The organism is Serratia proteamaculans (assembly GCF_013337185.1).
GTDB lineage: Bacteria > Pseudomonadota > Gammaproteobacteria > Enterobacterales > Enterobacteriaceae > Serratia > Serratia proteamaculans_D.
Genome location: NZ_SWDE01000007.1, coordinates 173,015 through 230,002, shown reverse-complemented (window position 1 = coordinate 230,002; position 56,988 = coordinate 173,015). Strand labels below are relative to the sequence as shown.

General features: G+C 55.8%; 54 protein-coding genes (2 of these 54 only partly in view). 24 read left to right on the top strand and 30 right to left on the bottom strand.

Annotated elements, in window-relative coordinates; translation table 11 throughout:
• The 4 genes in view from tauD to tauA are tightly spaced (at most 9 nt apart) and all read right to left on the bottom strand, a layout consistent with a single transcriptional unit that may run on beyond the window.
• Positions 1-532, bottom strand: partial view of a taurine dioxygenase gene (gene tauD, locus FCL49_RS22160; protein WP_174355167.1) — the 5' portion only. It extends 317 nt beyond the left edge of the window; the window shows 532 of its 849 coding nt (coding positions 1-532); it begins with the start codon at positions 530-532; the stop codon falls past the left edge of the window.
• Positions 529-1,368, bottom strand: coding sequence for a taurine ABC transporter permease TauC (gene tauC / locus FCL49_RS22155; RefSeq protein ID WP_174355166.1), 840 nt, complete (start codon positions 1,366-1,368; stop codon positions 529-531). Before tauC ends, tauD begins: the two co-directional genes overlap by 4 nt.
• Positions 1,365-2,132: a taurine ABC transporter ATP-binding subunit gene (gene tauB / locus FCL49_RS22150; RefSeq protein ID WP_174355165.1), complete on the bottom strand. Its 768-nt coding sequence runs from the start codon at positions 2,130-2,132 to the stop codon at positions 1,365-1,367. Before tauB ends, tauC begins: the two co-directional genes overlap by 4 nt.
• A 9-nt stretch (positions 2,133-2,141) precedes the next feature.
• Positions 2,142-3,137 (bottom strand): taurine ABC transporter substrate-binding protein, encoded by a 996-nt coding sequence (gene tauA / locus FCL49_RS22145; RefSeq protein ID WP_174355164.1) that lies wholly within the window; start codon positions 3,135-3,137, stop codon positions 2,142-2,144.
• A gap of 312 nt (positions 3,138-3,449) precedes the next feature.
• Between tauA and FCL49_RS22140 the strand changes: the two genes are divergently transcribed.
• Together FCL49_RS22140 and FCL49_RS22135 are read left to right on the top strand one after the other, a co-directional pair.
• Positions 3,450-4,604 carry a toxic anion resistance protein gene (locus tag FCL49_RS22140; protein WP_368040122.1) on the top strand — a complete coding sequence of 385 codons (1,155 nt, stop codon included), beginning with the start codon at positions 3,450-3,452 and terminating at the stop codon, positions 4,602-4,604.
• A gap of 66 nt (positions 4,605-4,670) precedes the next feature.
• Positions 4,671-6,014, top strand: coding sequence for a hypothetical protein (locus FCL49_RS22135; protein ID WP_174355162.1), 1,344 nt, complete (start codon positions 4,671-4,673; stop codon positions 6,012-6,014).
• Between the two features lie 35 nt (positions 6,015-6,049).
• On the opposite strand, the gene FCL49_RS22130 is transcribed toward FCL49_RS22135, so the two are convergent.
• Together FCL49_RS22130 and FCL49_RS22125 are read right to left on the bottom strand one after the other, a co-directional pair.
• Positions 6,050-6,832, bottom strand: a complete 783-nt coding sequence (locus tag FCL49_RS22130; protein ID WP_174355161.1) for a PhzF family phenazine biosynthesis protein — start codon at positions 6,830-6,832, stop codon at positions 6,050-6,052.
• Positions 6,833-6,842: 10 nt separating this feature from the next.
• Entirely contained in the window at positions 6,843-7,445 is a 603-nt protein-coding gene (locus tag FCL49_RS22125; protein ID WP_174355160.1) for a LysE family translocator, read from the bottom strand.
• Positions 7,446-7,563: 118 nt separating this feature from the next.
• Here FCL49_RS22125 and FCL49_RS22120 point away from each other — a divergent pair, with 118 nt between their 5' ends.
• The 3 genes from FCL49_RS22120 to FCL49_RS22110 all read left to right on the top strand — a co-directional run bounded on the left by FCL49_RS22120 (position 7,564) and on the right by FCL49_RS22110 (position 9,795).
• On the top strand, positions 7,564-8,544 hold the full coding sequence (locus FCL49_RS22120; protein WP_174355159.1) for a hydrolase: 981 nt from the start codon (positions 7,564-7,566) through the stop codon (positions 8,542-8,544).
• On the top strand, positions 8,541-8,774 hold the full coding sequence (locus FCL49_RS22115) for a YheU family protein (RefSeq protein WP_012147255.1): 234 nt from the start codon (positions 8,541-8,543) through the stop codon (positions 8,772-8,774). The genes FCL49_RS22120 and FCL49_RS22115 overlap by 4 nt, the downstream gene beginning before the upstream one ends.
• Positions 8,775-8,925: 151 nt before the next feature.
• Positions 8,926-9,795, top strand: a complete 870-nt coding sequence (locus FCL49_RS22110; protein WP_012147256.1) for a phosphoribulokinase — start codon at positions 8,926-8,928, stop codon at positions 9,793-9,795.
• 38 nt (positions 9,796-9,833) lie between these two features.
• Here the strand turns inward: FCL49_RS22110 and FCL49_RS22105 are convergent, their stop codons facing one another.
• Positions 9,834-10,241, bottom strand: a complete 408-nt coding sequence (locus FCL49_RS22105; protein WP_012147257.1) for an OsmC family protein — start codon at positions 10,239-10,241, stop codon at positions 9,834-9,836.
• Positions 10,242-10,620: 379 nt separating this feature from the next.
• Here FCL49_RS22105 and crp point away from each other — a divergent pair, with 379 nt between their 5' ends.
• Positions 10,621-11,253 (top strand): cAMP-activated global transcriptional regulator CRP, encoded by a 633-nt coding sequence (gene crp / locus FCL49_RS22100; RefSeq protein WP_004718520.1) that lies wholly within the window; start codon positions 10,621-10,623, stop codon positions 11,251-11,253.
• Between the two features lie 54 nt (positions 11,254-11,307).
• Positions 11,308-13,383, top strand: coding sequence for a YccS/YhfK family putative transporter (locus FCL49_RS22095; RefSeq protein WP_174355158.1), 2,076 nt, complete (start codon positions 11,308-11,310; stop codon positions 13,381-13,383).
• 201 nt (positions 13,384-13,584) lie between these two features.
• Here the strand turns inward: FCL49_RS22095 and argD are convergent, their stop codons facing one another.
• The 6 genes from argD to ppiA form a co-directional block, all read right to left on the bottom strand.
• Positions 13,585-14,802, bottom strand: coding sequence for a bifunctional acetylornithine/succinyldiaminopimelate transaminase (gene argD, locus FCL49_RS22090; RefSeq protein ID WP_217434521.1), 1,218 nt, complete (start codon positions 14,800-14,802; stop codon positions 13,585-13,587).
• Positions 14,803-14,933: 131 nt separating this feature from the next.
• Positions 14,934-15,509, bottom strand: a complete 576-nt coding sequence (locus FCL49_RS22085) for an aminodeoxychorismate synthase component II (protein ID WP_174355157.1) — start codon at positions 15,507-15,509, stop codon at positions 14,934-14,936.
• Positions 15,510-15,607: 98 nt separating this feature from the next.
• Complete coding sequence (locus FCL49_RS22080; RefSeq protein WP_174355156.1) at positions 15,608-17,134, bottom strand: helicase HerA-like domain-containing protein; 1,527 nt, start codon at positions 17,132-17,134, stop codon at positions 15,608-15,610.
• Between the two features lie 140 nt (positions 17,135-17,274).
• Complete coding sequence (gene btsR / locus FCL49_RS22075; RefSeq protein ID WP_174355155.1) at positions 17,275-18,000, bottom strand: two-component system response regulator BtsR; 726 nt, start codon at positions 17,998-18,000, stop codon at positions 17,275-17,277.
• Positions 18,000-19,685: a sensor histidine kinase gene (locus FCL49_RS22070; RefSeq protein ID WP_174355154.1), complete on the bottom strand. Its 1,686-nt coding sequence runs from the start codon at positions 19,683-19,685 to the stop codon at positions 18,000-18,002. The genes btsR and FCL49_RS22070 overlap by 1 nt, the downstream gene beginning before the upstream one ends.
• A 161-nt stretch (positions 19,686-19,846) precedes the next feature.
• Positions 19,847-20,416, bottom strand: a complete 570-nt coding sequence (gene ppiA, locus FCL49_RS22065) for a peptidylprolyl isomerase A (RefSeq protein ID WP_012147266.1) — start codon at positions 20,414-20,416, stop codon at positions 19,847-19,849.
• A gap of 355 nt (positions 20,417-20,771) precedes the next feature.
• On the opposite strand from ppiA, the gene FCL49_RS22060 reads away from it, so the two are divergent.
• From FCL49_RS22060 to FCL49_RS22040, 5 genes are all read left to right on the top strand, one after another.
• Positions 20,772-21,116, top strand: a complete 345-nt coding sequence (locus FCL49_RS22060; RefSeq protein ID WP_135318338.1) for a PTS lactose/cellobiose transporter subunit IIA — start codon at positions 20,772-20,774, stop codon at positions 21,114-21,116.
• A complete protein-coding gene (locus FCL49_RS22055) occupies positions 21,113-22,420 on the top strand; it encodes a 6-phospho-beta-glucosidase (RefSeq protein ID WP_174355153.1) in 1,308 nt (435 codons plus the stop codon). The genes FCL49_RS22060 and FCL49_RS22055 overlap by 4 nt, the downstream gene beginning before the upstream one ends.
• A gap of 95 nt (positions 22,421-22,515) precedes the next feature.
• Positions 22,516-23,496 (top strand): LacI family DNA-binding transcriptional regulator, encoded by a 981-nt coding sequence (locus tag FCL49_RS22050; protein ID WP_174355176.1) that lies wholly within the window; start codon positions 22,516-22,518, stop codon positions 23,494-23,496.
• Positions 23,497-23,810: 314 nt separating this feature from the next.
• The gene (gene tsgA, locus FCL49_RS22045) at positions 23,811-24,995 is read left to right on the top strand and encodes an MFS transporter TsgA (RefSeq protein ID WP_135318340.1); all 1,185 of its coding nucleotides are present in this window, start codon (positions 23,811-23,813) and stop codon (positions 24,993-24,995) included.
• Between the two features lie 221 nt (positions 24,996-25,216).
• Positions 25,217-26,368: a Fic family protein gene (locus FCL49_RS22040; RefSeq protein ID WP_174355152.1), complete on the top strand. Its 1,152-nt coding sequence runs from the start codon at positions 25,217-25,219 to the stop codon at positions 26,366-26,368.
• Positions 26,369-26,421: 53 nt separating this feature from the next.
• On the opposite strand, the gene FCL49_RS22035 is transcribed toward FCL49_RS22040, so the two are convergent.
• Positions 26,422-27,690, bottom strand: a complete 1,269-nt coding sequence (locus FCL49_RS22035) for a cytosine deaminase (protein WP_217434524.1) — start codon at positions 27,688-27,690, stop codon at positions 26,422-26,424.
• 303 nt (positions 27,691-27,993) lie between these two features.
• Between FCL49_RS22035 and nirB the strand changes: the two genes are divergently transcribed.
• The 4 genes from nirB to cysG are packed head-to-tail and all read left to right on the top strand — an operon-like array spanning position 27,994 to position 33,150.
• Positions 27,994-30,543 carry a nitrite reductase large subunit NirB gene (nirB, locus tag FCL49_RS22030; RefSeq protein ID WP_174355150.1) on the top strand — a complete coding sequence of 850 codons (2,550 nt, stop codon included), beginning with the start codon at positions 27,994-27,996 and terminating at the stop codon, positions 30,541-30,543.
• Positions 30,540-30,866 (top strand): nitrite reductase small subunit NirD, encoded by a 327-nt coding sequence (nirD, locus tag FCL49_RS22025; protein WP_174355149.1) that lies wholly within the window; start codon positions 30,540-30,542, stop codon positions 30,864-30,866. Before nirB ends, nirD begins: the two co-directional genes overlap by 4 nt.
• Before the next feature lie 30 nt (positions 30,867-30,896).
• Positions 30,897-31,697 (top strand): nitrite transporter NirC, encoded by an 801-nt coding sequence (gene nirC, locus FCL49_RS22020; protein WP_174355148.1) that lies wholly within the window; start codon positions 30,897-30,899, stop codon positions 31,695-31,697.
• Positions 31,698-31,746: 49 nt separating this feature from the next.
• Positions 31,747-33,150 (top strand): siroheme synthase CysG, encoded by a 1,404-nt coding sequence (gene cysG / locus FCL49_RS22015; protein WP_174355147.1) that lies wholly within the window; start codon positions 31,747-31,749, stop codon positions 33,148-33,150.
• Between the two features lie 52 nt (positions 33,151-33,202).
• On the opposite strand, the gene trpS is transcribed toward cysG, so the two are convergent.
• The 12 genes from trpS to pilM form a co-directional block, all read right to left on the bottom strand.
• A complete protein-coding gene (gene trpS, locus FCL49_RS22010; protein ID WP_135318347.1) occupies positions 33,203-34,207 on the bottom strand; it encodes a tryptophan--tRNA ligase in 1,005 nt (334 codons plus the stop codon).
• A 2-nt stretch (positions 34,208-34,209) separates the two neighbouring features.
• Positions 34,210-34,908 carry a phosphoglycolate phosphatase gene (locus FCL49_RS22005; protein ID WP_174355146.1) on the bottom strand — a complete coding sequence of 233 codons (699 nt, stop codon included), beginning with the start codon at positions 34,906-34,908 and terminating at the stop codon, positions 34,210-34,212.
• Positions 34,901-35,578 (bottom strand): ribulose-phosphate 3-epimerase, encoded by a 678-nt coding sequence (gene rpe / locus FCL49_RS22000; RefSeq protein WP_135318349.1) that lies wholly within the window; start codon positions 35,576-35,578, stop codon positions 34,901-34,903. The genes FCL49_RS22005 and rpe overlap by 8 nt, the downstream gene beginning before the upstream one ends.
• Positions 35,579-35,641: 63 nt before the next feature.
• Positions 35,642-36,454, bottom strand: a complete 813-nt coding sequence (gene dam / locus FCL49_RS21995; protein ID WP_135318350.1) for an adenine-specific DNA-methyltransferase — start codon at positions 36,452-36,454, stop codon at positions 35,642-35,644.
• A gap of 255 nt (positions 36,455-36,709) precedes the next feature.
• Entirely contained in the window at positions 36,710-37,732 is a 1,023-nt protein-coding gene (locus FCL49_RS21990) for an SPOR domain-containing protein (protein ID WP_174355145.1), read from the bottom strand.
• Between the two features lie 155 nt (positions 37,733-37,887).
• Positions 37,888-38,988 carry a 3-dehydroquinate synthase gene (aroB, locus tag FCL49_RS21985; RefSeq protein ID WP_174355144.1) on the bottom strand — a complete coding sequence of 367 codons (1,101 nt, stop codon included), beginning with the start codon at positions 38,986-38,988 and terminating at the stop codon, positions 37,888-37,890.
• Positions 38,989-39,079: 91 nt separating this feature from the next.
• Positions 39,080-39,601, bottom strand: coding sequence for a shikimate kinase AroK (aroK, locus tag FCL49_RS21980; RefSeq protein WP_004391482.1), 522 nt, complete (start codon positions 39,599-39,601; stop codon positions 39,080-39,082).
• A gap of 350 nt (positions 39,602-39,951) precedes the next feature.
• Complete coding sequence (gene hofQ, locus FCL49_RS21975) at positions 39,952-41,193, bottom strand: DNA uptake porin HofQ (RefSeq protein ID WP_174355143.1); 1,242 nt, start codon at positions 41,191-41,193, stop codon at positions 39,952-39,954.
• A complete protein-coding gene (locus FCL49_RS21970; protein WP_174355142.1) occupies positions 41,190-41,552 on the bottom strand; it encodes a DNA utilization family protein in 363 nt (120 codons plus the stop codon). Before FCL49_RS21970 ends, hofQ begins: the two co-directional genes overlap by 4 nt.
• A complete protein-coding gene (locus FCL49_RS21965; RefSeq protein ID WP_174355141.1) occupies positions 41,545-42,066 on the bottom strand; it encodes a hypothetical protein in 522 nt (173 codons plus the stop codon). The genes FCL49_RS21970 and FCL49_RS21965 overlap by 8 nt, the downstream gene beginning before the upstream one ends.
• Positions 42,059-42,595: a PilN domain-containing protein gene (locus FCL49_RS21960; protein ID WP_174355140.1), complete on the bottom strand. Its 537-nt coding sequence runs from the start codon at positions 42,593-42,595 to the stop codon at positions 42,059-42,061. The genes FCL49_RS21965 and FCL49_RS21960 overlap by 8 nt, the downstream gene beginning before the upstream one ends.
• Positions 42,595-43,437, bottom strand: a complete 843-nt coding sequence (pilM, locus tag FCL49_RS21955) for a type IV pilus biogenesis protein PilM (RefSeq protein WP_174355139.1) — start codon at positions 43,435-43,437, stop codon at positions 42,595-42,597. The genes FCL49_RS21960 and pilM overlap by 1 nt, the downstream gene beginning before the upstream one ends.
• A 122-nt stretch (positions 43,438-43,559) precedes the next feature.
• On the opposite strand from pilM, the gene mrcA reads away from it, so the two are divergent.
• A complete protein-coding gene (gene mrcA / locus FCL49_RS21950; protein WP_174355138.1) occupies positions 43,560-46,118 on the top strand; it encodes a peptidoglycan glycosyltransferase/peptidoglycan DD-transpeptidase MrcA in 2,559 nt (852 codons plus the stop codon).
• A 50-nt stretch (positions 46,119-46,168) separates the two neighbouring features.
• Here mrcA and nudE read toward each other — a convergent pair whose 3' ends face one another.
• Positions 46,169-46,723 carry an ADP compounds hydrolase NudE gene (gene nudE, locus FCL49_RS21945; RefSeq protein WP_012147288.1) on the bottom strand — a complete coding sequence of 185 codons (555 nt, stop codon included), beginning with the start codon at positions 46,721-46,723 and terminating at the stop codon, positions 46,169-46,171.
• A gap of 465 nt (positions 46,724-47,188) precedes the next feature.
• Here nudE and FCL49_RS21940 point away from each other — a divergent pair, with 465 nt between their 5' ends.
• The 7 genes from FCL49_RS21940 (at position 47,189) to FCL49_RS21910 (ending at position 54,087) form a co-directional block, all read left to right on the top strand.
• Positions 47,189-49,321, top strand: a complete 2,133-nt coding sequence (locus FCL49_RS21940) for an intracellular growth attenuator family protein (RefSeq protein WP_174355137.1) — start codon at positions 47,189-47,191, stop codon at positions 49,319-49,321.
• A 96-nt stretch (positions 49,322-49,417) separates the two neighbouring features.
• Positions 49,418-50,098 carry a GMP/IMP nucleotidase gene (gene yrfG / locus FCL49_RS21935; protein WP_174355136.1) on the top strand — a complete coding sequence of 227 codons (681 nt, stop codon included), beginning with the start codon at positions 49,418-49,420 and terminating at the stop codon, positions 50,096-50,098.
• Positions 50,095-50,502, top strand: coding sequence for a ribosome-associated heat shock protein Hsp15 (hslR, locus tag FCL49_RS21930; RefSeq protein ID WP_174355135.1), 408 nt, complete (start codon positions 50,095-50,097; stop codon positions 50,500-50,502). Before yrfG ends, hslR begins: the two co-directional genes overlap by 4 nt.
• A 25-nt stretch (positions 50,503-50,527) precedes the next feature.
• A complete protein-coding gene (gene hslO / locus FCL49_RS21925) occupies positions 50,528-51,406 on the top strand; it encodes an Hsp33 family molecular chaperone HslO (protein WP_174355134.1) in 879 nt (292 codons plus the stop codon).
• A gap of 196 nt (positions 51,407-51,602) precedes the next feature.
• The gene (gene pckA / locus FCL49_RS21920) at positions 51,603-53,222 is read left to right on the top strand and encodes a phosphoenolpyruvate carboxykinase (ATP) (RefSeq protein ID WP_012147293.1); all 1,620 of its coding nucleotides are present in this window, start codon (positions 51,603-51,605) and stop codon (positions 53,220-53,222) included.
• Between the two features lie 125 nt (positions 53,223-53,347).
• The gene (locus FCL49_RS21915; protein ID WP_174355133.1) at positions 53,348-53,611 is read left to right on the top strand and encodes a FitA-like ribbon-helix-helix domain-containing protein; all 264 of its coding nucleotides are present in this window, start codon (positions 53,348-53,350) and stop codon (positions 53,609-53,611) included.
• The gene (locus FCL49_RS21910; RefSeq protein ID WP_174355132.1) at positions 53,608-54,087 is read left to right on the top strand and encodes a type II toxin-antitoxin system VapC family toxin; all 480 of its coding nucleotides are present in this window, start codon (positions 53,608-53,610) and stop codon (positions 54,085-54,087) included. Before FCL49_RS21915 ends, FCL49_RS21910 begins: the two co-directional genes overlap by 4 nt.
• 16 nt (positions 54,088-54,103) lie before the next feature.
• On the opposite strand, the gene envZ is transcribed toward FCL49_RS21910, so the two are convergent.
• From envZ to FCL49_RS21895, 3 genes are all read right to left on the bottom strand, one after another.
• On the bottom strand, positions 54,104-55,483 hold the full coding sequence (envZ, locus tag FCL49_RS21905; RefSeq protein WP_174355131.1) for a two-component system sensor histidine kinase EnvZ: 1,380 nt from the start codon (positions 55,481-55,483) through the stop codon (positions 54,104-54,106).
• Positions 55,480-56,199 (bottom strand): osmolarity response regulator transcription factor OmpR, encoded by a 720-nt coding sequence (gene ompR / locus FCL49_RS21900; RefSeq protein WP_004709363.1) that lies wholly within the window; start codon positions 56,197-56,199, stop codon positions 55,480-55,482. The genes envZ and ompR overlap by 4 nt, the downstream gene beginning before the upstream one ends.
• A 330-nt stretch (positions 56,200-56,529) precedes the next feature.
• On the bottom strand, positions 56,530-56,988 hold the final stretch of the coding sequence (locus FCL49_RS21895) for a LysR family transcriptional regulator (protein ID WP_174355130.1). The gene runs 486 nt beyond the window's last position; only the last 459 of its 945 coding nucleotides appear in the window; its start codon lies beyond the right edge, outside the window; its stop codon occupies positions 56,530-56,532.

Genomic DNA, 56,988 nt, shown 5'->3' with positions numbered 1-56,988 from the left:
CCGCTACCTGCCAGCGCTGACGTTCTTCTTCACTGCCACGATGCTTGTGCTCCGGGAATGACTTGGTGAAGTCATGCTCCGCCTTCAGCCCGGCCAGCAATTGTCTGAACGGCTCAGACAAGGCTTCATAGGCCGCAATGCCACTGGCCCACAGCGTATCGCCACCGGTGGAGGGCAGGGTTTTCGCCGCCAGAATCGCCCCCAGCGGCGGGTTTTCGATAAAGGTCACGTCGGTGTGCCAGTTATCGTTGTCCGGCGGATTATTGTCATGGGTATCCAGCACGATAATCTCTTTCACCTCGGCGGCTTGCGGGTAGACCGGATGGATATGCAGATCGCCGAAGCGACCGGCCAAATTACGCTGTTGCAGCGGCGTGATTGGCTGATTGCGCAAGAACAGCACCTGGTGCTTCAACAGCGCATGGTAAAGCTGTTCGAACTGGCCATCGCCCAACGGGCGCGCCAGCTCAACGTTTTCCACCAGCGCACCGATATAAGGCCCCAACGGGGTGATACTTAAACGTTCGTTCATTGGTTTACTCCGTGCCACGGGGTCAATCGACGCTGCAAGGCGCGTAACCCCAGCTCCAGCCCAAATGCAATAATCGCAATCACCCCGATACCGGCCAGCACCACGTCGGTAGCCAGAAACTCACCGGCGGATTGCACCATAAATCCCAGGCCGCGGGTGGCGGCGATCAGTTCTGCGGCCACCAGCGTCGACCAGCCGACCCCCAGCCCAATTCGGATGCCGGTTAATATCTCCGGCAAGGCGCTAGGCAGCACCACAAAACGCAGCAGCTGCCAACGGTTTGCCCCCAGCGCTCGGGCGGCCCGCACGCGAACCTGCGCCACGCTGCGCACACCGGCTACGGCAGACAGCGTCACCGGGGCGAAGATCGCCAGATAAATCAGCAAGATTTTCGAGGTTTCGCCAATGCCGAACCAAATCACCATCAGCGGTAAATAGGCCAGCGGCGGCACCGGGCGGTAAATCTCAATCAACGGATCGAGAATGCCGCGCACCGTATCATTGAGTCCCATGGCGATACCCACCGGCACGCCGATAATCACCGCCGCCAACAGCGCCACCAGAATACGCCCCAGGCTAGCGGCCAAATGCTGCCATAGCGTGGCGTCCATAAAGCCTTGCGGGCTGGCGATGGTAATCAGTTGATGCAGCACCTGCTGCGGTGCCGGCAGGAATAACGGGCTGATCAGGTTCAGCGCGGTCACGCCCCACCAGATGGCCAAGACCACCAGTAGGGTGGCACTGCTTAGCCAAACGTTACGCGGCACACTAAAACGACGCGTCGGTGCTGCAGCCTGCGGCTGAGACACCTCTTTGAGAGCGGAGTGCAGACTCATAGCAAGGCCTCGCGCTGTTGAAAGACTTTGCCCAGCACATATTCGCGCTGCGCGATAAATTCGGGGTCGGACTTAATCGAACGGCAGGCCTCGCCGTCGGCATAGCGTTGGCCAAAGTTAAGCGCCAGGCGCTCCACCACCTGCCCCGGCCCTGGCGACAGCAGCAACAGTTCACTGGCCAGGAACACCGCTTCTTCGATGTCGTGGGTGATCAGCAACACCTGCTTGCCGCTATCACGCCAAATGGTCAGCAGCAGTTCCTGCATTTGCTCGCGGGTAAAAGCGTCCAGCGCGCCGAACGGTTCATCCAGCAACAGCAGGCGCGGGTCGGCGGCCAGTGCACGGGCAATGCCCACCCGTTGACGCATACCGCCGGAGAGCTGCCAGATAAAGTGCTGCCCATAACCGGCCAACCCGACACGTTGCAACATCTCTTGCGCTACCTGACGTCGCTGCTGTTTGCCGACACCGGCCAATTGCAGACCAAACTCCACGTTATCCACCACGTTGCGCCACGGCAGTAAACCCTCATGCTGGAACACCACGCCCCGCTCGGCTCCGGGGCCGTTAACGGTCGTTCCATCAAGCGTGATGCTGCCAGCTGAAGGCTCAATAAACCCGGCGATCAAATTCAGCAGCGTGGTCTTGCCGCAGCCCGAAGGCCCGAGTACCACCACCAGTTGCCCGGCGGCAATCTGGAAAGAGACGTCGCGCAGCGCGGGGCGCCCCTGATATTCTGCTGAAAGGTGATTAACGTTTAACATTCTGCTCCCCTACGACTGCGGCGCAGCCTGCACCTGTTTTACAAACCGATCGGTGACGTAGGCACTGTAATCGCTGTCGACCTGCGGAATTTTGCCCTGCTGTTTAAGGAACTCGGCAGTATCGCGAATAGCCTTGTCCACCGGCTGGCCAAGTTGGGTTATTTGCTCCGCCACCGGCAAATAGGTATTGCCCTTCACCAGCACCGGTATCTGTTCTTCCGGTACGCCGCTCAAGCGGGCCAGCGTGCTGAGATTGCCCTTGTCCTTCAGCCACTGCTCCGGCTGCGCCAGATAGGCTTTTTGCGCGTTCAGCGCGCTGGCGGCAAAGGCAGTCACCACTTCCGGGTGTTTTTCGGCAAAGTCTTTGCGCACTACCCAAACGTCGAGCGTCGGGGCGCCCCATTGTCCAACCTGGGCGGAATCGGTCAGTACCTTGCCCTGCTTGGCTAATTCATTCACCACCGGTGCCCAGACGTAGGCCCCGTCGATATCACCACGCTGCCAGGCAGCGGCAATGGCCGGCGGTTGCAGATTAAGAATCTTGACCTGTTCAGGCTTGATGCCCCAATGCTTCAGCGAGGCCAGCAGGCTGTAGTGAGTGGTTGAGATAAAGGGCACGGCGATACGCTTGCCGATCAAATCCTGCGGGCTTTTGATCTCTTTTTTCACCACCAGGGCTTCGGAGCTGCCGAGCTGGGAGGCGATCAGGAAGACTTCGATAGGGAGTTTTTGGCTGGCGGCCACCGCCAGTGGGCTGGAGCCGATATTACCGATTTGCACGTCACCGGAAGCCAACGCACGTAGCACGCTGGATCCGCTGTCGAATTTACGCCAGTCAACGGTAGCGCCGGATTGTTTGGCGAAGCTGTTTTCCGCCTGCGCCACCTTGGCGGGTTCCGCCGACGTCTGGTAAGCCACGGTCACGTCCACCGCATAAGCGCTGGCTGCGCTGAGTGACAACACCAAAAGTGCCGCGCTGCGTAATGAAAACAGTTTGCTCGCCATGTTCCACTCCGTTGATAAAAGTCTGTTCAGTTGCTGACAGTTTTATCTGAGCGGTGACGAGCTATAAAAGAATAAAAAAAACTGCGTTATTACTTATGGGAATATGAATTCTTTCAACCTTTTTCGGACAGGGCATACCAGACACTCACGCAGGCCGCTCCGCTCCGCCAATGCACAGGGGAAACACGTGCATGTATCTGGCTTAAGGAGAAAGCACAAGGTAACATTATCTGAAATAACCTCTAATAATGCAGCGGCGAAAACACTCCGCAACAGTGCCGCATAACGCCATTTCGCAAAAGGATGTCCCGAGTGACGGAAAATACCTCTTCTTCATTGCTGCCCCAACAGGCTGGCAGCAGTTTCACTTCGCCGTTGAATCAAGCGCTGGCAAAGGTTGCCGATGAACGACTCAGTCAGCAAGATCAGGAAGAGGTCTCCCGACTGGTCAACCAAATCGATATCACCGATCCCGTCTTGTCGATCGCCTACGGCGCAAAAACCATGAACAGCATTTCGCGCTTTTCTGAATCGTTAATGCAAGAAGTGCGTGCCAAAGACGCCGGTATGATTGGCGATCAACTCACCGATCTGCTGAGTAAGGTTAAAGCTGTCGATCTCAGCGCCTTCGGCGAGAAGAAAAGTTTGCTGGCCTCAATCCCTCTGCTGGGAAGCCTGTTCAACAAAGTCGAACGCACCATGATGGAATACCAGACGCTGGCACAACAGGTAGATAACATCGGTAAAAAGCTTGAGCAAACCATGGTTGACCTGCTGCGCAATATCGCCGTCCTGGAACAACTGTTCATTCGCAACCGTGATTTCTTCCAGCAGATCAACCTGCATGTCATTGCCGGTAAACAGAAGCTGGCCTTGGTGCAAACCGAAGAGCTGGCACAGGCACAGCAGAAAGCAAACCAATCCAGCGACGCCATGGATGCCCAAAACGTGCGCGATCTGCTGGAAGGTATCCAACGTTTTGAACGCCGTCTGCACGACTTGATGATGTCACGCACCATTGCCGTTCAGACTGCGCCGCAAATTCGCCTGATGCAAAGCAACAGCCAGTCGCTGGCAGAAAAAATCCAGAGCAGCATTCTCACCACCATACCGATCTGGAAAAGCCAGATCGTGCTGGCGTTGTCACTTAACTCCCAACGTCAGGCTGCCAAACTGCAAAAAGACGTGGCGGACACCACCAATGACATGCTGCGCCGCAATGCCGAACTGTTGCAAACCGGCACTCTGGAAACAGCACGCCAGGTCGAACGCTCCATCGTAGATATTGAAACCTTGCGCGATGTACAGGCCCGCCTACTGAGCACAATAGAAGATACCGTGACCATCGCCAGCGATGCCCGCAGCCGCCGAGCCGAAGTTGAGAAAGAGCTGGGAACTATGGAGCAGGAGCTACGCAATCGCCTGGCATCCATTGCGGCAGGTCAACGACAAACCTCCGCGGGTTAACGCTTTTAAAATCATTCTATTAATGCCGTTCTTCTTTAATCATTGCTCCCCGGACGATCGTGAATTATGTATCATTTTATTGATGTATCAGGCTTCAGAGCCAAGTATGAAGAACGCAAATGGCTGATATTTTTGATCCAATTCAGCCTTTGTATTGTCAGTGCCATCTATATCACCTTCATGCTGAACGGAAACAGCTCACCGGAAATGCAAGCCGTGCTTGCCAACTTGCCTGAAGGTGCTGAAGACAAGGGCTCCACCCTATGGTTCTGTTGGCTCAGCTTAGCTATTCTTTTTCGGGGTTTGCTTTACGATCAGGTCAATTTAGCCTGGGGATTGCTGGCTGGTCTGTTGTGGTTATCTTTCGGCGACAGTATTGCATTCATCTACTGGAGCGCCTCCCTGTACACCCTGCTGCACGTGGTAACGCACCGAAGATCGCTGAAGTTTTCGTACTTCTGGTATGTGGCGTTATGGGTAGTGGCGACTATTTGTTACAACAGCGTCTATCAGTCGGTTTACCACGGGGATTATCTGGCCGTTTTTGCGATTGTAGCCGTTGGTGCACTATATGCCCGTTACGCACTGTATAGCCGGGAAAACGTTACTGAATTTTCATCGATTGAAAAAAAACTTTATCGTCAGACTCTGGAATTATTGAAAAAAAGCGAAGGTGGCAAGGCAGAACTGCAAGCTTCATTATATGGACTGATTTACTATGCTGAGCGACTCCTTGAAACTCCGCTGAACTCCGCCGAATATGTGTCTGCGCTTCGCACCTTTTATCGTAAGACCTTACCCACTTTTTATGTACACATAAAAACGTTCAACGAAATCTATTACCTGGAACCAAATCCGGAACAAGACGATCCGTTTTACGAGATTATGAGCACTATCGAGGACATGTTCGCTAATACGCTAAAGACGCTCAAGGAACTGTATCTGGATATACAACTCATCAGCACCCCACTTCCTGACGATCAGGCAGCGCCAATAACAAACTGGCAAAATGGGGATACCCCCCCATACGAACAAGCAATAAGCCAATTGGAGTCGGAACAACGCCTCCCGCAGATCTTTCAATCGGAACTGGACGGCATCATTAAATATGCCCGTCTGATTCAGCAATGCATGATAGATGATCCAAATGATGTCAAACCAGGCTCCGAGTTTCTGGAGCGCTATTTGCCAGCCATCACGGCACTATTAGAGAAAAGTAACAAGCTTTCCGGCCAGTTGGAAATGCACGGCAATGCTGAGGCTATTGACCAACAAAGCCTCGATATGTTGCATGCTCTGCACTCGGCCTTCCGACAAAAACATGCCCAACTGTTGGAAAACGATACGCTGGCGTTTAGCACGGATTTAAGCCTGCTTAATAGCCTGCTGAAAACCGACGGCTTCAAGTAATCGCGCCTCCGCAGCATCGTCGATGCTGCGGACCCTCAGAGTTTTATTTCCCCACGCAAAAACGTGTGCGCATAGCCACCAATCAAGGTGCGATCGCCTTTCTGCTCACAGAACAACTCTCCGCCACGCGCCGAAATCTGCCGTGCGTGCAACTGATGGCGACCAAGACGTGCGCTCCAGTATGGCATCAGCGTGCAGTGTGCGGAGCCGGTCACCGGGTCTTCGCCGCCGTCGAGGGTAAAATAGCGCGAGACAAAATCCGCCGTCGCACCCGGAGCGCTGACAATCACTGCCCGGCCGACCAGAGCAATCAGTGCCGGGATATCCGGCTGTAATGCCCTGACCTGCGCTTCGTTTTCCACTACCACCAACAGCGCCTTGGCCTGCCACACTTCCTGCGGATGAGCCCCCAACAGCGCCGCCAACCCTTCAGGTTCCACAACCTTCTGCGGTGGCCGGGACGGGAAATCCAGAACCAGACGTTCGCCATCTTCGGCGTCTCGTTTAACGTACAAGTCGCCGCTCGCCGAGCGGAAACGAATATCCTGCAGCGCCGGGTTCACTACGCTGAACATCACGTGCGCCGCCGCCAGCGTGCCATGACCGCACAAATCGACTTCTCGCTGGGGCGTGAACCAACGGATGGCCGACATATCGCCATCGTCCCAGACAAAGCTGGTTTCCGGCAGGCTCAGTTCATTGGCGATGGCCTGCATCTCCGCAGCCGACAACGGTTGTTTCAGCAGGCAGACGCCGGCCGGATTGCCCCGCAACCCTTGACCGGTGAAGGCCGCAATATGGAAGTAATTTTCTGCCATCCGCAATTCCTTAATGCCAGATGAGTAACACACAGGCCGCAGTGAGCAACCCCATAGAAACGTTAAAAATGATCCAGGCCTTTTTGCTGCGCAGCAGGCGGCCGATCACCGTGCCAAATCCCAGCCAAATCACGCCGGCAATGATGTTCACCACGAATATGCCCAGTGAGATCGCCAGAATCGAGGAGTTGTATTGAGCGCCAGCCAGACTGAAGCTGGCCACCGCGCCCAGCGCCATCAGCCAGGCCTTGGGATTAAGGAACTGTAGCAGCCAACCCTGATACAAGCGTATCGGTTTGGGCGGTGCCACGTCAGTTTCCAGTTTTTCATAAGCGGCGGTAGCCACTTTCCATGCCAGCCACAGCAGATACAGGCTACCGAGAATTTTCAGCACCAGGTGCAGCGCCGGATAAACCAGAATCAGGCTACCAACGCCGAACGCCACCAACAGCAGAATGCTTTGCATGCCGAGCATGATGCCAATCATCAGCAACAGTGAACGCATAAAGCCAAAGTTGGCGCCGGAAGTGGTCAGTAACATATTGTTGGGGCCTGGGGTGATCGCGGCAACCCACAGAAAACCTAACATCGAAAGAAATAAACTCGCATCCATCAGGCGGGCGCTCCTCACCCAGGTCATTTTTTGCAGTATTATTGTTAACTCAGGCTAGTGAAGCTATCAGCGCACTAATCATCCCACAAGAGTTGCCAATAAGAATTTAATTCAAGCTATGCATGAATCCTTTCGCCCGTTGACCGGGGCCAGTAATCCCCATCTGCAAACGCTGCTACCACGGCTGGTACGTCGCCGCGTGCAGTTGAAACCTCACTGGCAACGGCTGGAACTGCCCGACGGTGACTTTGTCGATCTCGCCTGGAGCGAAGACCCGGCTCAGGCCGGCAGCAAGCCGCGCGTGGTACTGTTCCACGGCCTGGAAGGCAGCTTCTACAGCCCCTATGCCCATGGCCAACTCAACGCCTGGCGTGAAAAAGGCTGGCTCGGGGTGGTGATGCATTTTCGCGGTTGCAGTGGCGTGCCGAACCGCAAGCAGCGCATCTATCATTCCGGTGAAACGGAAGATGCTCGCTTCTTCCTCCAGTGGCTACGTACGACCTACGGAGAAGCCCCCACCGCTGCCGTTGGCGTCTCGCTCGGCGGCAATATGCTGGCCTGTTATCTGGCACAGCAGGGTACCGACAGTCTGCTGCAGGCGGCGGTGGTGGTTTCTGCACCACTGATGCTGGAACCCTGTTCATGGCGGATGGATCAAGGCTTCTCGCGGGTTTATCAGCACTACCTGCTCGGCCAGTTGAAACAAAACGCCACCCGCAAACTGCTGCACTATCCTGATACCCTGCCGCTCAAGCTGCCACAGCTCAAGGCATTGCGCCGGATCCGCGACTTTGATGATGCCATTACCTCGCGCATCCATGGCTTTAGCGATGCCACCGATTATTACCGCCGTTGCAGTGCCCTGCCGCTGCTGCCGTCGATCCAAACGCCGCTGTTGATCATCCATGCCAAGGACGATCCTTTTATGACCGACGAAGTGATCCCCGAAACCGCCACGCTGCCGCACAACATTGAATATCAGTTGACCGAGTTTGGCGGCCACGTCGGTTTTGTCGGCGGTACATTGAAAAAACCCCATATGTGGCTGGAATACCGTATTCCATCCTGGCTTGCCCCTTACCTGGAAACAACCAAGTGATCATCCCCTGGAAAGAACTGGAAACCGAAACCCTCAATAGCCTGATCGAGTCCTTTGTACTGCGCGAAGGGACCGACTACGGCGAGCATGAGCGCTCGCTGGAACAGAAAGTGGAAGACGTGCGCCGCCAGCTGAAAAACGGCGAGGTACTGCTGGTGTGGTCAGAACTGCATGAGACCATCAACATCATGCCGCGCGGGCAGTTCCGTGCCGGGCAAGAAGAAATTTAGTGGCTGTCGGTTCTATGACTGACGGAAAAAATCAGGTAACAATGAGGGATTGCAAACCAACGCGCGGAATTTTGCCCTTGGCGAAAGGGCGTCAAACAGACCAATAACCATATCTGACGCCTGCGCATTAAACACGGAGTGACCCATCACCATGTCCGCCAAACATCCCGTTATCGCAGTGACCGGCTCCAGCGGCGCCGGCACCACCACCACCAGCGTGGCGTTCCGGAAAATCTTTCAGCAGTTGAACATCCGCGCCGCGGAGCTGGAAGGCGACAGTTTCCACCGCTATACCCGGCCGGAAATGGACGCGGCGATCCGCAAAGCACGCGATCTCGGCCGTCATATCAGCTATTTCGGCCCCGAGGCCAACGACTTTGGCCTGCTGCAACAAAGCTTTAGCGAGTACGGCACCAACGGTACCGGTCGTTCACGCAAGTATCTGCACACCTACGATGAAGCGGTGCCCTATAACCAGGTGCCGGGGACCTTTACCCCGTGGGAAGCCTTACCGGCACCGACCGACGTGCTGTTTTATGAAGGGCTGCACGGCGGCGTAGTGACCGAGCACAACGATGTGGCCAAGCATGTCGATTTGCTGGTCGGCGTAGTGCCTATCGTTAACCTGGAATGGATCCAAAAGTTAATCCGCGATACCGGCGAGCGCGGCCACTCCCGTGAAGCGGTGATGGATTCGGTAGTGCGTTCGATGGAAGACTACATCAACTACATCACGCCCCAGTTTTCGCGCACCCATATCAACTTCCAGCGGGTACCGACGGTAGATACCTCCAACCCATTCGCCGCCAAGGCGATCCCCTCGCTGGACGAGAGCTTTGTGGTGATCCACTTCCGCGGCCTGGATCAGATCGATTTCCCGTATCTGCTGGCAATGCTGCAGGGTTCTTTTATCTCGCATATCAATACGCTGGTGGTGCCGGGCGGCAAAATGGGGCTGGCAATGGAGTTGATTATGGCGCCGCTGGTGCAGCAACTGCTGGAAGGCAAAAAAATCGAATAACTACCGGAGCGCGGCAACGGGCCGCGCCCCTTTCTCCGTCAGGACACCGCGCGGATCTCAAAGCTGTGGGTCACGCTGGCGGCCTTGCTCAGCATCAATGACACCGAACAGTATTTCTCGGCGGAAAGATTCACCGCGCGCTCAACAATTTTGTCACTTAAATCTTTACCGGTGACGATGAAATGCAGGTTGATATGGGTAAACAGTCGTGGCGCTTCCTCACGCCGCTCAGAGGTCAATTTCACCTCGCAGTCGCGCACATCGTTACGTCCTTTTTGCAGGATCGACACCACATCTATCGCGCTGCAGCCCCCCACCGACATCAGTACCATTTCCATTGGGCTGGGGGCTTTATCCCCGGCATTGCCGTCCATCAGCACCTGATGGCCAGACGCGGATTCGCCCAGAAACGTCAACCCTTCCACCCACTTAACTCTTGCCTGCATACTGGTCACTCCGGTTAATTTCTTAAAATCAGACTACGCTTTCGCATAGAAACTGGCAACGGAACCTGATGCTAATCATGCTGAAGCGAGACAACACAAGACACCCGCCTCACTCTGTGCTACAAACAGAGCCGCAATAAATCTTTCCGGGACACTGATTTCAGGGAAACTCCCAGGGAAAGGCTCCTTTACCGGTATGTTAACAGAATGTAGCTTGCAGCTCTCCCGGCAAGTTAATATGCTAGGGCGACAGCGTATATTTATGACACGCCTCAAAACCTGCTGCCAGCCACCATTAAAAGAACGGCGACAGCACGTTTTACAGGGAACTCTGACCCCTGTGACACAAGGCAGCGATAACAACAGAGGATAACAGCGAATGGTTCTCGGCAAACCGCAAACAGACCCTACTCTCGAATGGTTCCTGTCTCATTGCCATATCCACAAATATCCATCCAAAAGTACGCTGATTCACCAAGGTGAAAAGGCCGAAACGCTTTACTACATCGTCAAAGGCTCCGTCGCGGTGCTGATTAAGGATGAAGAAGGTAAAGAGATGATCCTGTCCTACCTTAACCAGGGGGATTTCATCGGCGAGCTTGGATTATTTGAAGAAGGTCAGGAGCGTAGCGCCTGGGTTAGGGCGAAAACCGCCTGTGAAGTGGCTGAAATTTCCTATAAGAAATTCCGCCAGTTGATTCAGGTTAACCCGGACATCCTGATGCGCCTGTCAGCGCAGATGGCAAACCGTCTGCAGATCACCTCTGAGAAAGTGGGTAACCTTGCTTTCCTGGACGTTACAGGCCGCATCGCGCAAACCCTGCTGAACCTAGCGAAACAGCCTGATGCCATGACCCACCCGGATGGTATGCAGATTAAAATTACCCGCCAGGAAATTGGCCAGATCGTCGGTTGCTCACGTGAAACCGTTGGTCGTATTCTGAAAATGCTGGAAGATCAAAACCTGATCTCCGCCCACGGCAAAACCATTGTCGTTTACGGCACGCGTTAATCACTGAAAAAACGGCGCGATGATTCGCGCCGTTTTTTTATGCCCCGAGTCATCATGTGGCGCCGACTGATCTACCACCCGGAAGTTAATTACGCACTGCGGCAAACGCTGGTGCTTTGCCTGCCGGTACTGCTTGGCCTGCTGATCGGCCAACTGCAATACGGCCTGTTATTTTCTCTGGTTCCCGCCTGCTGTAACATCGCCGGGCTGGACACGCCTCACAAACGTTTTTTCAAACGCCTGATCGTCGGCGGTTCACTGTTCGCATTCAGCAGCCTGTTACTGCAGCAAGCCCTGTTATGGCAATTACCGCTGCCGATACTGATGCTCGGCCTGGCGCTGCTGCTCGGCGTCAACGGTGAAATAAGCCCGCTACACGCCCGTCTGCTGCCTGCTGCACTGGTTGCCGCCATCTTCTCCCTCAGCATGGCCGGTTCAGTACCGCTTTGGCATGCGCCGCTGTTATATGTGGTCGGCACCGCCTGGTACGGGCTGTTCACCTGGTTCTGGTTCAAGCTGTGGAAAGAGCAGCCGATGCGCGAGTCGCTCAATCAGCTCTATCTGGAGTTGGCGGACTACTTCGAAGCCAAATACTCACTGCTGACTCAGCATACCGATCCACAGACCGCGTTACCGCCGTTGTTGGTACGTCAGCAAAAGGTGATGGATCTGATCACCCTGCTGTATCAGCAACTGAACTTTCTGCCGCACGCCAGCAACCTCGAGCAAAAACGTCTGCAACGTACTTTTCAGGTCGCGCTGGATTTGCAGGAACACATCACCGTCAGCCTGCACCTGCCGGAAGAGGTACAAAAGCTGGTAGAACAGAGCCAGGCCGAAGCGATTATCCGCCGCAACGCGCAGGTGATTGCCGGCCGGCTACGCACGGTGGCGCACGATATTCTCTACCACCAGCATTCGCAGCGCTTCAAAATGGACCATGAACTGCTGGCATTGGAAAAAGTGGCCGCGCAGCACCCGGACAATCCGGTTGGGCAGTTCTGCTACTACCACTTCAGCCGCATCGCCCGTCTGCTGCGTACCCAGCATCCACTCTACCGGCGTGACTTGATGGCCAATCAAAACCGCCTGCCGTTTTGGCCGGCGCTGGTCAGTTATCTGTCGTTCAAATCCAATGCCCTGCGTAATGCGGCACGATTAGGCGTCACGCTGGCGGCAGGCAGCAGCCTCGGGATGATGTTCAACCTGCCGAAACCCTACTGGATCCTGCTCACCATCATGCTGGTAAGCCAGAACGGCTACAATGCCACCCGGGTGCGCATCCAGCACCGTGCGCTCGGAACCCTGGCCGGACTCGTCATCGCCGCCGGTCTGCTGCAATTACAACTGCCCGAAGCCGAGACCCTGGGCGTGATGCTGGTGATTACGCTGCTGGCCTATCTGGTATCACGTAAAAACTACGGATTGGCGGTTATTGGTTTTACGGTGACGGCGGTCTACACCCTGCAACTGCTGGCACTCAACGGCACCCATTTCCTGGTACCGCGCCTGATCGACACCCTGATTGGCTGCGTGCTGGTGTTCGGCAGTACCATCTGGCTGTGGCCGCAGTGGCAAAGCGGTCTGCTGCGCAAGAACGCCCACCAGGCGCTAGAGAACGATCAGCAGGCGCTGCGTCTGTTGCTGGAGGAACAGGAACCCGACCCCAGCGCACTGGCCTATGCCCGCATGCAGGTCAATCAGGCGCACAATGCGTTGTTCACCTCGCTGAATCAGGCCATGCAGGAGCCGGGGTTTGAGTCGAATTATTTGGCGGATATGCGCCTGTGGGTGACGCACAGCCAGTTTATTGTCGAGCATCTGAATGCGATGACCATCCTGGCGCGCGAGCACTATATGCTGACGCCAAAACTGGCGGAGGAGTATCTGCAATCTTGTGAGATTGCGCTGCAAAGCTGTCAGCAGCGGTTGGAATACGACGGGCCGAGCAGTGGCAACAGCATTATGCAGCCGCCGGATTTGCACCCGGATATGCCGGTGACCGAAATGGAGCGCCACCTGCGGCGCATTCTTTCGCACCTGAGCGTCATGCATACCATCTCGTCATTAGCCTGGAGCCAACGCCCACACCACGGCATCTGGCTGAAACGCAAACTGCGCGATGAATAAAGGCGCCCTATAGCGCCTAATGCTTGTCAGTTAAGGTGATATTGTTCCCTCTCCTTTGGGCTGTCTCTTGATCAGATCTCCTGATCAAGAGACAGCTCTGGAGAGGGGGACGCCAACTTAAACAACGTCGTACATTCTGATTCAGAACTTTGCTTAACTGACCGGCATTACCCTATGGCGCCCGGTTATCCATGCAACAAATTAAGCGTTAATCACGTCCTGCACCGCCAATTCAAACAGCGCCATGCCCTGGTCGATGTCCTGGGTTTCCACCACCAGCGAAGGGGCAAAGCGGATCACATTTGGTCCGGCATTGAGGATCATCAGCCCACGAGCGGCAGCTGCGGTCAGGAAATCGCGCGCCTTGCCATGGTATTGCGGCGTTAATTCAGCCCCAATCAGCAGACCCATGCCGCGAATATCGCTGAAAATACCGTACTTCTCACCAATTTTCTTTAACGCCTGTACGTATAACCCATGACGCAACTCAATGCCGCTCAGTACTTCCGGCGTATTGATCACGTCCAACGCCGCTTCCGCCACCGCACAGGCCAGCGGATTACCGCCGTAAGTGGCGCCGTGGGTACCGACCTGCATCACCGAGGCAATCTCTTCGGTGGCCAGCATGGCGCTGACCGGGAAACCGCCGCCAAGCGCTTTGGCCGTGGTAAGAATGTCCGGCGTCACACCATAGTGCATATAGGCAAACAGCTTACCGCTGCGCCCCATGCCGCTTTGCACTTCGTCGAACACCAGCAGCGCCTGGTGCTTGTCGCACAGTTCGCGCACGCCCTTGAGGAATTCGGCATCAACCGGGGTAATCCCCCCTTCCCCCTGGATCGGCTCCATCACCACCGCACAGGTATGGTCGTCCATCACTGCTTTCACCGCCGCCAGGTCGTTGAAGGGAACGTGAACGATGTCGGCCGGTTTTGGCCCAAAACCATCAGAATACTTGGCCTGCCCACCCACCGAGACGGTGAATAGCGTGCGACCGTGGAAAGCGTTATAAAACGCGATAATTTTGGTTTTGTACGGGCTGTGGCGGGTAATGGCGTAATGACGAGCCAGCTTGAAGGCCGCTTCGTTGGCTTCTGCACCGGAGTTGGCGAAAAACACCCGGTCGGCAAAGGTGGCGTTGATCAACTTGGTGGCCAGACGCAGCGCCGGTTCGTTGGTGAAAACGTTGCTGGTATGCCACAGGGTTTCGCCCTGCTGTTTCAGCGCCTCGACCAAAGCCGGATGACAATGCCCTAACGCCGTCACCGCAATGCCACCAGAGAAATCAATATACTCTTTCCCCTCCTGGTCCCACACGCGGCTACCTTTGCCCCTGACAGGAACAAACTGCGCGGGTGCATAAACAGGCAGGATAACCTGGTCAAAGGTACTGCGGCTAACTGCGGATTTTTCGGTCATTATGGGGCCCACCCTGAATGTGACTCAGTCTTTTGGTTGCGATTGAGTGAAAATATAATCACAAAATATGCATAAAAAACCAATAAAGGGCAAACGCAAATCGTCTTCGCGATTAAAAAAAACCTAACCGATTAACTTTTAAGGAAATTATCCAACAGCTGGTGACCCTGCTCGCTAAGGATACTCTCCGGGTGGAACTGCACCCCTTCCAGCGCCAGTTGGCGGTGGCGGATCCCCATAATCTCATCGCGTACGCCGTCGCGCTCGCTCCAGGCCGTCACTTCAAAGCAGTCCGGCAAAGTAGCGGCCTCAAGCACCAGCGAGTGATAGCGGGTCACGGTCAACGGATTGTTCAGTTCGTGAAAAACACCGCTGTTGAAATGCCGGATCGCCGAGGTTTTACCGTGCATGACCTCACGGGCACGCACTACCTTGGCGCCAAAGGCCTGCCCCAGAGCCTGGTGCCCCAGGCAAACGCCAAGGATCGGCAGCTTGCCGGCGAAATACCGAATAGCCGCCAGCGAGATGCCGGCTTCGTTTGGGGTGCAAGGGCCAGGGGAGATAACCAAATGCTGCGGGGCCAGCCTTTCGATATCGGCCAGTTGCAGTTCGTCATTACGCTTCACCAGCACTTCGGCGCCTAATTGGCAGAAGTACTGGTAAAGGTTATAGGTAAAAGAATCGTAGTTATCGATTAGCAGCAGCATAGGGGTTCCAACAGACAGCATGGTAAGGGGCTCGCCCCGATTGACACCGGTGCATTATACAACGCCCCTGCAATACTGCCGCCAGCGATAATTGCAGCTTACTTTTTGCGGCCGCCCATAATCGACCCCAGCACCCCACGCAGGATCTGTCGGCCAAGGTCCCGCGCCATGCTCTTGGCGGCGGTCTGGACGATACCGTCACGCTTGCCACCACGCGGGCCGGTGGAACCAAACAGGATATCGTTCAGGCCGCCCATCAAGCCACCGCCCGCCTGCTGCTGTGCCTGCGGTTGCTGCGCCGGCTGACCGGGTTGCGGCGTGCCGACGGTAGCAAAACCTGCCGAAGATAACTTCTCATAAGCGGATTCGCGGTCAATCATGTCCTCGTAGCGGCCATACAGCGGCGACTTGTTGATCGCACTGTTCAGCCCTTCGGCCCCCAGCATACCCATTTTGGATTCCGGTGCGATCACCATCGCTCGCTCTACCACATTTGGCCGCCCTTTCTCATCCAGGAACGACACCAGCGCCTCGCCTACGCCCAGTTCGGTGATCGCCGTTTCGGCGTCGAAGGCCGGATTGGCACGCATGGTTTGTGCCGCCGCCTTCACCGCCTTCTGGTCGCGAGGAGTAAAAGCACGCAACGCATGCTGTACGCGGTTGCCTAACTGACCCAGCACGCTGTCCGGAATATCCAGCGGGTTCTGGGTCACAAAGTAGATGCCGACGCCTTTGGAGCGGATCAGGCGCACCACCTGCTCGATTTTAGTCAGCAATGCCGCCGGCGCATCGTTGAACAGCAGATGTGCTTCATCAAAGAAGAACACCAGCTTTGGCTGTTCCGGGTCGCCCACCTCTGGCAGGTGTTCGAACAGTTCGGCCAGCAGCCACAGCAGGAACACCGAATACAGCTTCGGCTGATTAATCAGTTTGTCCGCCGCCAGCAGGTTAATCACCCCGTGGCCATTGGCATCGGTTTTCATCAGGTCGTTGATGTCGAGCATCGGTTCGCCGAAGAACTGGTTGGCACCCTGCTCTTCCAGCGTCAACAGCCCACGCTGGATAGCGCCCACCGAAGCCGAAGAAATATTGCCGTATTGGGTCTGGAACTGTTTGGCGTTGTCACCCACGTACTGCACCATGGCACGCAGATCTTTCATGTCTAACAGCAGCAGCGCGTTATCGTCGGCAATTTTGAACACCAACTGCAGTACGCCACTTTGCACTTCGTTCAAATCCAGCAAACGGCCCAGCAGCAGCGGGCCCAAATCAGACACGGTGGCGCGGATTGGGTGGCCTTTTTCACCGTAAATGTCCCATGGAATAATGGTACAGGCCTGCGGCTGCCAGTCAGTGACGCCAATGGCCGTCAGGCGTGCCTGCAATTTCTCGGAGGGCACGGCTTCGGCACCAATCCCCGACAGGTCACCCTTCACGTCGGACAAAAATACCGGAATGCCGATACGCGAGAACTGCTCGGCCATTTTTTGCAGCGTCACGGTTTTACCGGTCCCGGTTGCGCCGGTGATCAGACCATGGCGGTTGGCCAATGCGGGCAAGATAACCAGATCCTGTTCGGGTTTCCCGTCTTTCATCGCTTTGGCAATAATCCGTGCTTCACTCATTTTCTTTTCCTTGGACGCTGACGTGGCGCGAAAAGCGCCAGTGGATGTCAATAAAGCTATAAGCGTGGCGTAACCCCGTCAAGGACAAACAAAAAGGGCGTCATCAAGACGCCCGCAAAGCCAAGAATTTCAGAATCGCCCTAACCACGCAGCCCCAGCTCTTCTTTCAGCGCTTTCAGGTAGCGACGGCTGACCGGTACCGGCTCGCCGACCGGCATGATCATTTCCGCCGCGCCGTTGTCATCAAAGCGAATCTCGCGCACCTGCTCCAGATTAACCAGATACTGGCGGTGACAACGCACCAGCGGCGTTCGCATTTCCAGCGTGCGCAGCGTCAGCTCGGTAAAGCACTCCATGCCGTCATTGCGGACCACGAACACCCCACTCAGCCGTGAACGAATCGCCACCACTTCGTCAAAGCGCAGCAAATAGATGCGGCTGTGGCCGGTGCAGGGGATGTATTTCAGGTAGCCGGCGCTTTCATCCAGCGCGGCGATATTCTGCTGCCCCCGTTGCTGCTGCAGGCGCTGCAACGTTTTACTCAGCCGCTTCGGTTCCGCCGGCTTCAGCAGATAGTCAAACGCATGCTCTTCAAAGGCCTGCACCGCATATTCGTCATAGGCGGTCAGAAAGACGATATGCGGCATACGGTTGGGATCGAGCATGCCTACCATCTCCAGCCCGGTGATGCGCGGCATCTGAATATCCAAAAACACCACGTCCGGCTGCAGACGATGGATCCCGCTGATGGCCTCTATCGCATTGGCGCATTCGCCAACAATAGCGATGCCTTCTTCAGCCTCCAGCAAATGCCGCAGGTTATCGCGCGCAGAAGGTTCATCATCGACAATCAGTACATTTAACATCAGGCAGCCCTCGCCAAAGGGACATTGATCGTAATGCGAGTGAATGTTTGCGGCTCACAGGCTACCTGTACGCCATAGTCGTCGCCGTAGCGTACGCGGATACGCTTATCCACCAGGTTCATCCCCAGCCCACTGTTGTTCGGCTGCGATTGGAATAATCCCGCATTGTCGGTTACCTGCAGCAACAAACACTCTCCTTCGCGCCGCGCACCGATATCAATCCGCCCCACTCCCAACAACTGCGAAGTACCATGCTTGATGGCATTCTCAACGATCGGCTGCAGTGAAAATGCCGGTAGCCTTACTGCCAACAGATCCTGCGGTAACGAAACCACGACCTCCAGCCGATCGGCAAAACGCGCCAGTTCGATTTGCAGGTAGGCATTCACATGCTCGAGTTCGTCCGCCAGGCTGACCTCATCACCGGAACGCTTGAGGTTCTTGCGGAAAAAGGTCGAGAGGTTTTGCACCAACTCACAGGCCCGGTCACCGTCACGGCGGATCACCGCCACCAGCGTATTCAGGGCGTTAAACAGGAAGTGCGGATTGACCTGCGCATGCAGTAATTTGATTTCTGACTGCGCCAGCAGCTGTTTATGTCGCTCATACTGGCCGGCCATAATCTGTGCGGATAACAGGCTGGCGATACCTTCCCCCAGCGTACGGTTGATGGTACTGAACAACCGGCTCTTCGGCTCATACAGTTTGATGGTGCCGATCACCCGCTGATTTTCACCGCGCAGCGGGATCACCAGCGTCGAGCCCAGTTTGCAACTGGAGTTAATCGAGCAGCTGTAGGAGTGCTCATTGCCGTCGGCGTAGACCACTTCGTTGTTGTCGATCGCACGGTGCGAGTGCTTTGATGAAATCGGCGTGCCCGGCAGGTGGTGGTCGTCACCGATGCCGATAAACGCCAGCAGTTTATCGCGGTCGGTTATCGCTACGGCGCCGATGCCCAGCTCCTGATAGATTACTCGTGCCACCTTCATGCTGTTTTCCTGATCAAACCCCTGTCGCAAAATCCCTTCGGTACGTTCGGCAATCTTCAGCGCCTTGGCGGAAAACGCACCGGTGTATTTCTCGAACATCGCTCGCCTGTCCAGCAGGATTTGCATGAACATCGCGGCCCCCACCGTATTGGCGATCAACATCGGCAAAGCGATATGTTCCACCAGCCGCAGCGCCTCGTCGAACGGGCGGGCGATCGCCAGGATAATCACCATTTGCAGCACTTCGGTCACCAGCGCAACTCCGGCGACAAACAGCGGATTAAACAGCAGGTCGATACGCCGGTGACGCATGGCGATGCTATGCACCAGTCCGCCCACCAGTCCTTCCGCCACGGTTGATACCGCACAGGCGATATCGGTCATGCCCCCCAGAGTATAACGGTGCAGGCCACCGGTCAGCCCCACCAGCAGCCCCACCGAAGGCCCGCCCAGCAGGCCGCCCAATACGGCGCCGATCGCGCGGGTGTTGGCAATGGAACCTTCGACATGCAGACCGAAATAGGTGCCCATGATGCAGAACACCGAGAAAATGACGTAGCACAATAGCTTGTGCGGCAGGCGAATGGTCACCTGCGTCAGCGGAATGAATAACGGGGTTTTGCTCAGTAAATAAGCAATGACAAGATAAACGCACATCTGCTGCAACAGCAGCAGAACCTGGCTAAATTCAAACATGGCAGCAGCTCATCCCTTAACAAAACAGATGCAGAACGCCGGGTTTCCGGTCTGGTTATAAGCTGGCGATTAAAGCATGTGAAGGGGGAAAAAACAGTGATGCAGGCAAGGCTTCCGGGGAAAGCAACGCAGCCGGCCCACCTGGGGCCGGCGCAAAATCATTATGGCAGCACTTTCGCTGACAGAATGACGATAGGTTTGCTCGGAACATTCTGGTACGGGCCGACGTTGCCGGTCGGTGCCTGGGAGATTTTATCTACCACGTCCATGCCTTTAACTACTTTACCGAATACCGCATAGCCGAAATCGCGCTGGCCGTGATCCAGGAAGGCGTTATCCGCCACGTTGAGGAAGAACTGGCTGGTGGCACTGTCTTTGTCGGCGGTACGCGCCATCGAAATGGTGCCGCGCAGGTTGCGCAGGCCGTTATCCGCTTCGTTCTTGATCGGTGCCTGGGTGGATTTTTGCTGCATATCCGCAGTAAAGCCACCGCCCTGAACCATAAAGCCCGGGATCACACGGTGGAAAATGGTGTTGTTGTAATAGCCGCTGTTCACGTAGTCGACGAAGTTCTTGGTGGAAACCGGAGCCTTCTGACTGTCGAGCGCCAATTCGATATTCCCTGCCGAGGTAGTCAGCATGACATGAGTTTCGCCGGCGGCGAGCGCGGCAGGTGCCATTGCTGTCAGGGAACACAGCGCAACGAAGGTCACTAAAGTACGTTTGAACATTAACGGGTCCTTTCTCTGAGAGACAAACAACGGAAAAGCGCCTTGATTCTAAAGAGCTGCACCTGCGAGTGCCAGCCATTTACCTATATTTACGTAATACTGGGACATATCTCAGTCAGCCCCGGATTTTACTGCCAAAAGTATGATCGCCTTAGACCTTTTTGCCAACTGCATCACGCATTTTTTGCCCTTTTTACACCTTGGTTGTTTTTTGCGACACAACTCCCGGTTTCATTTTCCATTCCCGTTACTCTAGACAAATGAGAGCGCTCTCATTTTGGCGCAACGATAAGAATCATGAATGTCCGCCGGCACCACTGCCGAGCAATACAGGAGAAATAATGTGAGTGAATTGATGACTGAAACTGAAATCAGCCCCGATTTTGAAAGCACCATCATGGAGCTGCTGGTGTTCTCCGGTGGCGCCCGCAGCAGTGCGCTGATGGCGCTGCAACAAGCGCGTGCCGGCGACTTTACCGCTTCAGCCAAACACATGGCCGAATCCAAACAGTCGGTAAAAAAGGCCCATCTGATCCAGACCCAACTGATCGGCCTGGACGAAGGCTGCGGCAAACTGACCATCAACCTGATTACCGTTCATGCCCAGGATCATCTGATGAATGCCATGGTGATCCAGGATCTGGCAGATGACATGATCGAGCTTTACCGCCGTCAGGCCCAGATGGAGGTTCGCGCATGAAATCGTTAAAAATCGCTGTCATCGGCGGCGGCAGCAGCTACACGCCGGAATTGGTCGATGGCTTGATCCAGCGTATCGAAGAACTGCCGGTCACCGAACTGGCGCTGGTGGACGTTGAGCCTGGCCGTGAAAAGGTCGAGATTATTGCCGCCCTGACCGAACGCATGCTGGCGCGCCACGGGCTGGAGCAGGTGAAGGTCAGCGTGCATTTCGAACTGGATGAGGCCATTCGCGACGCCAATTTCGTTCTGACCCAGTTCCGCGTTGGCCAGTTACCGGCACGCGCCGCCGACGAGCGTTTAGGGCTGAAATACGATTTAATCGGCCAGGAAACCACCGGCGTTGGCGGCTTCGCCAAAGCATTGCGCACCATTCCGGTGATGCTGGATATCGCACGCCGGGTAGAAAAACTGGCACCTGACGCCTGGATCATCAACTTCACCAACCCAGCCGGCATCGTCACCGAAGCCGTCTCTCGCTACACCAAAGCGAAAATCATCGGCCTGTGCAACGTGCCGATCAGCATGCATCACATGATTGCCAATATGCTGAAAGTCCCTTCTCAAGAGGTGCAGTTGCAGTTCGCCGGGCTCAATCACATGGTATGGGTGCATCAGGTGCTGCAAAACGGGCATGACGTCACCGACAAGGTGATCGACATGCTGTGCGACGGCGCGGCGCTGACCATGAACAACATCAAGGAAGAACCTTGGCAGCCGGACTTCCTGCGCGCCGTCGGGGCGATCCCTTGTCCCTATCACCGTTATTTCTACCAGACCAAAGAGATGCTGGCCGAAGAAATTGCCGCTGCGGCCGAACGCGGTACCCGCGCCGAGCAGGTGATGAAGGTGGAGAAAGAGCTGTTTGAGCTGTACGCCGATCCGCATCTCGACAGCAAACCGGAACAGTTAAGTTTCCGCGGTGGATCATATTATTCGGAAGTGGCGCTGGAGCTAATTCGTGCGATCCATAATAATCTCGGGACGCAATTAGTCGTCAATACCGCAAACCGTGGCGCTATTCGCGGTTTACCGGACGACGCTGTGATAGAAACCAACTGTATCGTCGACGCTCAGGGTGCCCATCCGCTGACCTTCGGCACGCTGCCGGACTCGATGCACGCGCTGACCCAACAGGTCAAAGCCTATGAGCGCCTGACCATCGAAGCCGCAGTGCATGGCGATCGCCGCAGTGGCCTGCTGGCGTTGGTCACCAACCCGTTGGTCGGCAATGCCAATGTGGCGCAGCCGCTGTTGGATGAAGTGCTGGCGGTAAATGCGCCTTATCTGCCTCAGTTCAAATAACCGTCGGGCCAATCGCGGTTGCTGATACATTGCTATACCTAATGTACAGGGGTCGCTGCGTCGACCCCATTTTTGTCGTAATCAGGAGTCGGATGATGGTGACACTGGAAGATGTCGCAGCCCTGGCGGGCGTGTCCCGCGCCACCGTGTCACGCGTAGTGAATGGCGATACCAACGTTAAGAGTCAAACCCGCGAGAAGGTTGAAAAGGCGGTGGCCCAACTTGGCTACACCCCCAACCCGGCCGCCCGCGCGCTGGCCTCCAGCCACAGCAATACCCTGGGGTTGGTCACCACCTCCTATCGCGGCGGCTTCTTCGGCGCACTGATGGACTTTGTGCAAACCGAAGCCGAATCCCACGGCAAACAATTGCTGGTGACCCAGGGACGTAACAGTGCGGAAAACGAATGGCAGGCGATTCAACGACTGTTCAATCTGCGCTGCGATGGCGTGATCCTGCACGTGCGTTTCCTCAGCGATGACCAGTTACGCCAACTGGCGGCGGAACAACGTCGCTTTGTGCTGCTCGATCGTCTGGTGCCCGGTCTGGAAGCGCACTGCGTCACCTTCGATCACCAGTACGCCAGCCGCATGGCAACACAACAATTGATTGATGCCGGCCACCGGTATATCGCCTGTATCAGCGGCCCGCGAGACCGCCCTTCCAGTCTCTTGCGGCTGCAGGGTTTTGAACAGGCCATGCAGGCCGCGCATATCAAACCGCTCGCCTGCACCGAAGGGCTTTACGATCTGGAGAGCGGTTATCGCTGCGCCGATCAATTGCTGAAAATGAAAACCCTGCCCACCGCCATCTACTGCTGCAATGAAGAGATGGCCATCGGCGCACTGCTGGCCGTCAACGAACACCGCCTGCGGGTGCCGCAAGATATTTCGCTGATCTGTTACGACAGCGGTGAACGCGCGCCCTTTGTCCGCCCGGCGCTGACCAGCGTACATTTCCCGATCAGTGAAATGGCGCAATATGCCGCCCGCCTGCTGATTGACCCGGCCACGCCACCGGTTAGCTTTGCGCCGACAGTCATCAGCCGCGACTCGATCGTGACGGCGAGCAAATAGATCACAAAAATATTTCAGCGCCTCTCATTGATTGCATCAAAAAATAGATAGCCATCACAAAAACTCCCGTTGTCTGTGCTAGGATCCGCTCCCTGGTGGCCTGATCGGGACTTTTTTCTGCTTTTGCCAGGAAAAGCCAGCGGCCTTAATCCAGCGTTATACCCTATGAATTTCAAATTGCAGCTAGGCGACCAGCTCGCTCATCCCCAGGCGCTTACAAAAGTTAAGTAACTGGGGTGAGCGAGTGCAGGTAACAACGCTGCGGTTTGAAAGGCGACGGGAATAATCCTAACAGACATAATCAGGCCTATATAATGAATGACAGCAACCGTCTACGGCTTACCTGGATCAGCTATTTTTCTTACGCGCTGACCGGTGCTTTAGTTATCGTCACAGGGATGGTGATGGGGAACATTGCAGAGTACTTTAATCTGCCGGTTTCCAGCATGAGTAATACCTTTACCTTCCTTAACGCCGGTATTTTGATTTCGATCTTCCTCAATGCCTGGCTGATGGAAATTATCCCGCTGAAACGTCAACTGATGTTTGGCTTTGTGCTGATGGTGCTGGCGATTGCTGGCCTGATGCTCGGCAAAAGCCTGACCATGTTCTCGTTGTGCATGTTTATCCTTGGCGTGGTCAGCGGTATCACCATGTCGATAGGCACCTTCCTGATTACCCATATGTATGCCGGCCGCCAACGCGGTTCGCGCCTGCTGTTCACTGATTCCTTCTTCAGCATGGCCGGGATGATCTTCCCGATTGTCGCCGCGATGCTGTTGGCGCGTCAGATCGGCTGGTACTGGGTGTACGCCTGCATCGGCCTGCTGTACGTGGGTATCTTTGTGCTGGCCCTGTTCTCCGAGTTCCCGGTACTGGGCAACAAAGGTGCCGACGCCGGCCAGCCGGTGGTGAAAGAAAAATGGGGTATCGGCGTGCTGTTCCTGTCGATCGCCGCACTGTGCTACATCCTTGGCCAGCTGGGTTTCATTCAGTGGGTACCGGAATACGCCACCAAGTCGTTCGGAATGGATATCAGCCAGGCCGGTAAGCTGGTGAGCGATTTCTGGACCTCGTACATGATCGGCATGTGGGTGTTCAGCTTTATCCTGCGCTTCTTCGATTTGCAGCGTATCGTCACTATCCTGGCCGCTTTGGCGACCGGTGCGATGTACCTGTTCGTCAGCACCGATAACCCGGAACACCTGGGCTACTACATTATGGCTCTGGGCTTCGTTTCCAGCGCGATCTACACCACGCTGATCACGCTGGGCTCGCTGCAGACCAAGGTTTCCTCACCGAAACTGGTTAACTTCATCCTGACCTGCGGCACCATCGGCACCATGCTGACCTTCGTGGTCACCGGCCCGATCGTAGCCAAAGGCGGCGCACACGCGGCGCTGACTACCGCCAATGGTCTGTACCTGGCGGTATTCGTGATGTGCCTGCTGCTCGGTTTCGTCACCAAGCACCGCAGCCACGGTCACGTAACCAACTGATCTGCCAGCATGATGTAAAAAGCACCTTTGCCAACAGATCAAAATCCGGTGAGTCCCCCTCACCGGATTTTTTATATGTCGCTTGCTGACAAAGTGAGTCTGAGCACATAAACCTTTGCTATTCGTCATCACTGCCTCAACTAATTAAAAAGACTTTTAATGAGCACTCATGTTATTAAAGAGTTGTTTAATAACGTTCAGACTTATTAAAGGAGTGTTTAATGAAACGCACATCTGGCCGATTTGTGGCAACCCAAAGCCATCACGAAACCGTTAATGCCTTTATGCCTGAGCCTTTACCGCCAACGGCCCCTGATCTTGACGCAAAATCCTATCAACAACCCAATCACCTAGCTGAACTTGCTCTGGCCAGACTATCAGGCATGACAGGACTGGTGACATCCGGAGAATGGCTCATTTACAGTGCAATACGGCGAGAGGCCCTGCTCACTTCACAGCTTGAAGGGACTCAGGCGACGCTGACAGATGTTTTTGATGAAGAAGCCGGGTTGTCTGTGACCAATGCGAATGACGTCGAGGAGGTCACCAGGTACCTACAAGCCTTCAAATTTGTCCGTGAGCAGATACTCTCTCCAACGGGATTACCTGTATCAGTCCGCTTGCTCACCCAAGCCCACAAAGTTCTGCTGGATGGCGTTCGTGGGGCGAATAAGCAGCCGGGCAATCTACGTACCAGTCAGAACTGGATTGGTGGCACGCGTCCAGGTAATACAGCGTATGTCCCACCGCCGCCAGAACATGTCACCCATTTACTGGCAGATCTTGAGATATTTATACACGATGAAAAAACCACCTTGCCTCCCCTGGTGAGGATCGCTTTGGCACATGCCCAATTTGAGACCATTCACCCTTTTCTTGATGGCAATGGCCGTATAGGTCGTCTGTTAATCGCCATGCTGCTTGAAACATGGAAACTTTTACCCCAACCATTATTGTATGTATCGGGGTATCTGAAGGCCCATCAGGCTGAGTACTACCGCTGTTTGTCTGAAATCCGCAGCCATGGAGATTGGGAGTCCTGGGTGGTTTTCTTTCTCAAAGGGGTTGAAATAGCGGCAGAGGAAGCGCAGCAGAGCATCATTCAGATAGCTTCGTTGATCGCGACTGACAGGAAGAAAATTCTCGCAACTGCATCAAGTACATTACAAACGCTGCGCCTTTTTGAGTTATTACCTACAATGCCAAAGTTAACGGTGGAACGAGCTCAGGCGGAGTTAGCCGTCTCCTTCCCTACTGCCAACGCCGCCATCAAAGCGCTGGAAAATGCAGGGATACTGCTGGAAACGACTGGTCGGCTAAGAGGCAAAAGCTACGTCTATCAGGCCTACGTAGATGTGTTGCGTAATGATTAAAAACAAAGCGTATAAGGCTTTGGCAACAAAAGAAAATAGAGTTGCAGCCAACCTCAACGCCGGAAATCCACCTTCTCATCCTGCGCCAGATACAGCGTGGTTTCTGCCGGCTGGGTTTCGGCAATCACCGTGCCCTGACGTATCGAGTAACGCACCGGCGTCTGTCGGCGCACCGCATCAAAGCCGCTATCGGCCGGCAATATCACCAGGTTGGCACTGTTGCCCGCCGTCAGGCCATAGTCGGTCAGATGTAGAGTGCGCGCGCTGTGGCTGGTAATCAGTTTCAGCCCGTCGTCGATCTGGCCGTATCCCATCAGTTGGCACACGTGCAACCCCATATGCAGTACCTGTAGCATGTTGGCTGTGCCCAGCGGATACCAGGGATCGAACACATCATCATGGCCGAAGCAGACGTTAATTTCCGCCTCCAGCATCTCCTTCACCCGGGTGATACCACGCCGTTTCGGGTAGCTGTCGAAACGCCCCTGCAGGTGAATATTGACCAGCGGGTTGGCGACAAAGTTGATGCCGGACATTTTCAGCAGGCGGAACAGCCGTGAGGTGTAAGCGCCATTGTAAGAGTGCATCGCCGTGGTGTGGCTGGCGGTGACTCTGGCGCCCATATCCAGCTTAAGCGCCAGCGCCGCCACGGTTTCGACAAAGCGCGACTGTTCGTCGTCTATCTCATCACAGTGAACATCCACCAGCCGATCGTATTTCTGCGCCAGGGCAAACGCCTTGTGCAATGACTCCACACCGTACTCACGCGTAAATTCAAAGTGCGGGATGGCCCCCACCACATCGGCCCCCAGCCGCAGCGCCTCTTCCAACAGCGCTTCGCCGTTGGGATAAGACATGATACCTTCCTGCGGAAAAGCGACGATTTGCAGCGTGACCCAGGGGGCGACTTCCTGTTTCACTTCCAGCATCGCACGTAGCGCGGTCAGGGTTGGGTCGGAAACGTCAACGTGGGTACGCACGTACTGCACGCCGTTGGCAATCTGCCATTTCAGCGTCTGCCAGGCGCGTTGTTTGACGTCCTCGTGGGTCAGCAACGCCTTGCGCTCGGCCCAGCGCTCAATGCCTTCAAACAGGGTGCCCGACTGGTTCCAGGCCGGCTGCCCGGCGGTCTGGGTGGTATCGAGATGGATATGCGGTTCAACAAATGCCGGCAGCGCCAGCCCTCCCTGCGCATCCAGCACATCGCTGCGCCATTCCAGCCCCTCCGGCTGCGGCACGATATGGGCGATGCGCCCCTGCTCAATGGCCAATTGCCACAGCCCTTCATGCCCGCTCAGACGCAGGTTATCGATAAACTTCAATGGACTCTTGGCCACCCTTCACCTCTGCTGTTCCAGCCTGTTTCATTCATCATACTGGCAGCTGATCAGACTGACAAAGCCACCAATAATTTATTAAAGTCCTCATTACTCTCAAATGGGTAGAGTTCGCATTAACTGGCTCGTTTCAGCTAAAGATGAATAAAAACCGCAACTTATCAAATAACGATAAAAATCATTCATATACCACATTAGGGGTATATGGAGGAGTGCTTGATTTGCATCAATAAATTGCCCACAGGGAGGAATAAGGTAACGCTAGGAAACCAGAATTTTGAGGCAATAATGAGCAGAGTCAAACTTGCTGTCATCGGCAATGGCATGGTCGGCCACCGGTTTATCGAAGATCTGTTGGAAAAAGCAGACAAAGACCAATTCGACATCACCGTATTTTGCGAAGAGCCGCGCATCGCCTACGATCGCGTACACCTTTCTTCTTATTTCTCCCACCACACCGCCGAAGAACTTTCACTGGTACGTGAAGGCTTTTACGAGAAGCAGGGCGTGAAGGTTTTGGTCGGCGAACGCGCCATCACCATTAACCGCAGCGAGAAAGTCATTCACTCCAATACCGGCCGCACCGTCTATTACGACAAGCTGATCATGGCTACCGGCTCTTATCCGTGGATCCCGCCGATTAAAGGCTCCGAAAGCCAGGACTGTTTCGTCTACCGCACCATTGAAGATCTGAACGCCATCGAAGCCTGCGCCCGCCGCAGCAAACGCGGTGCGGTGGTCGGCGGTGGCCTGCTGGGACTGGAAGCCGCCGGTGCGCTGAAAAGCCTGGGGGTTGAAACTCACGTTATCGAGTTTGCGCCGGTACTGATGGCCGAACAGCTCGATCCGATGGGCGGCGATCAACTGCGCCGCAAGATTGAACGCATGGGCGTCAAAGTCCATACCGGTAAAAATACCCAGGAAATCGTCAACGGCGGCGAACAGGCGCGCAAAACCATGCAGTTTGCCGACGGCACCGCGCTGGAAGTGGACTTCATCGTCTTTTCCACCGGCATCCGCGCCCAGGACAAGCTGGCCCATCAGTGCGGTCTGGCCACTGCCCGCCGCGGCGGCATCGTAATTAACGACAGTTGCCAGACCTCCGATCCGGACGTTTACGCCATCGGCGAATGTGCCTCATGGCGTGAGCGCACCTTTGGTCTGGTCGCGCCGGGTTATAAAATGGCGCAGGTCACCGCCGATCATCTGCTGGGCCGTGAAAATACCTTCCTCGGTGCCGACATGAGCGCCAAGCTAAAACTGCTGGGCGTCGACGTCGGCGGTATCGGGGATGCCCACGGCCGCACCGAAGGCGCGCGCAGCTACGTTTACCTGGACGAGAGCAAAGAAGTTTATAAGCGCATCGTGGTCAGTGCCGACAACAAAACCCTGCTGGGCGCGGTGCTGGTCGGCGACACCAGCGACTACGGCAACCTGCTGCAGCTGGCACTGAACGCCATCGAACTGCCGGAAAATCCGGACGGTCTGATCCTGCCGGCACATGCAGGCAGCAAACCGGCCATCGGCGTCGATTCACTGCCGGAAAGCGCGCAAATCTGTTCCTGCTTCGACGTCAGCAAAGGCGATATCATCAAAGCGGTCAGCATGGGTTGCCATACCGTGGCGGCGCTCAAGTCAGAAACCAAGGCCGGCACCGGCTGCGGCGGCTGTATTCCGCTGATCACCCAGGTGCTGAACGCCGAATTGAGCAAACAGGGCATCGAGGTGAACCATCACCTGTGCGAACACTTCGCTTATTCGCGTCAGGAGCTGTACCACCTGATCCGCGTCGAAGGCATCAAATCCTTCGACGAACTGCTCGCCAAATACGGCAAGGGCTACGGTTGCGAAGTCTGTAAACCGACCGTTGGCTCGCTGCTGGCCTCCTGCTGGAATGAGTACATTCTCAAGCCGCAACACACGGCGCTGCAGGACACCAACGACAACTTCCTCGGCAATATCCAGAAAGACGGCACCTATTCGGTGATCCCACGCTCCCCCGGCGGCGAAATTACCCCGGAAGGGTTGATGGTGGTTGGCCAGATCGCCAGGGAATATAACCTTTACACCAAACTGACCGGTTCCCAGCGTATCGGCATGTTCGGCGCACAGAAAGACGACCTGCCAGCCATCTGGAGCAAACTGATTGCCGCCGGTTTTGAAACCGGCCACGCTTACGCCAAGGCGTTGCGCATGTCCAAAACCTGCGTCGGCAGCACCTGGTGCCGCTTTGGTGTCGGTGACAGCGTCGGTTTTGGCGTCAAGCTGGAACACCGCTACAAGGGCATCCGCACCCCGCACAAAATGAAGTTTGGCGTTTCCGGCTGTACCCGTGAATGCTCTGAAGCTCAGGGCAAAGACGTCGGTATTATCGCCACCGAAAACGGCTGGAACCTGTACGTATGCGGTAACGGCGGGATGAAACCACGCCATGCCGATCTGCTGGCAGCCGATCTCGACCGCGAGACGCTGGAGCACTACCTCGATCGCTTTATGATGTTCTATATCCGCACCGCCGATAAGCTGCAACGCACCTCGGTATGGCTGGAAAGCCTGGAAGGCGGTATCGATTACCTGCGTAAGGTGATAGTTGACGACAAACTGGGGATCAACGACCAACTGGAAGCCGAGATCGCCCGCCTGCGCGACGCGGTTGTCTGCGAGTGGAAAGAAACCCTGGAGCATCCTGAAACCCAGGTGCGCTTCGCCCACTTTATCAACAGCGGCCTGCGCGATCCTAGCGTCCAGGTGGTCGCCGAGCGCGAACAGCACCGGCCGGCACGTCCGGATGAACGCATTCCCGTCACCCTGCTGGAAACCGAGGAGAACAACGCATGAGCCAGTGGACAACCCTTTGCGCCATCACCGATATTCTGCCCGGCACCGGCGTGTGTGCCCTGGTCGGCGATCAGCAGGTGGCGATTTTCCGCCCCTGTGCCGACGAACAGGTGTTTGCCATCAGCAATATTGATCCCTTCGCCCAGGCCAGCGTGTTGTCACGCGGTCTGATTGCCGAACATCAGGGTGAACTGTGGGTCGCCAGCCCGTTAAAAAAACAACATTTCCGCCTGCACGACGGTTACTGTCTGGAAGATGACAGCCGCAGCGTCGCGCATTTCACCAGCCGGGTTGTGGACGGCATGGTACAGGTCGCGGCCTGATATTTTCTATTTAACCTCAGGGGAAGCAGCATGTTCACCGATACCATCAACAAATGCGCCGCCAACGCGGCGCGCATCGTCAGGCTGGCAAAGCACAGCCCGCTGGGCTTTTGGATCAGCTCGGCGATGGCCGGGGCCTACGTCGGCCTCGGCATCATTTTAATCTTCACCCTCGGCAATCTGGTCGATCCGTCTCTTCGCCCGCTGGTCATGGGCGCCACTTTCGGCATCGCGCTGACGTTGGTGATCATTGCCGGGTCGGAGTTGTTCACCGGTCATACCATGTTCCTGACGCTGGGCGTCAAAGCCGGCACCATTACGCAGGGCCAGATGTGGGCCGTATTACCGCAAACCTGGCTGGGTAACCTGTTGGGTTCGGTGCTGGTAGCGCTGATGTACTATTACGGCGGCGGCAGCCTGTTGCCGGTAGACACCAGTCTGGTACATACCGTGGCGCTGGCAAAAACCACTGCACCGGCAGAAGTGCTGTTCTTCAAGGGCGTGCTGTGTAACTGGCTGGTCTGCCTGGCGATTTGGATGGCCATCCGCGTTGAGGGTGCCGCCAAATTCATCGCCATCTGGTGGTGTCTGCTGGCCTTTATCGCTTCCGGCTACGAACACTCGGTCGCCAACATGACGCTGTTCGCCCTGTCCTGGTTCGGTCATCACAGCGAGGCCTATACCCTGAGCGGGATCGGCCATAATCTGCTGTGGGTGACGCTGGGCAATATCCTGTCCGGTGCGGTATTGATGGGGCTGGGTTATTGGTACGCCACGCCGCGTGCCGAACGGCCACAGCCGGAGAAAGCCACAGCACGCCAGACTGCATAATATTCCGGGGCGCCTTGCGCCCCACTGCTGATTGCCCCGAGGAGTGCCGATGGATTACCTGCCGATTTTCTGCCAACTGCAACACAGAGCCTGCCTGCTGGTCGGTGGCGGTGAGATTGCCGAGCGCAAGGCTCGCCTGCTGCTGGACGCCGGTGCGGCTCTGACCGTCAACGCCTGTACCTTCACCCCGCAGTTCCACGAGTGGGCAGCTCTTGGCCGCCTCACGCTGGCGGAGGGTGAATTCAGTGCAGAGTTACTGGCGGAAAAGTGGCTGGTGATCGCCGCCACCGACCGGGTCGAGGTCAATGCTCTGGTGTACCAGTGTGCCAACCAGCAGCGGGTATTTTGCAACGTGGTCGACGATCCGAAGCGCGCCAGCTTTATCATGCCGTCGATTATCGATCGCTCACCGATTATGGTCGCGGTCTCCTCCGGCGGTAAAGCCCCGGTGCTGGCACGACTGCTGCGTGAAAAGCTGGAGGCCGTGCTGCCCCAACATCTTGGCAAGTTGGCACAGCTGGGGGGTTCATTGCGTCAACGGGTGAAAAAGCACTTCAGCGACATCGGCTCACGCCGCCGTTTTTGGGAAAAACTGTTTGCCCACGATCGGCTGGCACAATCGCTGGCCAATAATGACGTAGCGCTGGCGGAGCGGCAAACTGAGCAACTGTTTAGCCATCAACCACAAGCACGCGGCGAAGTGGTACTGGTGGGGGCCGGTCCGGGCGATGCCGGTTTGCTGACGCTGAAAGGCCTGCAGCAAATCCAGCAGGCTGACGTGGTGGTTTACGACCGGCTGGTGTCTGATGAAGTCATGACGCTGGTGCGCCGCGATGCCGAACGCATTTTTGTCGGCAAACGAGCGGGCGACCATTGCGTGCCGCAGGAGCAGATCAATCAAATTTTGCTGCAGCAGGCACAGCTCGGTAAACGCGTGGTGCGGCTGAAAGGCGGTGACCCATTTATCTTCGGCCGCGGCGGCGAAGAACTGGAAACGCTGGCCGCCGCCAATATTCCGTTCTCGGTGGTGCCGGGCATTACCGCCGCCTCCGGCTGTTCGGCTTACAGCGGCATTCCCCTCACCCATCGTGACCATGCACAGAGCGTGCGCCTGGTGACCGGCCACGCCAAGAGTGACGGCGGATTGGACTGGTCAACGCTGGCCGCCGGGCAACAAACCCTGGTGTTTTACATGGGCCTGACACAGGCGGCAGAGATCCAGCGCCAACTGATCGCGCACGGCATGGCTGCCGCTACGCCGGTGGCGCTGGTAGAAAATGGGACTTCCTGCCGCCAGCGGGTCATCGAAGGTGAATTGAGCCAACTGGGGACGCTGGCCTTACAGGCTGCCAGCCCAAGTTTAATCATCGTCGGTAGCGTAGTCAGCCTGCGCAGCAAGCTGAACTGGTTCTCCAGCCAGCAGTCGCCGCAGCCATCGGCGAAAATGGCCTGATACAGACGTAAAAAAAGCGGCCACTGGCCGCTTTCCTGATGAATCAAAGCCGTTACTGCGGTGAGACAAAACCAACCGCCTGGTAAACCTTCGCCAGCGTTTCCTGAGCGCGTGCACGGGCCTTGGCAGCGCCATCACGCATGACTTGCTGCAGCAGGGCCTCGTCATTGCGGAAACGATGATAACGCTCCTGCAGCTCGCTCAGCATGCCGGATACCGCTTCAGCGACGGCGCCTTTCAGGTGGCCGTACATCTGGCCTTCAAACTCGGCTTCCAACTGAGGGATGCTCTTGCCGGTCACGCCGGAGAGAATATCCAGCAGGTTAGACACCCCCGCCTTGTTCACCACGTCATAACGCACCACTGGCGGCTCTTCCGAGTCGGTCATCGCGCGTTTGATCTTTTTAGCCACCGCTTTCGGATCTTCCAGCAGGCCGATCACGTTATTACGGTTATCGTCCGACTTGGACATCTTCTTGGTCGGCTCTTGCAGCGACATCACGCGAGCGCCGGACTTGGGAATAAACGGCTCAGGCACTTTGAACACGTCGCCGTACAGCGCGTTGAAACGCTGACCGATGTCACGACTCAACTCCAGATGTTGTTTCTGGTCTTCGCCGACCGGCACCTGGTTGGTTTGATACAGCAAGATATCCGCCGCCATCAATACCGGGTAGCTGAACAGGCCGGCGTTGATGTTCTCCGCGTAACGGGTGGACTTGTCCTTGAACTGGGTCATGCGGCTCAGTTCGCCGAAATAGGTGTAGCAGTTCAACACCCAGCTCAGCTGCGTGTGTTCCGGTACGTGCGACTGCACGAAGATGGTGCTTTTTTGCGGATCGATACCACAGGCCAGGTACAGCGCCAGCGTATCCAGCGTGGCTTTACGCAATTTCTCTGCGTCCTGACGTACGGTGATCGCATGCAGGTCAACGATGCAGTAGATGCAGTCGTAATCATCCTGCATTTTCTCCCACTGACGCAGCGCACCCATGTAGTTGCCAATGGTCAGTTCACCGGACGGTTGCGCGCCGCTAAATACGATGGGCTTACTCATGTTTAAATTTCCTGATTCTCTAAAGATGACAGCCCAAGAGCGGGCAACAAGTCGGCAAAGCGCTCCAACACGCGGTCGGGATGGCTCAGGGCAATCGCCTCGCCGTAGTTATAACCGTAGGTCAGTGCGGCGCTTGGGCAACCTGCCCCCTGTGCCGCCTGAATATCATTGCGGGAGTCGCCGACAAACAGTAACTCATTGGCGCGCAGACCAAGCTTGCCGAGGACCAGATACAGGGGCGCCGGGTGCGGTTTCTTTTCCACCACGTCGTCACCGCCGATAATCAGCGAGAAGTAATCCAAAATGCCCAATGCGGCCAGCAACGGCGCGACAAACGGCGTTGGCTTGTTGGTCACCAGCGCCATCGGGTAATTTTGCGCAGCCAGTTGAGCCAGGGTTTCTTTCACCTGTGGGAACAGGCGGCTGCCGCTGTCGACGGTTTGCGCATAGAAATGATCGAAGCGCTCGCGAAGCTGCTGACAGTGTTCCGGCGTGGCCTCCACTTCGGCCCAGCGCAGCGCGCGCTGCACCAGCACGTCGGCACCGTTACCAATCCAGGTGCCCACCCGGGCCTCACCGGCCTGTGGCAGGCCCATTTCCGCCAATGCCAGATCGATAGCAGCAGCCAGCCCCGGCGCGCTGTCGACCAGCGTGCCATCGAGATCGAAGGCCAGAGCGCGGATCGCCCCGAAATCAGCCATGCGTCACCTTCGCCAACTCGCTGCGCATTTCGTCGATCACCCGACGATAATCCGGCTTGCCGAAGATGGCGGAACCCGCGACAAACATGTCTGCGCCCGCGGCAGCGATCTCGGCGATATTGTCGACCTTCACGCCGCCATCCACTTCCAGTCGGATATCACGACCGCTTTCGTCGATCATTTTGCGCACCTGACGCAGCTTATCCAAAGTGCCATGGATAAACGACTGACCGCCAAAACCAGGGTTGACCGACATCAGCAGGATCACGTCGATTTTATCCATCACGTAATCGAGGTAGCTCAACGGCGTTGCCGGATTGAACACCAGGCCGGCTTTACAGCCGTGCTCTTTAATCAGTTGAATGGTGCGATCGACGTGTTCGGAAGCTTCCGGATGGAAAGAGATGTAACTGGCACCCGCTGCAGCGAAATCCGGCACGATGCGGTCAACCGGTTTCACCATCAGGTGAACGTCAATCGGTGCGGTGATGCCGTAATTACGCAGCGCCTGACAAACCATCGGCCCGATGGTCAGATTGGGAACGTAGTGGTTATCCATTACGTCAAAATGCACTACGTCGCCGCCTGCGGCCAACACGTTGGCAGTGTCTTCACCCAGGCGGGCAAAGTCTGCTGACAAAATGGACGGGGCAATCAAAAATTTTTTCATCCGCTATCTCCAAACGTAGGGTTCGAAATCCATAGGATAACTACGCCGGGGCGTAACCCCGGTTTAACGATACAGCGCTAAAAGCTCATTCACTTTGCTGCGGCCAAGAATATTGCGGCTGATAGTACGGCGCGCTTTCACCACGTACAGCGAGGCGTGCTGGTACCAGTCACGCGTCAGCTCGGTATCATGGTTGGAAATCAATACCGGCACCTGGCTTTCTACCGAAAGCTGATGCGCCATCAGCGCCAGGCTCTGCTGGTCGGCCATGCTAAAGCTGTTGGTGTGGTAAGCAGTAAAATTCGCCGTCGCCGATAATGGCGCATACGGCGGATCGCAATACACCACGGTACCACGCTCGGCTTTTGCCATGGTATCGCGGTAATGCTCACAGACAAAAGTGGCGTTGCGGGATTTTTCAGCGAACCAATACAGCTCGTCCTCCGGGAAGTACGGTTTCTTATAACGTCCAAACGGCACGTTGAACTCCCCACGCAGGTTATAGCGGCACAGACCGTTATAGCAGTGGCGGTTCAGGTAAAGAAACAACAACGCGCGACGATAGGGATCGGCGCTAGTATTGAACTCTTCGCGCAGTAGGTAAAACTGTTCTGACTTATTGAATTCATCGGTGAAAAGCAGGCGGGCATCACGCACGAAGTCATCCGTACGCAGTTTAACGATGTTATACAGGTTAATAAGATCGCTGTTGATGTCGGCGAGAATATAGGCGTCGTATTCCGTGTTCAGGAAGACTGAACCCGCACCCACGAAGGGCTCGATTAAGCAGTCGCCTGCTGGCAGGTGACGACGGATCTCGTCCACCAGCGGGTATTTTCCACCAGCCCATTTTAAAAAAGCGCGGTTTTTCTTCATGCCGTCAATTAGCTACTTATTATACAATTCAGAGCGGCGGATTGTACTCTGTTTCAGACAGCACATCAGCGCACAAATTTAAGTGATTGATACCCTTCATCCTTCAAGCCGCAGCACCCTTGGCCACGCACAGTTATTCGGCCTGTCCGCAGGCAACTCCAGCCATCGGTCATGGGCGATTCTGTCCGCCCTGAGTAACAGGGGCGCAATTTGTGCGCCCCTTCAATGCCTGAATGCAGCTTGAAATCTATCGGGTTACTTTTTCAGGTCCTGCTGAACCTGACTTACAGGTCGGACCCAGGGTTTTTTCGCCTGAACATCCGCCGGCAGCGTCGCGATGGCACGCTTGGCTTCCGCAGAAGAGGCATAGTTGCCACTCACCAGCACGTACCAGGGTTTGCCGTCACGTTTAGTCGAATACACCAAATAATGCTGTAATTTCTGCTGCTTGGCGTAGGCGTTCAGCGTATCGGAACGCGAGGCGCTGCTCAGTTGCAGAGTGTAATGGCTTGCCGGTGCAGACTGCAGCGAACCGCCGCTGCCGCTAACGGCTCCCGCCTTGGCACTGGCTGCTCCCGCTTTAGCGGAAGAGGCTGGCGCCGGCGTATACACCGTGGTTGGCGATTTATGCTGTGTGGCCGTGGCCGTCGGCTTGCTGACGGTTTTCGCCGGAGTTTTATGTTGCTGTGGCGCAGTGCCCTGAACCGGACGGACGGTTTCTTTCGCCGCAGCGCCGTTCATCAGGGTAGCCGGGGCCGTTGGTAACGTCGAAGCTGGACCCGTCATGCCCTGCGTAGCGGCATCAACCTGACCTTGCTGCGCTGACAGTGCATCTGACATATTGCCCGGCAGATCGACACGCTGCTGCGCGCCGCCCTGCGGTGGCTGCGGTTGCGCTTCCGTCGGGGTGCTGGAGATCGGAGGGACGCTGACGGTTTGCGGCTGCGAGCTGCTGCTCACGCCGTTATTGTCGTTGGTATCCGTGGTGCCGCCCGGAACTCCGGTATTACCGGCAGTCAGTGACGAAGAGCCCGACAGATTAATGTCCTTGGCTGCGCCATTCTGTGCGCTTTCCTGTGCCGCTTCATGCTTGGTAGGCGCCTTCAACGCCGAACCAATGCCGATAATCAGCAGCAACAGCACCAAAATACCGATACCAATCATTAAATGCTGACGTGAAATGGCAAAACGCGGTCCCGGAGCCGGTTTACGCGAACGTGCAGGACGACGATCGCTGCTATCAGGTCTGAGATCGTCTTCCGGTTTAAACTCATCCATCTGAAACCCTCCAACTAGAGGCAAAAGCCCACCACGGTATACCTACCGTGGCACGGGCAGATTAACCCGATGATGGCAAAGCGACGTCAGTCAGGCTTTGCACATTAATTAATATAGATGTAAACGGCGGCTAAGCCACTGTTACTTCGTCCGATTTACTTAGACATTCCGTCAGGAAGGCAAGCTGCGATCGAAGCGAGCACCATATCATGCCCCACTCCGCCACGGACTTCCGCCTGGCCAATGGCCTTCGGCAGTACCAGGCGCAATTCACCGGCCAGGACTTTCTTATCGCGCATCATATGCGGCAGATAAGCTCCCGGAGCCATTTCCTGCGGGCCACACACCGGTAAACCGGCGCGCAACAACAGTGCTTTAATACGTTCAATATCTTCGCGGGAGAACTGACCGAGACGGTGCGCGGTTTCTGCCGCCATCACCATACCGGCAGCAATGGCTTCACCATGCAACCATACACCATAGCCCATTTCGGCTTCGATCGCATGGCCGTAAGTATGGCCCAGATTCAGCAGCGCGCGCAGCCCGCTTTCGCGTTCGTCAGCAGCAACCACTTCAGCTTTCAGCTCGCAGCAGCGACGGATACAGTAGGCCAGAGCCTGCATATCCAGCGCCACCAGGGCATCGATATTGTTTTCCAGCCAGACGAAGAAATCGTGGTCGAGAATAATCCCGTACTTGATCACTTCAGCCAAACCAGAGGAGAGCTCACGCGCCGGTAAGGTTTTCAGGCAATCGAGATCAACCACCACAGAAACGGGTTGATAGAAGGCGCCGATCATATTCTTGCCGAGCGGATGATTGACGGCGGTTTTACCGCCAACGGAAGAGTCCACCTGCGACAGCAGCGTGGTAGGAACCTGAATAAAGCGGACACCGCGCTGATAACAAGCGGCGGCAAAGCCGGTAAGATCGCCAACCACGCCGCCCCCAAGGGCAATCAGCGTGGTATCACGACCGTGCGGCTTTTCCAACAGTGCCGAGAACACCTGCTCGAGTACGGCCAGAGATTTATACTGTTCGCCATCAGGTAAAATCACCTGATCCACCATGACGCCTGCCTGCTCCAACACTTTCCGAACGTGGTCCAGATAGAGTGGCGCCAGGGTTTGGTTGGTGACCAGCATGACCTGTTCACCCGCCTTCAGCGGCATAAAAGAAGCCGGATCGTTAAACAATCCGGCGGCTATGGTTATCGGGTAGCTGCGCTCCCCAAGCGTTACGGTAATTCTCTCCATGTCGCGCTCAGTTCTCAATGTGGTTTATCCCCGCAACGCGGGGAACACAATCAGTCTTCCGCATTTGCCGTGGCGAACACGGAAACCGCTATCAGTTGCTTTCCAGCATGTTGATGATCTGGTTGGCAACCACTTTGGCGCTTTGATCGTCGGTGCGGATGGTGACATCTGCAATTTCTTCGTATAACGGATTGCGCTCTTTCGCCAGCGCTTCAAGCACTTCACGCGGAGGAGAATCAACCTGCAGCAACGGACGCTTTTTGTCACGCTGGGTACGGGCCAACTGCTTCTCGATAGTGGTTTCCAGGTACACCACTACGCCACGCGCCGACAGACGGTTACGCGTTTCACGCGATTTAACCGAACCACCGCCGGTAGCCAGCACGATGCCTTGCTTTTCCGTCAGTTCATTAATGACTTTTTCTTCACGATCGCGGAAACCTTCTTCACCTTCCACGTCGAATACCCAGCCCACGTCAGCTCCGGTACGTCGCTCAATTTCTTGATCGGAGTCGAAAAACTCCATATTGAGTTGCTGAGCTAACTGACGGCCAATAGTGCTTTTGCCGGCACCCATAGGCCCAACCAGAAAGATATTGCGTTTCTCTGCCATGTTTTTCGGTATTACTAAGACAATTCGTTAATGTTAACCCGCCCCGCCAATCAAATCAGCGGCGGGACCTAAACTGAAACCTCATAAACGATAGTGCGAGATCAGACGGAAAATTATCTCAACACTCTTGGTAGTTTGGCAACCGAATAAATCGCAATCCACGCCGCAGGAGGGAAACCATACGTTTTTAACGGCGTCTTGGCGCTAACAAAAAAACCTCGGTGCTCAATTCGGTAACCCTTGTAAGCTAAATCGGTCGCAGCGTCAAACGCAGATGCCCCGAAGGTGATAAAAAAGTGCATCTGCTCATCAACTTTAGGCGATTTCCCACGAACCGCACACCCGGTTGCTCAGGCCTTAATCAATGTCGGAGTAATGAATATCACCAGCTCGCGCCGTTTATGTTGTTTACTGCTCTGTTTGAACAAGGAACCCAGCAGCGGCACGTCGCTGATCCCGGGCACCTTGTCTGCCCCTTCGGCGCTATGGCGCTGAAATACGCCTCCCAAAACAACGGTTTCGCCATCTTTTACCGTCACCTGGGTTTTGATTTCCTGTTTATCTATCGCCAACGTCTCGCCTGCCGCACGGCTGATTGAGCGCCCGGGCATATTCTGGCTGATTTGCAGCGTCAGGGTGATGCGGCCATTGGGCAAAACTTTAGGCGTCACTTCCATGCCCAGCACCGCTTCCTTGAACTCCATCGACGTCGCCCCGCTGGAGCCGCTGTTCACTTCATAGGGGATCTCAGTCCCCTGCTTTATGCTGGCGGTTTGCAGGTTCGCGGTCAGCAAGCGCGGACTGGCGATGATTTCCACCCGGTTTTCCTGCTCCAGCGCCATCAATTCCAGATCCAATAATCGCCCGCCAATTCGTGCCAGATGGAAACCCGCGCTGACGGCACTGCGCTCCAGCGGTAACCCCACATTAAAACCGTCCATCTGCCATGACCTGGCCTGTCGTTCGTCTGGGGCCAACCCCCAGCGCACGCCAAGCTCACGTAGACTCTCGGTGTTGATGGTAACGATATGTGCCGCCAATTGCACCTGTGCCAAAGGCGCATCCATTTCGGCGATCCTTTGCGTTAATAACGTCACGATCGATGCTGTATCGCGGATCAATACCGCATTGGTGCGTTTATCTGCCACCACACTGCCACGCTCGCTCAGCAATATTCCGCCCTGCGCATTCAGGTTTTCAGCAACCTCTTCCGCATCGGCATGGCTCAACGGCAGGGTCACGCTTTTTAGCGGCTGTTTTTGTACCCGCGCCTGCTGTTGGCGCTGCTTTTCTTGCTCATTGGGTTCAGGGGAAACCATCATGACATTCCCCTCCAGCGTCATTGACAGCTTTCCCATACGCAAAATCACCGCCAGTGCCTGGTGCCAGGGCACATTATCCAACCTTAGCGTCAGGTTGCCCCCCACACCTGCGGCGGTGACCATATTCAGCTGCTGATAATCCGCCAGCGCCTGCAACACCAGAGTAATCGGAGCATCCTGAAACTCCAGCGAAACGGGCTCTTGCTCCTGTGCTACGCCGGAAATAACCACACCCCAGAGCAGCACCGCCAGCCAACGGCATCCTTTCATTTTTCTTCCTTATGGTTTCCCAGGGTCAACACCACGGCATTCTCAGCGACCGGACACAGCGGATCGCCCAGGTTCTCTTTCAGCGTCACTTGCCCCTTAAGGACCTGTTCCACCCGCCAACGCCCGGCTAATAAGGTTTGTTGGGGTTTTAATCGCAGCCACTGTCCGGCGGTCGTAACTACCCAGGCATGGTGTAACGCCGCTTTCCCGATGGTGCCCTTCAATTGCCAGTTCACCGGCGACTCCGCTGCGCTCGGACAGTCGGGCAAGGGTAACGGCTTAAAAGGATCGCGTGGCTGAGGCTGGGCCATCAACGCCAGAGGCAGCCACAGTAACCAGAACCCACAGCATCTATTCATTGGGGTTTGCCGCCTCTGCCTCTGCCAAAGCCGCCTGGAGTATGAAATGCGTCGTCAGCTCCCCCACCTGCGCTTCAACGGTCATTTGATCAATACGCAACTGAGCCGGCCAACTGTCCAGCAGCCTTAATAAACTGCCGTAATTGAGATGGAGTATCAGAGTTTGCCGCGGCGAGTTGTCCTGCTGCTGCCAACGCTGCAGCCCGGCACCCGCCCGTTGCAACGTGCTCGCCAAATCGCTATCGGCGGCAGGCGGGCGGGTGACCTGCTGCAGGCTTTGATTCACCTGATCCAGCGTCGGCATACCGGCCAGTTGCTCCCACAAGGGGGTCATCTGTTGCATCAGGCGCTGCTGCTGCGCCTCGGTTTGTGCCAGTTGCTGCCATTTTCCTTGCAACAGCAACAGGCCGAACAGCAAGATCAGGCTGCCCAACACCAGCCACTGGATGGACAACAGCTTCCACCCCGGCAAGCCCAGCCCTCTCGCCAACCACAGCGGTAATGACTTATCCACCCGGCCCCCATTGCGCCACCAAGGTAAACGAGAACAGACCGTCCTGGCGCTGTACCACCTCTGCCAGGCGGTAGTTCTGTAACAGGGGTAACGCCGTCAGTTGTTGTTCAAACTGAAGCACCGCTTCATAACGCCGGCCAAGTCCCCGTAAAGTGACATTTTGCGGGTGGCTTTCCAGCGCGATAAGCCACAGCGGATCAGGTAGCGAAGTGGATAACTGCTGCAACAGCTGTAGATAACGTCGGTTATGCACCAGGTTGTTGTCATACTGTTGCGCCAACGCAGTTAAACGTGCCAGACGTGCCACCGCCTGTTGCAATTGTTGATAACGCTCGGTCAGTTCTGCCTGCTGACCGATCAGCGTCAATAGCGCCTCATGCCGCTGTGCCTGCTGCTGACTCAACAGGCCAAAGACCACCATCAGTACCGCCAGCACCAGCACCAGCTGCAAAATGAAAATGCGTAACCAAAAGGCATAACGACGACGCTGGCCCCGAATGCGCCAGGGCAAAAGATTAACCTGATACATCAGTTGTCCTCAGCGCGCAGCGCCAGACCGCCAGCCAAAACAAAGGCCGCCGGCAATGTGGGTAACGGGGGACGCAGCTGGCTGAAAGCGCTAAACGGTGACCACGACAAGCTGCCTGACGGAGGTTGCTCATCCATCACGCTGCTATAGTAAATCTGATGTTCGCTGAGTGATGGACAGGCGGCATGCATTGCGGCCAACGCCTGATTTGCCTCGTCCGCTTCTCGAATCGATACCAGGCCATAGGCAAACTCCGCTCGGTGTGCGGTCACCCATAGCCATTCTTCATCGAGGCGGTGCAGCAAACCGGCTTCACCCGCCACGCCCGCGGCGGCCGCCATCACGCGCAGTGCGCATGGGGCAATATCAACCACCTGCGGCTGTAAATTGGCCTGACGCAGACAGTTCAGCCACTGTTGCAACTCTTGCTGGCGGGCGGCGGTCAGCAGCAGAGTCGCGTGTTCGGGCAATGATTGACGGTAGTCCAGCGCCAATGTTTGGCTATCCAGCGGAAACTTTTTCAGCCCCTGGCTGGTGATGTAGTCACCGCGTGCCGGCTCTTTCAGCCTGGCGTCCGGCAGGGGCAATCGATGCTGTAAAACCCGCTGCGCGGGCAGAGCAATGCGTAAGGAAATATGTCTTGGTAACTGAACCCGCCATTGCCGCAACGCCTGGATCAGCGCGTCACTCTGCTCCAAGCAGCCCTCACGCAGCACCGGTTGCGGCAACCTTTGTTGCCACCAGTGACGCAGTTGCCAGCCATTGCGGCGGCGCTGTGCCGCCAGGGCACGAACGCAGTGACTTTGTATATCCAGCCCCACCTGCCATGCTTGAGTGATCATATTTTGCCCGACCTCCATATCGTCAGATAACAAAAGAACATATCCATGTTGCAGGCTTGCCTTTATACTACCGCGCGGTTGTTTATAAACTGCCCAAATGACATGAAAATGGGAAATCTCAGGTGAAGTTCGTAAAGTATTTACTAATCCTTGCAGTGTGTTGCATCGTGTTGGGGGCAGCCTCGATCTTTGGCTTGTACAAATATGTCGAGCCACAGCTGCCTGACGTCGCAACGCTGAAAGATGTGCGGCTGCAAATACCGATGCAGGTTTACAGCGCCGACGGCGAGCTGATCGCCCAATACGGTGAAAAACGCCGTATTCCGCTAAAACTGAACCAAATTCCGCCGGTTATGGTGCATGCGTTTATCGCCACCGAAGACAGCCGCTTCTATGAGCATCATGGCGTCGACCCAATCGGTATCTTCCGTGCTGCCTCTATTGCGCTGGTGTCTGGCCATGCGTCACAGGGGGCAAGTACCATTACCCAGCAGCTGGCGAGAAACTTCTTCTTAAGCCCGGAACGCACCCTGATGCGCAAGATCAAGGAAGCTTTCCTGGCAATACGCATCGAACAGATGCTGACCAAAGACGAAATCCTCGAGCTGTATCTGAACAAAATCTATCTGGGGTATCGCGCCTATGGCGTGGGTGCTGCGGCGCAGGTTTACTTCGGTAAAGACGTCAGCCAGCTCAGCTTAAGCGAAATGGCGACCATCGCCGGCTTGCCGAAAGCCCCGTCAACCTTCAATCCGCTCTACTCCCACGATCGCGCCGTCGCTCGCCGCAACGTGGTGCTGTCGCGGATGCTGGATGAGCATTACATCACTCAGGCGCAGTTCGATCAGGCGCGCAGTGAAGAGCTGGTGGCCAATTACCATGCGCCACAAATCAGCTTCTCCGCCCCCTATCTCTCCGAGATGGTGCGTCAGGAGATGATCAAGCGTTACGGTGACAATGCTTATACCGACGGCTACAAGGTCTACACCACCGTCACCAAGAAACTGCAGTTGGCGGCGCAGGAGTCGGTGCGTAACAACGTGCTGGCGTACGATATGCGCCACGGCTACCGCGGCCCGTCCAACGTGCTGTGGAAAGTGGGTGAAGCGGCCTGGGACCAAAAGCAGATCGTCGATTCCCTGAAGAATCTGCCAAACTACGGCCCATTGTCGCCGGCGGTGATTGTCTCAACCAGCGCCGAAGAGGCCACAGCCATGATGGCTGACGGCAGCCATGTGGCGCTGCCGATGTCTACCATGCGCTGGGCACGACCTTACAGATCCGACACTCAGCAAGGCCCAACGCCGAAACGCGTCACCGATGTGGTGCAGGCCGGTCAACAAGTGTGGGTTCGCAAGGTGGGCGAAAACTGGTGGCTGTCACAGGTGCCGGACGTCAACTCAGCCCTGGTTTCTATCAACCCGAATGACGGCGCGGTGAAAGCGCTGGTCGGCGGATTTGACTTCAACCAAAGCAAGTTCAACCGCGTGACTCAGGCGCTGCGTCAGGTTGGTTCCAACATCAAACCTTTCCTGTATACCGCAGCGATGGACAAGGGCCTGACCCTGGCCACTATCCTCAATGACCTGCCGATCACCCGTTGGGATCCAGGCGCCGGTACCGACTGGCGGCCGAAGAACTCACCGCCAACCTACGATGGCCCGATTCGCCTGCGTCAGGGGCTGGGACAGTCGAAGAACGTGGTGATGGTGCGTGCGATGCGTGCCATGGGCGTTGATTACGCAGCGGAATACCTGCAGCGTTTCGGCTTCCCGGCGCAAAACATCGTGCATACCGAATCACTGGCACTGGGCTCGGCTTCGTTCACCCCAATGCAGCTGGTCCGCGGTTACGCGGTGCTGGCCAACGGCGGTTATCTGGTGGATCCGTACTTCATCACCAAGATTGAAGACGATAACGGCAACACAGTGTTCGAAACCAAGCCGAAGATTGTCTGCGACAGCTGTAATCTACCGGTGATTTATGGTGACACTCACCGTTCGGCCGTACTTTCCGAAGACAACATTGAAAATGTCGCGACGTCGCAGGAAGGTAAAAATGGCAACGTGCCAATGCCTCAGCTGGAGCAGGTGACCCCCGCTCAGGTTCAGCAGGATGGCGATCAGCAGTATGCGCCACACGTTATCAGCACCCCGCTGGCGTTCCTGATGCACGATGCGCTGAACAGCAATATCTATGGCGAACCGGGTTGGATGGGGACCGCCTGGCGTGCAGGCCGTGACCTGAAACGTCGTGATATCGGTGGCAAAACCGGTACCACCAACAGTTCAAAAGACGCCTGGTTCTCCGGCTATGGCCCGGATACCGTGACGTCGGTATGGATTGGTTTCGATGATCACCGCCGTGACCTTGGCCGTACAACGGTATCCGGTGCGATCCCGGATCAGGCTTCCGGCGGTGAAGGCGGCGCCAAGAGTGCGCAACCGGCATGGGATGACTTTATGAAAACCGCACTGGAAGGCATTCCAGAGCAGAAGGTGACCCCACCACCGGGCATTATCAGCGTCACCATCGACAAGAGCAGCGGTAAGCTTTCCGGTGGCGGCGGCGGCAGCCGTTCCGAGTACTTTATCGAAGGGACTCAGCCGACGGACTACCCATCGCGGGATACCGGCACGACGCTGACGGATCCCGGCGGCGAAAGCCACGAGTTGTTCTAATAAAAAAAGGGCCCAGATAAATCTGGGCCCTTTTCATTTAACCGTCGCGCTTAGCGGGAACCACGTAAAAATGCCTCGGTGAGGAACAACGCACTAACGTTGCGCGCCTCGCGGAAATCAGGCTCTGCCAGCAACGCCATCATGTCGGCTATTGGCCAACGCACCTGCGGCAAAGGCTCCGGCTCATCCCCTTCCAGACTCTGCGGGTAGAGATCGTGCGCCAGTACGATATTCATCTTGCTGGAAAAGTACGACGGGGCCATCGTCAACTTGCTGAGGAAATCAAAGCGTCTGGCGCCAAAACCCACCTCTTCCATCAGCTCGCGATTGGCCGCTTCCAGCACGCCTTCACCCGGATCAATCAAACCTTTGGGAAAGCCAAGCTCATAAGATTCAGTGCCCACGGCATATTCACGGATCAGCAGCAAATCGTCGCCAATCACCGGCACAATCATCACGGCCTCGCGGTCTGAGGGCCGCATCCGCTCATACACCCGCCGTACACCGTTACTGAACTCCAAATCGACCGACTCAACGTTAAATAAACGCGAACGTGCGACCGTTTCCACTTTCAGAATTTTAGGTTTTTGCAGGTGTTTATCCATGATTGCCTCAAATGAGTTATCCGCTAGCAGGCCACAGCATCGGGCGTGATAACGCGGGTAACCAGAATAATGATTGGCGTGACGCGCGGTCCGCATGCGTTCAAACGCTGACCAAATCCGATCTTGATCACATTGTGCGTTAATGAGAACCTTTGCCGCAACGAGCACAAGCAGTAATTTACTTTTTTTTAACAAGCGTAGCCAGTACCCGCCGCTTTTCTGTTCTCATCCTGCAAAAAGAGCGCATTAAAATAAGATAATGCCGATATCGGCAGTGCAACCTGGTTGCTATCATCACGCAGGTAAGACAGGGCAATAAGACTGAAATTTTTATCAATAAGTGAGATCCCGACGGAGAATCTGCTCTCTCGTTACGGATCAGGGTGTCTCTTGGTGATTTGGCTGCGTATAATAGTCCAGGATTCATCAGGTTGGTGAGGTTCACGGGTTCAGGATGGGGATAGCATGAGCACAATAGTGTTGATATTGGCCTTAGTGCTTGCCTGCCTGATTGCCGCCGGCCTGTATCTTTGGTTCAAAGCCCGCAATCAGCCGCTGCTGACGCGTACGCTGCCCTTTATCAAACCCACACACCGCAAGCTGACCGGCGAAGAACGCGCCGCCGTTGAGCACTATCTCGGCCAACAAAACAAGCTGAGCAACAAACTGTTGCCCGGCAGCAATTCATTGCCTTCTGCCAAGCTGGCGCTGACCCCACAAAGCGACAACGTCTACCCGATCACCCACGCTATCACCCGCTACGGGCTGGCCAGCGATGAGCCTAATAAATGGCGCTATTATCTGGACGCCGAAGAGGTGCATCTGCCGCCGTTCTGGGAGCAGTACATCAGCGCCGATAACCATGTGGAAGTGATTAGAACCCAGACGCTGCCGCTGGTGATCTCGCTCAACGGGCATTCGCTGAAAGACCATATTCACGATCGGCCGCTGCCGCCGGTGGTGAAGGCAACCCCGAGCCAAAACGCCTCTATCCGCAAGGAAGAGAGCGAGCATGTCGAACTGCTGAATATCCGCAAGGAAACCTCGGAAGAACACGCACTCAATCGCCCGAACGGTATCAAGGAAGCCGCTATTATCTCGGCTGCCCTGCTGCTGCTGTTCTTCAGCCTGATAAGCCCGGTCGTGGTGATCCCCTGGATGATTGTCGTCGCCGTGTTGATGATCGCCTGGGGCTGCTGGAACCTGTTCCGCCGCCCCGCCACCCGCGAACTAAAAGAAGTGCACTGCCTGCGGGGTACCCCCAAGCGCTGGGGGCTGTTTGGCGAATCCAATCAGGGGCAGATCAGCAACATTTCACTCGGCATCATTGACCTGATTTATCCGCCGCACTGGCAGCCCTACATCACTCAGGATCTGGGTAAAACCACCGACGTGGATATCTACCTTAACCGTCAGGTGCTGCGCCAGGGTCGTTACCTTTCGCTGCATGATGAGGTGAAGAACTTCCCGCTGCAGCAATGGGGCAGGAACGCGGTACTCATGGCCAGTTCACTTTTGGTGCTGCTGCTGTTGCTGACCTATATCCCGCTCAGCCTGCCGCTCAAGCTGAGCATGGCCTGGCTGCAGGGCGCACAAAAAATTGAAGTGACCAACGTACAGACACTGGAAGGCGCAACGCTGCGTATCGGGGATACCCTCAAAGCCCAGGGTACGGGCATGTGCTATGTGCCACCGTTAACCAGCGGCACGCGCTCCGCCAGCTTTATGCCGTTCGACTGTTCAGGGATTTACTGGAACAACGCGGCGCCACTGCCACAGCCGGAATCGGAAGTGATCGACAAGGCGTCTGCCCTGCTGGCGACGGTTAACGCCCAGTTGCACCCTGACGGCACCGACCAAAAGCTCAACCCACAGTTGGCCAGCGCAATCGAAAAATCCGGCATGATCCTGCTGGATGATTTTTCCGATATCGTGCTGAAAACGCAGGATCTGTGCCAAGCGGATAATGACTGCGTCCGACTGAAGAACGCACTGGTCAATCTGGGCAACGTCAAAAACTGGAGCACCCTGGTGAAACGCGCCAAATCAGGCTCGCTGCAAGGGGTGAACGTGTTGCTGCGCCCGGTGAGCGCCGAATCGCTGGAAAGCCTGACCAAAGTGGCCGCATCATCCTTCGTCTACAGCGAAACCAGGCAGGCCGCAGCCGCGCTCAACAGCCCACCACCGGGGGGGTTCCTGATCACCAGCGATGAAGGCAAACAGCTGGTGAATCACCCGCAGCCGACGGTGCCGTTAAACGAATACAACGCACTTGACCAGTGGAATGAGCTACAGCGCCTTGCCGGCATGCTGCTGCATACGCCGTTCGAGGCGCAGGGCGTGATCACCAATATCAGCGTCGATGCCAATGGGACCCGTCATATTGCACTGCATAGCGAGCCGGATATCATCACCCTGTGGCGCTATCTCGGCACCAGCCTGCTGCTGCTGAGCGTCGCCGTGGTGCTGGGCTACAACAGTTGGAAACTGGTGCAGCGCCGTCGTATCAATCAGCACCGCATCGCCGATATCCAGCGCTACTACGAAAGTTGCTTTAACCCGCAGCTCGCCCCGATGTCATTACGGCCGATGCCCTGAGTCACCAGCCGGCCTGCGCCCTGTCATCAGCTTATGCTACGCTAACGCTATTACCTTTATCCTGCGGACCGCCGACGGTTCGCCTATGGAGTTTTCATGGTTCCCGAGTTTGACTGGAGTGAGATCGATACCGTGCTGCTGGATATGGACGGTACCCTGCTCGATCTGGAGTTCGACAGCCACTTTTGGCTCAGCCTGGTGCCGCAAGCCCTGAGCGAGCAGCGGGCTATTCCCTTCGATGAAGCACGTAAAATTATTCATCAGGAATATCTGGCCGTGCAGCACACCATGAACTGGTACTGCTTCGATTACTGGAGCGAACGGCTGGACATGGATATTTACCGAATGACCAGCGAGGTAGGCAACCGTGCTCGTCTGCGTGAAGATACCGAGCCGTTTTTACAGGCATTACGTGCGGCAGGCCACCAGACTATTTTGTTGACCAACGCCCATCCGCACAGCCTGGCGGTAAAAATTGAGCATACCGGTTTGGACAGGCACCTTGATTTATTACTTTCCACCCACACATTTGGTTATCCGAAAGAAGATCAGCGTTTGTGGCAGGCAGTGCAGCAACACACCGGTTTTGATCCGCAGCGTACGCTGTTTGTCGACGACGGCGAACCGATTCTGGATGCCGCCCGTGCCTTCGGTATTCGCTACTGTCTGGGCGTACAAAACCCGGATTCCAGCATGGCGGAGAAAACCTTCCAGCATCACCCATCGATGCGCGATTACCGCCTGTTGATACCAGCGCTGGCCAGGGGGAATGGATGAAAGGAAAAGCAGCAGACGACGAAGCCGTCCGGCTGGACAAGTGGCTATGGGCGGCACGTTTCTATAAGACCCGCGCGCTGGCACGGGAGATGATCGACGGCGGCAAGGTGCACTACAACGGACAGCGCGGCAAGCCGAGCAAGATTGTCGAGCTTAACGCCGAGATCAAACTGCGTCAGGGAAACGAAGAACGCACGGTGATCGTGCTGGCAGTGACCAGCCAACGGCGCGGCGCCGAAGAGGCGCAACAAATGTATCAGGAAACCGAGGCCAGCATCGCCAACCGAGAGAAAGTGGCGCTCGCGCGCAAAATGAATGCGCTGACCATGCCGCATCCGGACCGCCGTCCGGACAAGAAAGAGCGGCGCGACCTGATTAAATTTAAATTTGGTGAGCAGGAATAACCCCTCACCGCAATGAGAGAAAACTATGTCTAACCATGACCAATTGCACCGTTACCTGTTTGAAAACTACGCGGTGCGCGGTGAGCTGGTTACCGTCAGCGAAACCTATCAGCAGGTACTGAACAACCACGACTATCCGGCACCCGTCAAGAAACTGCTGGGTGAACTGCTGGTTGCCACCAGCCTGCTGACCGCAACGTTGAAGTTCGACGGCGACATCACCGTGCAGTTACAAGGCGACGGCCCGCTGAAGCTGGCGGTGATTAACGGTAACAACCGCCAGGAAATGCGTGGCGTGGCGCGCGTACAAAGCGAAATTGCTGATGACAGCACGCTCCACCAAATGATCGGTAATGGCGTCATGGTGATCACCATTGCCCCTACCGAGGGCGAACGCTATCAGGGCGTAGTGGCACTGGAAGGTGAAACGCTGGCCGAGTGCCTCGAGGCTTACTTCCGTCAGTCAGAGCAGTTACCGACCCGCCTGTTCATCCGTACCGGTGAGTCTGAAGGTCAACCGGCCGCGGGCGGCATGCTGCTGCAGGTTCTGCCGGCGCAGGACGGGAATGCCGATGACTTCGATCATCTGGTGCAACTGACCAACACGGTGAAAAGCGAAGAGCTGTTCGGCCTGCCGGCCAACGAAGTGCTTTATCGCCTGTACCATCAGGAAGAAGTTACCCTGTATGAACCGCAGGACGTTGTCTTCCGTTGCACCTGTTCACGCCAGCGTTGCGCTGACGCGCTGATCACGTTACCGGCGGAAGAAGTGGCTCAGATGCTGGAGCAAGATGGCAATATTGATATGCACTGCGATTATTGCGGCAATCACTATGTGTTTGATGCCGTGGACGTTGCCGCCTTGTACACCGGTAACACCGACGAAAGTGAGCAGTTGCACTAAGTAGCACCTCATATCGGCGGGCGCGCCCTGCGCCTGCCTGTTTACTCCGTTTGCACGTTTGCTTTTTTCCGTGTGCTATCTCTCATAACGTAACGAAAAACCGACTAAAACGTTAAATATTTGATACCTATCGCGGTTACTCGCTGCTGAATCCCTACAATTGGCGCCAGAAATTCTGTGACCAAGGAGTAGTGACATGCGTGTTAAAGGTATAACCCCTCAGGATCTGGCCGCTTATGGGATTCATAACGTCGGCGAAATCGTTCACAACCCGAGTTATGACTTGCTGTTCAAGGAAGAAACAGACCCATCTCTGGAAGGTTTTGAGCGTGGGGTGGTAACCAAGCTGGGTGCCGTATCCGTCGACACCGGTATTTTTACCGGCCGTTCCCCGAAAGATAAGTACATCGTCCGTGACGACATCACCCGCGACACCGTCTGGTGGGCCGATCAGGGTAAAGGCAAAAACGACAACAAACCCCTTAGCCCGGAAACCTGGGCAGACCTGAAACAGCTGGTCACCACACAACTCTCCGGTAAACGTCTGTTTGTGATGGATACCTTCTGCGGCGCCAACGCCGACTCCCGCCTGAAAGTCCGCTTTATTACCGAGGTAGCCTGGCAGGCACACTTCGTTAAAAACATGTTCATCCGCCCGACTGATGAAGAGCTGCAGGATTTCGAGCCAGACTTCGTGGTGATGAACGGCGCCAAATGCACTAACCCGAACTGGCAGCAACAGGGCCTGAATTCGGAAAACTTTGTCGCCTTCAACCTGACCGAGCGCATGCAACTGATTGGCGGCACCTGGTACGGCGGCGAAATGAAAAAGGGTATGTTCTCCATCATGAACTACCTGTTGCCGCTAAAAGGCATTGCCTCAATGCACTGCTCGGCCAACGTAGGCGAGAAAGGCGACGTGGCGGTCTTCTTCGGCCTGTCCGGCACCGGCAAAACCACCCTGTCCACCGATCCGAAACGCCAGCTGATTGGCGATGACGAGCACGGCTGGGATGACGATGGCGTATTTAACTTCGAAGGCGGCTGCTACGCCAAAACCATCAAGCTGTCTGAAGAAGCCGAGCCGGATATCTATCACGCCATCAAACGCGATGCGCTGCTGGAAAACGTCGTCGTTCTCGCTGACGGCACCATAGATTTCAATGATGGTTCGAAAACCGAGAACACCCGCGTTTCCTACCCGATCTATCACATCCAGAATATCGTGAAGCCGGTTTCCAAAGCGGGTCACGCCACCAAGGTGATCTTCCTGACCGCAGACGCCTTCGGCGTACTGCCGCCGGTCTCTCGCCTGACCGCTAACCAGACCCAGTACCACTTCCTGTCTGGCTTTACCGCCAAACTGGCCGGTACCGAACGCGGCGTGACCGAGCCGACCCCAACCTTCTCCGCCTGCTTCGGCGCAGCCTTCCTGTCACTGCACCCAACGCAGTACGCTGAAGTGCTGGTGAAACGCATGCAGGCTGCCGGCGCGCAGGCCTATCTGGTGAACACCGGCTGGAACGGCACCGGCAAACGTATCTCGATCAAGGATACCCGCGGCATTATCGACGCGATCCTCAGCGGTGAAATCGATAAGGCAGAAACTATTACTCTGCCTATCTTCGACCTGGCGATGCCAACCTCACTGCCGGGCGTTAACCCGGATATCCTGGATCCACGCGCCACTTACGCCAGCCTTGAGCAATGGCAAGAGAAGGCACAGGATCTGGCCGAGCGTTTTGTCACCAACTTTGACAAATACACCGATACTCCGGCAGGTGCCGCATTGGTCAGCGCCGGTCCAAAACTGTAATACCTTCTTTTTACAGCTTCAGCTAAGGCGTGGATCCCACGCCTTTTTTTATTTTTATTGGTTGTTATTTAATCAACGCAAAGGGATAATAAGCACTGCAATCATTGATAGCAAAGGAGGTTTCAATGGCTACCATAACCGTCAGGAATCTGGACGACGAAGTAAAAGAGTTGCTGCGCGTTTCGGCAGCGAAAAATGGCCATTCCATGGAGGAGGAAGCTCGTATGATTTTGAAACAGGCGTTGGTGAAAAAACCGCCGCGCTATGGTTTAGGCACTCGCATACATCAACACTTTGCCGAGTTGGGCGGAGTTGAACTGGAAATCCCACCGCGTGATAAAACACCCGCGCGCATTGTCACCTTTGATGACGATGATGACCAGGTATGATCATTCTCGATACCAATGTAGTTTCAGAGTTACTGCGCCCGGCACCTCATTACCATGTTTTAAGGTGGCTGGATCAACAGAATACGTATCAATTCTATCTGAGCGCTGTCGTGGTAGCGGAGCTATATACTGGCATAACCTGCATGCCCCATGGCAAAAAGCAGTTTGAGTTACAGTCCAATCTCGGCGTAATGCTGCAGGAAGAGTTTCTGGACAGGGTTTTACCCTTTGACACTGGCTGCGCTCTGCAGCATGCGGAGTTAATGGGTGCCAACCGCCGCCAAGGCATCGGCGTCAGTTTCCCAGACACCCAGATCGCCGCCACCTGCCTGCATTACGGTGCCGCCCTGGCCACGCGTAATACCAAAGACTTTATCCACTGCGGGATTGAATTAATCGACCCCTGGCAGGCCAGCACCGGTCGGCGTCTGCATGAAGAAGCGGCGGAATATTACGTGATGAGCAGAAAACCCTGACAGGGCAGCTTCACTGTCAGGGGAGTTTGGCGCTGTCTTTCACTGTCTGATGGCCGTTGGCCAACTCTTTCTTTTCCATCGGTAACGGAATATAAGCCCTGATCAACAACCCGCCGCGTTCGCTGGTGCCGATATCCAGAGCACCGTGATGGCCATCAATAATACGTTGTACGATAGCCAGGCCAAGCCCGGTTCCGCTGGTGCTACGTGCGCTGTCACCACGGACGAACGGCTGCAGCAGATGTTTCAACTCTTCCGGTTTAATGCCCGGGCCATCGTCTTCCACCTGGAACCAGCCACGCTGCAGTTCACGACCACTACTGACCTTGATCCAGCCGTTGCCGTAACGCGCCGCATTCACCACCATATTCGCCGCTGCACGCTTGATCGACAGAGGATGCACATTCATCATCAGCTCACCCGGGGCCAAAGCAGTTTCGATAACCCGCTCATAGCCGCTCTCGGCGGCAACCACTTCACCCAGAATGCCATTCAGATCGCTTAGCTCGGTCTGCATCTCCTGGCCAGTGCGCAGATAGTCAATAAACTGCTCAATGATGGCGTTGCACTCTTCAATATCTTTATTGATCGACTCCGCCAGATAGCCGTCTTCGGCACTCATCATCTCGGTTGCCAGACGGATGCGCGTCAGCGGTGTACGCAGGTCATGGCTGACGCCGGCCATCAGCAGCGTGCGGTCATCCGCCAGTTGCTTAACGCCCGATGCCATCTGATTAAAGGCCCGCGTTACCGAACGTACCTCAGATGCGCCGTACTCACGCAACGGCGGCGGAATAATGCCCTTGCCGACCTGCAGAGCTGCATGCTCCAGCTCTACCAGCGGACGGTTTTGGATACGAATAAACAGCCAGGCACCGCCTATCGCCAACAGCATAATTGCCAGCGTATAACGGAACAGCGGCGAGAAATCGCCCTGGTGAATTTCAGTCAGCGGGACGCGCACCCAGATATCCGGCTGCAGCCAGGTCTTCAGCCACACCACCGGTGAGTTTTTGTTCACTTCTACCCGGACGTCGGTTGGCCCGCCGAGCTGCTGAGCCATTTGCTGGCTGAGGAATTGATAGTGCTGCGCCCAGCGCAGACCGCTCTCCTCCGCCGCCGAGTTGGTGTAGAGAGAAATCCCCAGTTCGCGATAGATTTCACGACGGAACGCCGGTGGCACCTCCAGCAAGGTCCCATCCTCCAGCTGCAGCTTATCGGTCATCAGCATACGAACTTCGTAGGCCAATACCTTGTTGAACTGCTGCAAACTGGGCAGGATGGCGAAGTTCAGCACCACCAGATAGGTCGTCACCAGGCTGACGAACAGCAAGGTGACGATCAATAGCAGGGTTCGGGCAAACGAGCTACGCGGTGAAAAGCGTAATCGTCTCATGCCTTGCTGCCGTCCGGGACGAAGACGTAGCCAAGACCCCAAACGGTCTGGATATAACGTGGATGCGCAGGATCCTCCTCAACCATACGGCGCAGACGAGAAATCTGCACGTCGATGGAGCGTTCCATGGCGCTGTATTCACGGCCGCGTGCCAGGTTCATCAACTTGTCACGCGACAGCGGTTCACGCGGGTGGCTCACTAATGCCTTCAGTACCGCGAACTCGCCGCTGGTCAACGGCATAGGCTCGTCTTCACGGAACATTTCACGGGTACCCAGGTTCAGTTTGAATTTGCCAAAGGCAATCACCGCTTCTTCTTGCGAAGGGGCGCCCGGCAGTTCATTGGCCTGACGACGCAATACCGCACGGATGCGGGCCAACAGTTCCCGCGGGTTGAACGGTTTTGGGATGTAATCGTCAGCGCCGATTTCCAGGCCAACGATACGGTCGACTTCTTCACCTTTGGCGGTCACCATAATGATCGGCATAGGGTTACTTTGGCTGCGCAGACGGCGGCAGATAGAAAGCCCGTCCTCGCCCGGCAACATCAGGTCCAGCACCATCAGGTGGAAGGATTCACGTGTCAGCAAGCGATCCATTTGCTCAGCGTTGGCTACGCTGCGAACCTGAAAACCCTGTTCGGTTAAATAACGCTCTAAAAGCGCGCGCAAGCGCATGTCATCATCGACGACCAGAATCTTATGATTCTCTTGCATTGTATTACTCCCAAAGGCTGTATTGCCTGACGTGAATATTGTTAAAAAACCATGCCAATTCGGACAGCGATTATTGGTATATATTCTAGACTAAATTGTTACAAAGCTTATTCTTTTACCGAGTTATCAATATCTTTCATACAGCAGACTAATTAATCCACACATTATTGTCTCGTTTCGCCGTAAAAAGCCCACTCAGCCCTCCCGCAAGAATGACATCGCCTTCGTGGGCCGCAGGGGTCGACACTCAAATTAATAACGTATTTATAACCTGATTAGCCCTGGTTCAGGCGAGCGTGCCTTCAGTCTAAGCCGCCAGCGACAATGCACCTAATGTTCTCCGGGGCATTCATCGGCACTATTGTCGTCATCGCGTTGGAATAACCCACGTATTTCCCCCCGTAGCCATTGATTGCCGCGGTCATGATGAGCGCGCTCATGCCAATACTGCATCACCGGGAACTGAGGTATTGAGAAAGGCACCGGGTAAATATGCACCTTGCCCGCAGCCTGCAGTAACTGCGCCGCCTCATAGGTCACCGTGGCGAGCAGGTCGGTTTGGGCAATGATATGGGTCAGGCTCAGAAAATGGCTGGTCTGCAGTTTGACGTTACGCACAATCCCCTGCTCCCTCATCGCCTGTTCGGCAATTTCCTGGCTGCGAATACGCAAACGGGCGGTCACATGTTCAGCCTGCAAAAACTGCGGCAGAGACAGCGTTTTGCCAATCTGCGGATGGCCCTGGCGTACCGCACAGCAGAACCCACTGTAAAATAACCGCTGCTGATA

What these genes read in the sequence shown, in the direction of transcription:
- FCL49_RS21910 (WP_174355132.1), top strand. Translation starts at nt 53,608, where the DNA reads ATGATCATTCTCGATACCAATGTAGTTTCAGAGTTACTGCGCCCGGCA.
- FCL49_RS22120 (WP_174355159.1), top strand. Translation starts at nt 7,564, where the DNA reads ATGCATGAATCCTTTCGCCCGTTGACCGGGGCCAGTAATCCCCATCTG.
- aroB (WP_174355144.1), bottom strand. Translation starts at nt 38,988, where the DNA reads ATGGAGAGAATTACCGTAACGCTTGGGGAGCGCAGCTACCCGATAACC.
- FCL49_RS21990 (WP_174355145.1), bottom strand. Translation starts at nt 37,732, where the DNA reads ATGGATGAGTTTAAACCGGAAGACGATCTCAGACCTGATAGCAGCGAT.
- tauC (WP_174355166.1), bottom strand. Translation starts at nt 1,368, where the DNA reads ATGAGTCTGCACTCCGCTCTCAAAGAGGTGTCTCAGCCGCAGGCTGCA.
- nirC (WP_174355148.1), top strand. Translation starts at nt 30,897, where the DNA reads ATGTTCACCGATACCATCAACAAATGCGCCGCCAACGCGGCGCGCATC.
- FCL49_RS21940 (WP_174355137.1), top strand. Translation starts at nt 47,189, where the DNA reads ATGAGCACAATAGTGTTGATATTGGCCTTAGTGCTTGCCTGCCTGATT.
- tauA (WP_174355164.1), bottom strand. Translation starts at nt 3,137, where the DNA reads ATGGCGAGCAAACTGTTTTCATTACGCAGCGCGGCACTTTTGGTGTTG.
- cysG (WP_174355147.1), top strand. Translation starts at nt 31,747, where the DNA reads ATGGATTACCTGCCGATTTTCTGCCAACTGCAACACAGAGCCTGCCTG.
- tsgA (WP_135318340.1), top strand. Translation starts at nt 23,811, where the DNA reads ATGAATGACAGCAACCGTCTACGGCTTACCTGGATCAGCTATTTTTCT.
- FCL49_RS22125 (WP_174355160.1), bottom strand. Translation starts at nt 7,445, where the DNA reads ATGGATGCGAGTTTATTTCTTTCGATGTTAGGTTTTCTGTGGGTTGCC.
- FCL49_RS21915 (WP_174355133.1), top strand. Translation starts at nt 53,348, where the DNA reads ATGGCTACCATAACCGTCAGGAATCTGGACGACGAAGTAAAAGAGTTG.
- dam (WP_135318350.1), bottom strand. Translation starts at nt 36,454, where the DNA reads ATGAAGAAAAACCGCGCTTTTTTAAAATGGGCTGGTGGAAAATACCCG.
- aroK (WP_004391482.1), bottom strand. Translation starts at nt 39,601, where the DNA reads ATGGCAGAGAAACGCAATATCTTTCTGGTTGGGCCTATGGGTGCCGGC.
- pilM (WP_174355139.1), bottom strand. Translation starts at nt 43,437, where the DNA reads ATGATCACTCAAGCATGGCAGGTGGGGCTGGATATACAAAGTCACTGC.
- btsR (WP_174355155.1), bottom strand. Translation starts at nt 18,000, where the DNA reads ATGTTAAATGTACTGATTGTCGATGATGAACCTTCTGCGCGCGATAAC.
- FCL49_RS22110 (WP_012147256.1), top strand. Translation starts at nt 8,926, where the DNA reads ATGTCCGCCAAACATCCCGTTATCGCAGTGACCGGCTCCAGCGGCGCC.
- hslR (WP_174355135.1), top strand. Translation starts at nt 50,095, where the DNA reads ATGAAAGGAAAAGCAGCAGACGACGAAGCCGTCCGGCTGGACAAGTGG.
- FCL49_RS22040 (WP_174355152.1), top strand. Translation starts at nt 25,217, where the DNA reads ATGAAACGCACATCTGGCCGATTTGTGGCAACCCAAAGCCATCACGAA.
- crp (WP_004718520.1), top strand. Translation starts at nt 10,621, where the DNA reads ATGGTTCTCGGCAAACCGCAAACAGACCCTACTCTCGAATGGTTCCTG.
- FCL49_RS22135 (WP_174355162.1), top strand. Translation starts at nt 4,671, where the DNA reads ATGTATCATTTTATTGATGTATCAGGCTTCAGAGCCAAGTATGAAGAA.
- FCL49_RS22055 (WP_174355153.1), top strand. Translation starts at nt 21,113, where the DNA reads ATGAAATCGTTAAAAATCGCTGTCATCGGCGGCGGCAGCAGCTACACG.
- yrfG (WP_174355136.1), top strand. Translation starts at nt 49,418, where the DNA reads ATGGTTCCCGAGTTTGACTGGAGTGAGATCGATACCGTGCTGCTGGAT.
- argD (WP_217434521.1), bottom strand. Translation starts at nt 14,802, where the DNA reads ATGACCGAAAAATCCGCAGTTAGCCGCAGTACCTTTGACCAGGTTATC.
- FCL49_RS22060 (WP_135318338.1), top strand. Translation starts at nt 20,772, where the DNA reads ATGACTGAAACTGAAATCAGCCCCGATTTTGAAAGCACCATCATGGAG.
- FCL49_RS21970 (WP_174355142.1), bottom strand. Translation starts at nt 41,552, where the DNA reads ATGAATAGATGCTGTGGGTTCTGGTTACTGTGGCTGCCTCTGGCGTTG.
- FCL49_RS22070 (WP_174355154.1), bottom strand. Translation starts at nt 19,685, where the DNA reads ATGTTTGAATTTAGCCAGGTTCTGCTGCTGTTGCAGCAGATGTGCGTT.
- nirB (WP_174355150.1), top strand. Translation starts at nt 27,994, where the DNA reads ATGAGCAGAGTCAAACTTGCTGTCATCGGCAATGGCATGGTCGGCCAC.
- trpS (WP_135318347.1), bottom strand. Translation starts at nt 34,207, where the DNA reads ATGAGTAAGCCCATCGTATTTAGCGGCGCGCAACCGTCCGGTGAACTG.
- FCL49_RS22085 (WP_174355157.1), bottom strand. Translation starts at nt 15,509, where the DNA reads ATGCTGCTGCTAATCGATAACTACGATTCTTTTACCTATAACCTTTAC.
- FCL49_RS21960 (WP_174355140.1), bottom strand. Translation starts at nt 42,595, where the DNA reads ATGTATCAGGTTAATCTTTTGCCCTGGCGCATTCGGGGCCAGCGTCGT.
- nirD (WP_174355149.1), top strand. Translation starts at nt 30,540, where the DNA reads ATGAGCCAGTGGACAACCCTTTGCGCCATCACCGATATTCTGCCCGGC.
- hofQ (WP_174355143.1), bottom strand. Translation starts at nt 41,193, where the DNA reads ATGAAAGGATGCCGTTGGCTGGCGGTGCTGCTCTGGGGTGTGGTTATT.
- FCL49_RS22005 (WP_174355146.1), bottom strand. Translation starts at nt 34,908, where the DNA reads ATGGCTGATTTCGGGGCGATCCGCGCTCTGGCCTTCGATCTCGATGGC.
- FCL49_RS22095 (WP_174355158.1), top strand. Translation starts at nt 11,308, where the DNA reads ATGTGGCGCCGACTGATCTACCACCCGGAAGTTAATTACGCACTGCGG.
- nudE (WP_012147288.1), bottom strand. Translation starts at nt 46,723, where the DNA reads ATGGATAAACACCTGCAAAAACCTAAAATTCTGAAAGTGGAAACGGTC.
- hslO (WP_174355134.1), top strand. Translation starts at nt 50,528, where the DNA reads ATGTCTAACCATGACCAATTGCACCGTTACCTGTTTGAAAACTACGCG.
- pckA (WP_012147293.1), top strand. Translation starts at nt 51,603, where the DNA reads ATGCGTGTTAAAGGTATAACCCCTCAGGATCTGGCCGCTTATGGGATT.
- envZ (WP_174355131.1), bottom strand. Translation starts at nt 55,483, where the DNA reads ATGAGACGATTACGCTTTTCACCGCGTAGCTCGTTTGCCCGAACCCTG.
- rpe (WP_135318349.1), bottom strand. Translation starts at nt 35,578, where the DNA reads ATGAAAAAATTTTTGATTGCCCCGTCCATTTTGTCAGCAGACTTTGCC.
- FCL49_RS22105 (WP_012147257.1), bottom strand. Translation starts at nt 10,241, where the DNA reads ATGCAGGCAAGAGTTAAGTGGGTGGAAGGGTTGACGTTTCTGGGCGAA.
- FCL49_RS22080 (WP_174355156.1), bottom strand. Translation starts at nt 17,134, where the DNA reads ATGAGTGAAGCACGGATTATTGCCAAAGCGATGAAAGACGGGAAACCC.
- tauB (WP_174355165.1), bottom strand. Translation starts at nt 2,132, where the DNA reads ATGTTAAACGTTAATCACCTTTCAGCAGAATATCAGGGGCGCCCCGCG.
- FCL49_RS22050 (WP_174355176.1), top strand. Translation starts at nt 22,516, where the DNA reads ATGGTGACACTGGAAGATGTCGCAGCCCTGGCGGGCGTGTCCCGCGCC.
- ompR (WP_004709363.1), bottom strand. Translation starts at nt 56,199, where the DNA reads ATGCAAGAGAATCATAAGATTCTGGTCGTCGATGATGACATGCGCTTG.
- FCL49_RS22130 (WP_174355161.1), bottom strand. Translation starts at nt 6,832, where the DNA reads ATGGCAGAAAATTACTTCCATATTGCGGCCTTCACCGGTCAAGGGTTG.
- ppiA (WP_012147266.1), bottom strand. Translation starts at nt 20,416, where the DNA reads ATGTTCAAACGTACTTTAGTGACCTTCGTTGCGCTGTGTTCCCTGACA.